General features: G+C 71.0%; 50 protein-coding genes, 1 tRNA gene and 2 riboswitches. Of the genes, 37 read left to right on the top strand and 14 right to left on the bottom strand.

Annotation, left to right across the window (positions count from 1 at the left end; translation table 11 throughout):
• Positions 1-190 precede the first annotated feature (190 nt).
• On the bottom strand, positions 191-1,054 hold the full coding sequence (locus tag JR065_RS18715) for an EamA family transporter (RefSeq protein ID WP_206235931.1): 864 nt from the start codon (positions 1,052-1,054) through the stop codon (positions 191-193).
• Positions 1,055-1,141: 87 nt separating this feature from the next.
• Between JR065_RS18715 and JR065_RS18710 the strand changes: the two genes are divergently transcribed.
• The 9 genes from JR065_RS18710 (at position 1,142) to JR065_RS18670 (ending at position 11,027) form a co-directional block, all read left to right on the top strand.
• Positions 1,142-1,807 (top strand): alpha/beta hydrolase, encoded by a 666-nt coding sequence (locus tag JR065_RS18710; RefSeq protein ID WP_206235930.1) that lies wholly within the window; start codon positions 1,142-1,144, stop codon positions 1,805-1,807.
• Between the two features lie 76 nt (positions 1,808-1,883).
• Entirely contained in the window at positions 1,884-2,981 is a 1,098-nt protein-coding gene (gene zapE, locus JR065_RS18705) for a cell division protein ZapE (RefSeq protein ID WP_206235929.1), read from the top strand.
• Positions 2,982-3,341: 360 nt separating this feature from the next.
• Positions 3,342-3,806: a MarR family winged helix-turn-helix transcriptional regulator gene (locus tag JR065_RS18700; protein WP_206235927.1), complete on the top strand. Its 465-nt coding sequence runs from the start codon at positions 3,342-3,344 to the stop codon at positions 3,804-3,806.
• 142 nt (positions 3,807-3,948) lie between these two features.
• A complete protein-coding gene (locus JR065_RS18695) occupies positions 3,949-4,377 on the top strand; it encodes an organic hydroperoxide resistance protein (protein WP_206235926.1) in 429 nt (142 codons plus the stop codon).
• A gap of 401 nt (positions 4,378-4,778) precedes the next feature.
• Positions 4,779-4,998, top strand: a riboswitch (cobalamin riboswitch).
• A 181-nt stretch (positions 4,999-5,179) separates the two neighbouring features.
• Positions 5,180-7,597 carry a ribonucleoside-diphosphate reductase subunit alpha gene (locus tag JR065_RS18690; RefSeq protein WP_206235925.1) on the top strand — a complete coding sequence of 806 codons (2,418 nt, stop codon included), beginning with the start codon at positions 5,180-5,182 and terminating at the stop codon, positions 7,595-7,597.
• 119 nt (positions 7,598-7,716) lie between these two features.
• Positions 7,717-8,757 (top strand): ribonucleotide-diphosphate reductase subunit beta, encoded by a 1,041-nt coding sequence (locus JR065_RS18685; protein ID WP_145703830.1) that lies wholly within the window; start codon positions 7,717-7,719, stop codon positions 8,755-8,757.
• A gap of 182 nt (positions 8,758-8,939) precedes the next feature.
• Positions 8,940-9,518 (top strand): flavodoxin, encoded by a 579-nt coding sequence (locus JR065_RS18680; protein ID WP_241093749.1) that lies wholly within the window; start codon positions 8,940-8,942, stop codon positions 9,516-9,518.
• A gap of 82 nt (positions 9,519-9,600) precedes the next feature.
• Entirely contained in the window at positions 9,601-9,933 is a 333-nt protein-coding gene (locus JR065_RS18675; RefSeq protein WP_429001893.1) for a thioredoxin family protein, read from the top strand.
• Between the two features lie 425 nt (positions 9,934-10,358).
• Positions 10,359-11,027, top strand: coding sequence for a VOC family protein (locus tag JR065_RS18670; RefSeq protein ID WP_206235924.1), 669 nt, complete (start codon positions 10,359-10,361; stop codon positions 11,025-11,027).
• A 223-nt stretch (positions 11,028-11,250) separates the two neighbouring features.
• On the opposite strand, the gene JR065_RS18665 is transcribed toward JR065_RS18670, so the two are convergent.
• Positions 11,251-12,156: a LysR family transcriptional regulator gene (locus JR065_RS18665; RefSeq protein ID WP_206235922.1), complete on the bottom strand. Its 906-nt coding sequence runs from the start codon at positions 12,154-12,156 to the stop codon at positions 11,251-11,253.
• Between the two features lie 97 nt (positions 12,157-12,253).
• Between JR065_RS18665 and JR065_RS18660 the strand changes: the two genes are divergently transcribed.
• The 5 genes from JR065_RS18660 (at position 12,254) to JR065_RS18640 (ending at position 17,158) form a co-directional block, all read left to right on the top strand.
• Entirely contained in the window at positions 12,254-13,507 is a 1,254-nt protein-coding gene (locus JR065_RS18660; RefSeq protein WP_343237300.1) for an MFS transporter, read from the top strand.
• Positions 13,508-13,563: 56 nt separating this feature from the next.
• Positions 13,564-13,944: a VOC family protein gene (locus JR065_RS18655; RefSeq protein ID WP_206235921.1), complete on the top strand. Its 381-nt coding sequence runs from the start codon at positions 13,564-13,566 to the stop codon at positions 13,942-13,944.
• A 123-nt stretch (positions 13,945-14,067) separates the two neighbouring features.
• Positions 14,068-14,934 (top strand): NAD-dependent protein deacetylase, encoded by an 867-nt coding sequence (locus JR065_RS18650; RefSeq protein ID WP_206235919.1) that lies wholly within the window; start codon positions 14,068-14,070, stop codon positions 14,932-14,934.
• Between the two features lie 212 nt (positions 14,935-15,146).
• Positions 15,147-16,244: an NADH:flavin oxidoreductase/NADH oxidase gene (locus JR065_RS18645; RefSeq protein WP_206235917.1), complete on the top strand. Its 1,098-nt coding sequence runs from the start codon at positions 15,147-15,149 to the stop codon at positions 16,242-16,244.
• A gap of 38 nt (positions 16,245-16,282) precedes the next feature.
• Positions 16,283-17,158, top strand: coding sequence for an NAD(P)-dependent oxidoreductase (locus JR065_RS18640; protein WP_206235915.1), 876 nt, complete (start codon positions 16,283-16,285; stop codon positions 17,156-17,158).
• A gap of 33 nt (positions 17,159-17,191) precedes the next feature.
• Here JR065_RS18640 and JR065_RS18635 read toward each other — a convergent pair whose 3' ends face one another.
• The 4 genes from JR065_RS18635 to JR065_RS18620 all read right to left on the bottom strand — a co-directional run bounded on the left by JR065_RS18635 (position 17,192) and on the right by JR065_RS18620 (position 19,880).
• Complete coding sequence (locus tag JR065_RS18635) at positions 17,192-17,659, bottom strand: DoxX family membrane protein (RefSeq protein ID WP_206235913.1); 468 nt, start codon at positions 17,657-17,659, stop codon at positions 17,192-17,194.
• Positions 17,656-18,141, bottom strand: coding sequence for a DUF1097 domain-containing protein (locus tag JR065_RS18630; protein WP_206235912.1), 486 nt, complete (start codon positions 18,139-18,141; stop codon positions 17,656-17,658). Before JR065_RS18630 ends, JR065_RS18635 begins: the two co-directional genes overlap by 4 nt.
• Complete coding sequence (locus JR065_RS18625; protein ID WP_206235910.1) at positions 18,131-19,063, bottom strand: SDR family NAD(P)-dependent oxidoreductase; 933 nt, start codon at positions 19,061-19,063, stop codon at positions 18,131-18,133. The genes JR065_RS18630 and JR065_RS18625 overlap by 11 nt, the downstream gene beginning before the upstream one ends.
• A gap of 67 nt (positions 19,064-19,130) precedes the next feature.
• The gene (locus tag JR065_RS18620; RefSeq protein WP_206235908.1) at positions 19,131-19,880 is read right to left on the bottom strand and encodes an SDR family oxidoreductase; all 750 of its coding nucleotides are present in this window, start codon (positions 19,878-19,880) and stop codon (positions 19,131-19,133) included.
• A 121-nt stretch (positions 19,881-20,001) separates the two neighbouring features.
• On the opposite strand from JR065_RS18620, the gene JR065_RS18615 reads away from it, so the two are divergent.
• Both JR065_RS18615 and purU read left to right on the top strand, forming a co-directional pair.
• Positions 20,002-20,907 carry a LysR family transcriptional regulator gene (locus JR065_RS18615; protein WP_206235906.1) on the top strand — a complete coding sequence of 302 codons (906 nt, stop codon included), beginning with the start codon at positions 20,002-20,004 and terminating at the stop codon, positions 20,905-20,907.
• A gap of 380 nt (positions 20,908-21,287) precedes the next feature.
• Positions 21,288-22,139: a formyltetrahydrofolate deformylase gene (gene purU, locus JR065_RS18610; RefSeq protein ID WP_206235905.1), complete on the top strand. Its 852-nt coding sequence runs from the start codon at positions 21,288-21,290 to the stop codon at positions 22,137-22,139.
• Between the two features lie 96 nt (positions 22,140-22,235).
• Here the strand turns inward: purU and JR065_RS18605 are convergent, their stop codons facing one another.
• Both JR065_RS18605 and baeS read right to left on the bottom strand, forming a co-directional pair.
• Positions 22,236-22,922, bottom strand: coding sequence for a response regulator (locus JR065_RS18605; protein WP_206235903.1), 687 nt, complete (start codon positions 22,920-22,922; stop codon positions 22,236-22,238).
• Complete coding sequence (gene baeS, locus JR065_RS18600) at positions 22,922-24,301, bottom strand: sensor histidine kinase efflux regulator BaeS (RefSeq protein WP_206235901.1); 1,380 nt, start codon at positions 24,299-24,301, stop codon at positions 22,922-22,924. The genes JR065_RS18605 and baeS overlap by 1 nt, the downstream gene beginning before the upstream one ends.
• A gap of 163 nt (positions 24,302-24,464) precedes the next feature.
• On the opposite strand from baeS, the gene JR065_RS18595 reads away from it, so the two are divergent.
• The 3 genes from JR065_RS18595 to JR065_RS18585 are packed head-to-tail and all read left to right on the top strand — an operon-like array spanning position 24,465 to position 30,331.
• Positions 24,465-25,715, top strand: coding sequence for an efflux RND transporter periplasmic adaptor subunit (locus JR065_RS18595; protein WP_206235900.1), 1,251 nt, complete (start codon positions 24,465-24,467; stop codon positions 25,713-25,715).
• A gap of 9 nt (positions 25,716-25,724) precedes the next feature.
• Entirely contained in the window at positions 25,725-28,877 is a 3,153-nt protein-coding gene (locus JR065_RS18590) for an efflux RND transporter permease subunit (RefSeq protein WP_206235898.1), read from the top strand.
• Entirely contained in the window at positions 28,877-30,331 is a 1,455-nt protein-coding gene (locus tag JR065_RS18585) for an efflux transporter outer membrane subunit (RefSeq protein WP_206235897.1), read from the top strand. Before JR065_RS18590 ends, JR065_RS18585 begins: the two co-directional genes overlap by 1 nt.
• Positions 30,332-30,610: 279 nt before the next feature.
• Here JR065_RS18585 and JR065_RS18580 read toward each other — a convergent pair whose 3' ends face one another.
• Together JR065_RS18580 and metE are read right to left on the bottom strand one after the other, a co-directional pair.
• Positions 30,611-32,587, bottom strand: a complete 1,977-nt coding sequence (locus JR065_RS18580; RefSeq protein ID WP_206235895.1) for a choice-of-anchor X domain-containing protein — start codon at positions 32,585-32,587, stop codon at positions 30,611-30,613.
• 227 nt (positions 32,588-32,814) lie between these two features.
• Positions 32,815-35,106 carry a 5-methyltetrahydropteroyltriglutamate--homocysteine S-methyltransferase gene (gene metE / locus JR065_RS18575; protein ID WP_206235894.1) on the bottom strand — a complete coding sequence of 764 codons (2,292 nt, stop codon included), beginning with the start codon at positions 35,104-35,106 and terminating at the stop codon, positions 32,815-32,817.
• A 209-nt stretch (positions 35,107-35,315) separates the two neighbouring features.
• A riboswitch (cobalamin riboswitch) is annotated at positions 35,316-35,569 on the bottom strand.
• A 143-nt stretch (positions 35,570-35,712) separates the two neighbouring features.
• On the opposite strand from metE, the gene dusA reads away from it, so the two are divergent.
• From dusA to JR065_RS18540, 7 genes are all read left to right on the top strand, one after another.
• Positions 35,713-36,732 carry a tRNA dihydrouridine(20/20a) synthase DusA gene (gene dusA / locus JR065_RS18570; protein ID WP_206235892.1) on the top strand — a complete coding sequence of 340 codons (1,020 nt, stop codon included), beginning with the start codon at positions 35,713-35,715 and terminating at the stop codon, positions 36,730-36,732.
• Positions 36,729-37,640 (top strand): arginine deiminase-related protein, encoded by a 912-nt coding sequence (locus JR065_RS18565; RefSeq protein WP_206235891.1) that lies wholly within the window; start codon positions 36,729-36,731, stop codon positions 37,638-37,640. Before dusA ends, JR065_RS18565 begins: the two co-directional genes overlap by 4 nt.
• A 168-nt stretch (positions 37,641-37,808) precedes the next feature.
• Positions 37,809-38,204 carry a hypothetical protein gene (locus JR065_RS21830; RefSeq protein ID WP_206235889.1) on the top strand — a complete coding sequence of 132 codons (396 nt, stop codon included), beginning with the start codon at positions 37,809-37,811 and terminating at the stop codon, positions 38,202-38,204.
• Between the two features lie 72 nt (positions 38,205-38,276).
• Complete coding sequence (locus tag JR065_RS18555) at positions 38,277-38,960, top strand: response regulator transcription factor (RefSeq protein ID WP_053520384.1); 684 nt, start codon at positions 38,277-38,279, stop codon at positions 38,958-38,960.
• Positions 38,961-38,988: 28 nt separating this feature from the next.
• Complete coding sequence (locus JR065_RS18550) at positions 38,989-40,404, top strand: ATP-binding protein (RefSeq protein WP_206235888.1); 1,416 nt, start codon at positions 38,989-38,991, stop codon at positions 40,402-40,404.
• A gap of 249 nt (positions 40,405-40,653) precedes the next feature.
• Positions 40,654-42,201 carry a DUF1800 domain-containing protein gene (locus JR065_RS18545; protein ID WP_206235886.1) on the top strand — a complete coding sequence of 516 codons (1,548 nt, stop codon included), beginning with the start codon at positions 40,654-40,656 and terminating at the stop codon, positions 42,199-42,201.
• A gap of 23 nt (positions 42,202-42,224) precedes the next feature.
• Positions 42,225-43,415 (top strand): DUF1501 domain-containing protein, encoded by a 1,191-nt coding sequence (locus JR065_RS18540; RefSeq protein WP_206235885.1) that lies wholly within the window; start codon positions 42,225-42,227, stop codon positions 43,413-43,415.
• 34 nt (positions 43,416-43,449) lie between these two features.
• On the opposite strand, the gene JR065_RS18535 is transcribed toward JR065_RS18540, so the two are convergent.
• Both JR065_RS18535 and JR065_RS18530 read right to left on the bottom strand, forming a co-directional pair.
• Positions 43,450-44,238, bottom strand: a complete 789-nt coding sequence (locus JR065_RS18535; RefSeq protein WP_206235883.1) for a zinc-dependent peptidase — start codon at positions 44,236-44,238, stop codon at positions 43,450-43,452.
• Entirely contained in the window at positions 44,205-44,474 is a 270-nt protein-coding gene (locus JR065_RS18530) for a hypothetical protein (protein WP_206235881.1), read from the bottom strand. The genes JR065_RS18535 and JR065_RS18530 overlap by 34 nt, the downstream gene beginning before the upstream one ends.
• A 126-nt stretch (positions 44,475-44,600) precedes the next feature.
• Between JR065_RS18530 and birA the strand changes: the two genes are divergently transcribed.
• The 8 genes from birA (at position 44,601) to JR065_RS18490 (ending at position 49,230) form a co-directional block, all read left to right on the top strand.
• Complete coding sequence (gene birA / locus JR065_RS18525; RefSeq protein WP_206235880.1) at positions 44,601-45,566, top strand: bifunctional biotin--[acetyl-CoA-carboxylase] ligase/biotin operon repressor BirA; 966 nt, start codon at positions 44,601-44,603, stop codon at positions 45,564-45,566.
• Positions 45,563-46,309: a type III pantothenate kinase gene (locus tag JR065_RS18520; RefSeq protein WP_206235879.1), complete on the top strand. Its 747-nt coding sequence runs from the start codon at positions 45,563-45,565 to the stop codon at positions 46,307-46,309. Before birA ends, JR065_RS18520 begins: the two co-directional genes overlap by 4 nt.
• A gap of 9 nt (positions 46,310-46,318) precedes the next feature.
• A complete protein-coding gene (locus JR065_RS18515; RefSeq protein WP_206235878.1) occupies positions 46,319-47,122 on the top strand; it encodes an SPOR domain-containing protein in 804 nt (267 codons plus the stop codon).
• A 41-nt stretch (positions 47,123-47,163) separates the two neighbouring features.
• Positions 47,164-47,239, top strand: a tRNA-Thr gene (locus JR065_RS18510).
• Between the two features lie 134 nt (positions 47,240-47,373).
• Entirely contained in the window at positions 47,374-48,297 is a 924-nt protein-coding gene (gene rocF / locus JR065_RS18505; protein ID WP_206235877.1) for an arginase, read from the top strand.
• 145 nt (positions 48,298-48,442) lie between these two features.
• The gene (locus JR065_RS18500) at positions 48,443-48,595 is read left to right on the top strand and encodes an entericidin A/B family lipoprotein (protein ID WP_206235876.1); all 153 of its coding nucleotides are present in this window, start codon (positions 48,443-48,445) and stop codon (positions 48,593-48,595) included.
• 99 nt (positions 48,596-48,694) lie between these two features.
• Positions 48,695-48,829 carry an entericidin A/B family lipoprotein gene (locus tag JR065_RS18495; protein WP_206235875.1) on the top strand — a complete coding sequence of 45 codons (135 nt, stop codon included), beginning with the start codon at positions 48,695-48,697 and terminating at the stop codon, positions 48,827-48,829.
• A gap of 185 nt (positions 48,830-49,014) precedes the next feature.
• Entirely contained in the window at positions 49,015-49,230 is a 216-nt protein-coding gene (locus JR065_RS18490; protein ID WP_206235874.1) for a CsbD family protein, read from the top strand.
• A gap of 81 nt (positions 49,231-49,311) precedes the next feature.
• Here the strand turns inward: JR065_RS18490 and JR065_RS18485 are convergent, their stop codons facing one another.
• On the bottom strand, positions 49,312-50,085 hold the full coding sequence (locus JR065_RS18485) for a hypothetical protein (protein ID WP_206235873.1): 774 nt from the start codon (positions 50,083-50,085) through the stop codon (positions 49,312-49,314).
• Between the two features lie 109 nt (positions 50,086-50,194).
• Between JR065_RS18485 and JR065_RS18480 the strand changes: the two genes are divergently transcribed.
• On the top strand, positions 50,195-51,499 hold the full coding sequence (locus JR065_RS18480; RefSeq protein ID WP_206235872.1) for a tryptophan--tRNA ligase: 1,305 nt from the start codon (positions 50,195-50,197) through the stop codon (positions 51,497-51,499).
• Between the two features lie 222 nt (positions 51,500-51,721).
• On the opposite strand, the gene JR065_RS21910 is transcribed toward JR065_RS18480, so the two are convergent.
• Complete coding sequence (locus JR065_RS21910; protein ID WP_429001891.1) at positions 51,722-51,949, bottom strand: diguanylate cyclase domain-containing protein; 228 nt, start codon at positions 51,947-51,949, stop codon at positions 51,722-51,724.
• A gap of 204 nt (positions 51,950-52,153) precedes the next feature.
• On the opposite strand from JR065_RS21910, the gene JR065_RS18470 reads away from it, so the two are divergent.
• Together JR065_RS18470 and JR065_RS18465 are read left to right on the top strand one after the other, a co-directional pair.
• Positions 52,154-53,086, top strand: coding sequence for an MBL fold metallo-hydrolase (locus JR065_RS18470; RefSeq protein WP_206235868.1), 933 nt, complete (start codon positions 52,154-52,156; stop codon positions 53,084-53,086).
• Between the two features lie 262 nt (positions 53,087-53,348).
• Positions 53,349-55,004 (top strand): M28 family metallopeptidase, encoded by a 1,656-nt coding sequence (locus tag JR065_RS18465; RefSeq protein WP_206235933.1) that lies wholly within the window; start codon positions 53,349-53,351, stop codon positions 55,002-55,004.
• Positions 55,005-55,460: the final 456 nt, after the last annotated feature.

Raw genomic sequence — 55,460 nt, 5'->3', positions numbered from 1 at the left:
CTCACCCCAACCCCTCTCCCGGGGGGAGAGGGGCTAGAGCGTGTTCCTTCTCCCCTCGGGAGAAGGTGGCCCGAAGGCCGGATGAGGGTACGGACGAAGCCTCTTGCACTGACTCGGCCAAGACGCTTGGTAACCGCACTCTCACCGAACCCCTCTCTCGGAGGGAGCGCGGCTCCGCGCTCCGCGCGTCCTAGACGTGCGTGCCGACGGCAATCAGCGCGATCGCCAGTAGCGCCAGCAGCAGCCCGGCGCGGTTCCAGGCGCTGGTCTTCTCGCCGAAGGCGAGCATGCCGACCAGCGCGCCGAGCACGATCACGCCCAGGTTCATCGCCGCGAACACCACCGCCGGGCTGTCCGGCAGCGCCTGGTGCGCGCGCACGTAGAACAGGATGTTGCCGAAATTCAGCACGCCCAGCAGCAGGCCGGCGCCGAGGTTGCGCCAGGCCAGCGGTTGCCTGCCGCGCGCATGCCGCCACAGCTGCCAGCCCAGCATCGCCACGAACGCCAGCGCGAAGGCGGCCAGCAGCGACGCGGCGAACGGGGTCCCGGACTGGGCGATGCGCTTGAGCATCACGTCGACCACGGCGAAACCCACCCACACCGTCAGCAGCCACGGCGCGCCGCGTGCCAGCGTCGGTTGCGCTTGCGCCGGGCGCCGCGCGATGCCGGCGATCGCCAGCAATCCCAGCGCCAGGCCGGCCAGCTTCCAGCCATTGGCGCGCTCGCCGAACACCAGGAACGCCGCGGCCAGCGACAGCAGCAGCGACAGCCGCTGCGCCGCATCGGTGCGGACGATGCCGGCCGTCTCCACCGCGCGTCCGAGCACCACGAACAGCGCCGGCAGCCCCAGCGCCAGGGTCAGCAGCGCCACCCATGGCGTGTCCGGCGCGCGCAGCGCGGCCAGCGGCGGTTGCAGCAGCCATGCGCACAGCGCGGCGGCGGCCAGGTAGTTCCAGGTCACCGCCTGCGCCAGATCGATGCGCCGGCGGGGCGCCAGTTTCAGCAATACCGACACCAGCACGCTGCAGGTGACGCTCAGGAGAAGGAACAGCACGCGCGCGGATCCGGCGGAAGGGCAAAAGGGACGCTGCGTGCGAACGGCCGGCATGTGGCCTGCACACGGCCCCGGTATTATGACCGCATGGACGCTCCCGTTTTTCCCCACGAATCCGCCGCGCTGACCCTGGACGGCCCCGCCGGCCCGCTCGAAGCGGCGGTCGATCTTCCCGACGCCGGCGTGCCGCGCTTGCCGGTGGTGGCGATCGTCTGCCATCCGCTGTCCACCGAGGGCGGCACCATGCACAACAAGGTGGTGACGATGGTCGCGCGCGCGCTGCGCGAGCAGGGCATCAGCGTGGTGCGATTCAATTTCCGCAGCGTCGGCGCCTCCGCCGGCAGCTTCGACCACGGCGAAGGCGAGCAGCAGGACCTGGCCGCGGTGGCGGCGTGGGTGCGCGCGCAGCGCCCGCACGACGCGCTGTGGCTGGCCGGTTTCAGCTTCGGCGCCTACGTGTCGCTGCGCGCCTGCGCCGCATTGCAGCCGCAGGCGCTGATCTCGATCGCGCCGCCGGCCGGGCGCTGGGACTTCGCCGGCGTAGAACCGCCGCAGCGCTGGCTGCTGATCCAGGGCGACGCCGACGAGATCGTCGATCCGCAAGCGGTATACGAATGGCTGGAGACGCTGGAGCGGCAGCCCGAGCTGGTGCGCATGCCCGACACCAGCCATTTCTTCCACCGCAAGCTGATCGACCTGCGCGGCGCCGTCCAGCACGGCGTCAAGGCGTGGCTGCCGGCTGCGCAGGCGTGAGGCCGGCGGTGCGGCAGGCGATGGCGCCGACGAAGCGCGGGCGGCGCCTGTACCGCCTCGGCACGGGGGCCGGACGATGAACGACGCGGTGATTCCGTCGCAGCGCTATGCGGCCGGCGTGGCGCGCGGCGACTGGCGCGACGATCCGGCGCAGCACCCGGCGCTGGCGCAGCTGGACCGGATCCACGAGGCGATCGTGGACAGCGACCAGGACGGCTGGCTGGACCGGCTGTCGGCGTTCTGGAAGAAGCCCGAGCCGGTGCGCGGCCTGTACTTCTGGGGCGGCGTGGGCCGCGGCAAGACCTTCCTGGTCGATCTGTTCTACGACGGCCTGCCGATCGAGCAGAAGTACCGCACCCACTTCCACCGCTTCATGCGCGGCGTGCACGAACGCCTGCGCGAGCATGCCGGGCAGAGCGACCCGCTGGCAAGGATCGCGCAGGAGTGGCGCAACCAGCTGCGCGTGCTGGTGCTGGACGAGTTCTTCGTCACCGACATCGGCGACGCGATGCTGCTGGCGCGGCTGCTCGAGCGCCTGTTCGCCGAGGGCGTGACCCTGGTCACCACCTCCAACACCGCGCCGCAGAACCTGTACCTCAACGGCCTGCAGCGCGAGAGCTTCCTGCCGGCGATCGCGCTGCTGCAGAAGTACTGCGTGGAGCTCTACGCCGAGGGCACCGAGGACTACCGCTTGCGCGCGCTGACCCGCTCGCCGGTGTACCGCGCGCCGCTGGACGCCGACAGCGACGCATGGCTGGCCGGGCGCTGGCGCGAGCTCAGCGGCGGCGACCAGGCGCGCCCGGGCAACATCCAGATCGAAGGCCGCAAGATTCCGGTGCGCGCGCGCGGCAAGAGCATCGCCTGGTTCGACTTCGCCGCGCTGTGCGACGGTCCGCGCGGCACCAGCGACTACATCGAGATCGCGCGCGAGTTCAACACGCTGCTGCTCGGCGGCATCCCGTGCTTCGCGCGCGACAACGAGGACGCCGCGCGGCGCTTCGTCAACCTGGTCGACGAGCTCTACGACCGCCAGGTCAACCTGGTCTGCACCGCCGCCGCGCTGCCGGTGGCGCTGTACAGCGGCGAGCGCCTGGCCGGCGCATTCGAGCGTACTGCCTCGCGCCTGATCGAGATGCAGAGCACCGAGTACCTGTCGATCGAGCACCGGGCCTAGCGTCGAGACGGACGCGCCGCGCCGCGGCCGCCGCGTTCGTTCGGCCGCGATGGCCGCAGGCATGCGTCTGGTCCACCGTGCGGCAGCGGCCCACGCGAGCCGCTCTCGTCGCTGCGAAGGCGCCGAGCAGTTGAATGTGTCGCGGAACCTGCCCGCACGCTCCAACGCTTGGCTGCGACGGTAAGCGCTAGTTGGAGTGTTTCCCTGGTCGCCATCGATCTTTTCCAGAAGAGAAGCGCACCTGCGCGCGTCCGGACGAGGCGCATCCGGGCGAGGGACACTATCGATAGGCCGCGCCTTTCCCGTCGATCGATAAATATCGTTTACAATTTGATAGTGCGCTATGTAAATTGCGACACCATGAAGCCACGTCCCTCCAGCGCCAAGTCCGCCGCCTCGCACCTGCAGCTGGACAGCCAGCTGTGCTTCGCGCTGTATTCGGCCAACCTAGCGATGCACAAGCTGTATCGCCGGCTGCTGGACGAACTGGGCCTGACCTATCCGCAGTACCTGGTGATGCTGGTGCTGTGGGAGGGCGACGGGCTCACCGTGTCGGAGATCGGCGAGCGCCTGTTCCTGGATTCGGCGACGCTGACGCCGTTGCTCAAGCGCCTGCAGGCGGCCGGACTGGTCCAGCGTGCGCGTGCGGCGCAGGACGAACGCCAGGTGATCGTCAGCCTGACCGCGCAGGGCCGCGCGTTGCGCAGCCGCGCCGAGGCGGTGCCGGCGCAGGTGTTCTGCGCCGCCGACTGCGCGCCGCAGCAGCTGCGTGCGTTGAAGGCCCAGCTGGAGGAATTGCGCGGCAAGCTGGCGGCGTGCGGATGAGCCGCGCGGCATCCGCGCTCGCTACGCGTTGGAAGTAGCGCGCGAGTCGATAGCAAACATACAGCCGGCGTGGCGTCCGGCGCAGCATCCGCGCCACATGTGTTTCCCGATCTCTTATCGCTCACCCTAAGGAACCCCTGCCATGTCGATCGAAAAAGCCCTGTACACCGCCACTGCAACCGCCACCGGCGGCCGCGACGGCCGCGCCGTCTCCTCGGACAAGGCGCTGGACGTGAAGCTGTCCACCCCGCGCGAACTCGGCGGCGCCGGCGGCGACGGCAGCAACCCCGAGCAGCTGTTCGCCGCCGGCTATTCGGCCTGCTTCATCGGCGCGATGAAGTTCGTCGCCGGGCAGCAGAAGCTGGCGCTGCCGGCCGACACCTCGATCGAAGGCCACGTCGGCATCGGCACCCTGCCGGTCGGCTTCGGCATCGAAGTGGAACTGCGCATCCGCGTGCCGGGCCTGCCGCGCGAGCAGGTGCAGGCGCTGGTCGAGCAGGCGCACCAGGTGTGCCCGTATTCCAACGCCACCCGCGGCAACATCGACGTGACCCTGACCGTGCTCGACTGAGCGTTCGGCAGTCCGCTGCCGAAACCTTGGGCGCCCGGCCACCAGCGCCGGGCGCGTGTCCGTGTAAGGCTGGTTGCCGGCCACAGCCAAGATCACCCGCGTGGCGAGCGGCCCCCTGCGCTGCCAGCGCGCCGCGCGAGCTCGCGTCTCGCACAGCAGCCACGCCGCCATTGGCAGCCGCCCGCGCTGTCCGCGGACCGCCCGACAGCATGCGCGACGACCCAACCTCCCTGCGCCGCCGCCACTGGCGCAACGGCCTGCGCGACGCACGGTCTTGCCGCTCCAGGCGGCTGCCCGGACGCCCGCCATCGCCGCCGATCCGTGCCCGCTCACGCAAACCCTTGTGTCGCTTGGGATTGCAAAGAAAACCTACATTTAGCGTTGACGACATCCATACACCACACTATCTTGTGGTGGTCGGTTCCAGCGGCCCCAAGCCGCAGGATCAAAAGGGAAGCCGGTGCGGCGCGCGAGCGCCAAATCCGGCGCTGCCCCGCAGCGGTAATTGGGAACGAACCCGTCACATGCACTGAGGCTTCGCCTTGGGAAGCGACGGGCTAGGAACCGGCCTTTCGGCCGCCGCCCATCAGCCCGAAGACCTGCCGACAGCCGCGCGAAGCACACAGCGCGGTGCCGGCCGTTGAATCTCCGGGGGGAGAGGGTCGGTGAAGCGGTGACCGCCCGCAGGCTCGCGCCTGCGCCGTCGCGGCCGCTGCGACACCACATCCCCACGCTGCTGATCCGGTCGGACTCGCTGCCTGCGAGGGACGGGCCGCCGCGTGCACCACGCTTGGAGACACCCATGAACCAGACCCACAGCCTGCCGGCCGCTTCCTCCCTCGACGACAGCGCCGCCACGGCGACCGCCGCCGCCACTGCGCAGCCCGACGCGGCCGCGACCCCGTCCGAGCCGAGCAACGACCAGCGCGCCGTGACCTGGATCGTCAAGGACGGCGGCAACCGCCGCATGGCCTTCGACCGCTCGCGCCTGCAGCGCACCCTGGATCGCATCCACGCCGAGTTCCCGCAGCTGGACGTGGCCGACTACGAGCGCAAGGCGTTCGCGTTCGTGGAGAAGAAGGAAAGCCTGTCGGCCGACGAGATGGTCGACTACCTGATCCGCGAGGCCGAATCGCGCGTGGACATCGCCACGCCGGAGTGGGAATACTTCGCCGCGCGCCTGTACCTGCACCGCCTGTACAAGCGCGCCAGCAAGAACCGCTTCTACGATGCCGGCGAGAAGTACGGCTCCTATGTCGGCCTGCAGGAAAGCCTGGCCGACCGCGGCGTGTACTCGATCGACATCCTCAAGAACTATTCCAAGGACGAGCTGGCCGAAGCCGGCAGGATGATCGACCCGGAGCGCGACAAGCTGTTCGCCTACAACGGCCTGTACCTGCTGGCCACGCGCTACCTGGCCACCGACAACTCGCGCAAGGTCTACGAACTGCCGCAGGAGCGCTGGCTGACCATCGCGCTGTACCTGATGCAGGACGAGAAGCCGCGCGAACGCCGCATGCAGCTGGTCGGCGAGGCCTACTGGGCGCTGTCCAACCTGTACATGACCGTGGCCACGCCGACGCTGGCCAACGCCGGCAAGATCGGCGGGCAGCTGTCGAGCTGCTTCATCGACACCGTCGACGACAGCCTGCAGGGCATCTACGACTCCAACACCGACGTGGCGCGCGTGTCCAAGCACGGCGGCGGCGTCGGCGCCTACCTGGGCTATGTGCGTTCCTCCGGCTCGGCGATCCGCGGGGTCAAGAACTCCAGCGGCGGCGTGGTGCCGTGGATCAAGCAGCTCAACAACACCGCCGTGTCGGTGGACCAGCTCGGCCAGCGCAAGGGCGCCATCGCCGTGTACCTGGACATCTGGCACCGCGACATCGAGGCGTTCCTGGACCTGCGCCTGAACAACGGCGACCAGCGCCTGCGCGCGCACGACGTGTTCACCGCGGTGTGCGTGCCGGACATCTTCATGGAAGCGGTGGAGCGCCGCGGCGAGTGGTACCTGTTCGACCCGCACGAGGTGAAGGAGGTCAAGGGCTGGTACCTGCAGGACTTCTTCGACGAAAAGCGCGGCGAAGGCAGCTTCCGCGCCAGGTACGAGGAAGTGGTGGCCGACGAGCGCATCGGCCGCAAGGTGGTCAAGGCCATCGACATGTTCAAGCGGATCATGGTCAGCCAGCTGGAGACCGGCAACCCGTTCATGTTCTATCGCGACGAAGTCAATCGCATGAACCCGAACAAGCACCAGGGCATGGTCTATTCCAGCAACCTGTGCACGGAGATCCTGCAGAACATGAGCCCGACGCGGGTCATCCAGGAGATGATCAGCGGCGACCAGATCGTGACCACCAAGCAGGCCGGCGACTTCGTCGTATGCAACCTGTCGTCGGTGAACCTGGGCCGCGCGGTCACCGCGCAGCCGGACCTGCTGTCGCCGGACGTGCTGGAGCGGCTGATCCGGGTACAGGTGCGCATGCTCGACAACGTGATCGACCTCAACGACCTGCCGGTACCGCAGGCCACGATCACCAACCAGAAGTACCGCGCGATCGGCCTGGGCACCTTCGGCTGGCACCACCTGCTGGCGCAGAAGGGCATCGAGTGGAATTCCAAGCAGGCCGAGGACTACTGCGACGAGCTGTACGAGCGCATCAACTACCTGACCATCCAGGCGAGCCTGGCGCTGGCCAAGGAAAAGGGCGCCTACAAGGTGTTCAAGGGCAGCGACTGGCAGAACGGCGAGTACTTCAGCAAGCGCGGCTACGACAGCGCGCAGTGGCAGGAACTGGCCGCGCAGGTCAGCGTCAACGGCGTGCGCAACGCGTGGATGATCGCGGTGGCGCCGAACATGAGCACCGCGCAGATCGCCGGCTCCACCGCGTCGATCGACCCGATCTACAGCGCGTTCTACTACGAAGAGAAGAAGGACTTCCGCCGCCCGGTGGTGGCGCCGGGCCTGACCGTGGACACCTATCCGTACTACGAGAAGGGTGCCTACCGGGTCGACCAGTTCGCCAGCGTGCGCCAGAACGCGCGCCGCCAGCGCCACGTCGACCAGTCGATCAGCTTCAACTTCTACGTGCCCAGCGGCATCCGCGCCAGCACCCTGCTCGACCTGCACATGACCGCATGGAAGGAAGGCCTGAAGACCACCTACTACGTGCGCTCCAACGACATCGACATCAGCGAGTGCGAGTGGTGCTCGAGCTGATCGCCGCCGCGTAGCGGTACCCGACGCGTGCGGCGTTCCCGGGAACGCCGCACGCTGCCGCATCGCCCTGTCGCCGCGCCGCTGGCCGGCGCTCTCCATCCGACTACCGAATCCGACCCATGGCCATCGCGCTCGACCGCATCAAGATCCTCGAACCGATGCATCCCAACCGCTCCACCGGGATCATCAACGGCACCACCAGTGGCATCCTCAACTGGAACGACATCCCGTACCCGTCGTTCTATCGCGCGTACAAGGAGCTGTCGACCAACTTCTGGATCCCCGACGAGGTGGACATGAAGGGCGACGCCAAGCAGTACGGCGAACTGTCGGCGCGCGAGAAGAACGCCTACGACTCGATCATCGGCCTGCTGGCCACGCTGGATTCGCCGCAGACGCGCTTCATCTACAACGTCGCCGAGTACATCACCGATCCGGCCGCGCACGCCAACGCGGCGATCATCGGCCAGCAGGAAGTGATCCACAACGAGAGCTATTCCTACGTGCTGGCCTCGATCGCCGGGCTGGCCGACCAGAACCGCGTGTTCGAGATCGCGCGCACGCACCCGACCATCATCGCGCGCAACCAGCCGATCATGCAGGCCTACGACGACTTCATGCGCGAGAAGACCGCCGAGACGTTGCTGCGCTCGCTGATCCAGTCCTCGATCCTGGAGGGCATCAACTTCTATTCCGGCTTCGCGTACTTCTACAACCTGGTGCGGCAGAACCGCATGACCGGCACCGGCAAGATCATCAGCTTCATCAACCGCGACGAACTGGCCCACACCAAGTTCATCAGCGAGCTGATCCGCGCCATCATCGGCGAGAACGCCGAGCTGCAGACCAACGAGCTCACCGACTACGTGCACCAGGCGTTCGAGCACGCGATCCGGCTGGAGACCGAATGGTCCTCGGAAGTGCTCGACGGCATCGAGGGCATCGACGTGGACGAGATGATCCAGTACGTGAAGTACCGCGCCAACAAGATGTCCGGCATGCTCGGCATCGAGAAGCTGTACACCGACGCCAGCGACAACGTGATGCCGTGGATCAAGGCCTACGCGGACAACTTCACCGAGACCAAGACCGACTTCTTCGAGATGCGCAACGCCAGCTACAAGAAGACCAACTCGGACAACGGCTTCGATGATCTGTGAGGGGCCGGGATCGGGGATTGGGGATTGGCAACAGCGATGCCGAATCCGCTTTTCCGGATATCTGATCGCCCCTCCCGATCCGTGGACTCTTCGGAGCAGGATTCGGATTTGTGATTCGTGATTGATGGCCGTCACGTTGCCCGCTTCTACGAATCCCCCAAACCCCAACCCAATCCCCGCCTATGGACCTCCTGCTCGCCTACGCCTCGCTCAGCGGCAACACCCGCGATGTCGCGCGCCGGGTGCAGGCGCAGTGCGAGGCGGCCGGGCACCGGGTGACCTGCATCCATACCGACATGCAGACCCTGCACGGCGCGCTCGGCGATGCCGCGCGTGCGGCCCGCTTCGACCTGCACCTGCTCGGCAGCTGGAGCGACAACGCCGGACGCACCCCGGCGGAAATGAAGCGCTACATCGCCGAGCTGGTCGACGCGGCCGGCAAGGCGATCGAGGTCGCCGCGTTCGGCACCGGCGAGACGCAGTGGGGCATGGAGTACTACTGCGGCGCGGTCAAGCGCATCGCGCGCTTCTTCGACAGCCGCTATCCGTTGCTGGAGATCGAGCAGATGCCGCACGGCGAGCGCGACAACGCCGCGATCGGCGCATGGTGCGCGCAGGTGCTGGCGCTGCGCGCGGCCTCGCTGCCGGGCGCCGCTGCCGCCACGGCGCCGCGGGCGGCCACGCCCGACCCATGCCTGGCGGCGCGGGCAGGCGGCGCAGCCACCCCGGTCCAGGACCCGATGCCGCCGGATCCACGCTGATGCCGCCGTTTTCAATCACCCGGTGCCGTGGCCGATGCGTTCGGCGGCGGTGCTCTCCGAATTTTTTGATAGGCTTTCGCCCATGCTGACCACCATCACCGTTTCCACCGCCGAGCAGTTCGCCGACGCCGTCGCCGCGCATCCGCGCGTGCTGGCCGACTTCAACAAGGACAACTGCCCCGGCTGCCGCATGCTCGACAAGTCGCTGGAACGCTTCGCCGAGACCGACAGCGCGCAGGGCGTGACCTTGCTGAAGGTGAAGATGGAGGACGTGGGCGAGGAATTCTTCCGTGCCCAGGGCCTGCGCCAGACGCCGACGCTGATGCTGTTCCGCCAGGGCGAGGAAGTGGCGCGCGTGCCCGGCTTCGTGCCGCCGGCCAAGATCGACGAAGCGGTGCGTACGCACCTGGGTTGAGCGCGGTCGCTGCGGCCGATGCTGTGCGTCGATTAGCCGGTACCCGTTCACCCAGGTTCCTGCACCGACGATCATGCATGAACAACTGCCTGGGCGACGAGCCATCGATCAATGGAAGAAGCGGCGGGCTTGCCGCTCATGCCGCTGTCTCGCCGAATTCCTAGGCAACTGCCAGCCGCTCGTTGCGCCGCGCAGCATCCTTGTGGGAGCGACTTCAGTCGCGACGGGCGTTACCGATAAGGCCCGTCGCGACTGAAGTCGCTCCCACAGGTGACATTGCCGGCAGAGCGCGACAGCGCATGCCGAACAATGGTCGGACTTCCGTGCCTGACGACCTCCGCGGTACGCGGTACACCCTCGTCAACGCGCTTGACCTCAACTACGCTTGAGGTCGTCCAATAGCGGCTCCAGCACAAGGAGCCGCCATGCGCATCACCCAACTAGGCCTGCCCGCCAGCGATCCCGCGGCCGGCGCCGCCTTCTATCGCGATGTCCTGCAACTCCCGGTCGCGGCCACGCAGGTGCGCATCGGCTGGAGCCTGCTCGATCTGCTGCCCGCCGACGCCGAGGTCGGCAGCGTGCATCTGGCCTTCAACATCCCGTCTGCGCGCTTCGACGCCGCCTGCGACTGGCTGTCGCGGCGCGTGCCGTTGCTGCGCGACCCGCTGGGCGAGGTGCGGTTCGCGCTCGATGCAGCGTGGCAATCGCAATCGATGTATTTCGCCGGGCCCGACGGCGCGGTGCTCGAACTGATCGCGCGCAGGCCGTTGCCGACGCACGCTAGCGCCAACGGCGCGTTCTGCGCGGCCGAGTTGCTGTGCATCAGCGAGGTCGGATTGCCCAGCGCGCAGGTGCCGGCGGTCGCCACCGCGGCGCGGGACCGGATGGAGGTGCCTGCGTTCATGCCGCTGTCCGACGCGTTCGCGCCGCTCGGCGATCATGAGGGCCTGCTGATCGTGGTCGATGCGCAGCGGCGCTGGTTTCCCGAGCAGCGGCAGCTGCCGTACGCGCAGGGCGTACGCGTGGTCGTGGAAGGCGTGCGCGGCGGGCAGGTGTTGCGCGATGCGGCGGGATGGGAAGTGGTGTCGCGCTGAGGCTGTGGACGGGAGCGCTTGCCTGTGGGAGCGACTTCAGTCGCGACGGGCGTTACCGGTAAGGCGTCGTCGCGACTGAAGTCGCTCCCACAACAGGCAGGCTGTCTCCAGCATCGGCGATGGTCCGCTGGCTGATGGTCCGCTGGCTGGTCGCGGCTGAAGCCGCTCATGCAGTGGGGGCATGCGATCGTGTGCGTAGCGGTGAGGGTGCGCCAGGGGATGACTAGCCGCGCTTGCCCGCCGCGTGCGCCTGCGCCAGCTGCCACAGGTGCCGCACCACCGGCGCGGCCTGCGCGGTGGCCGGCAGCGCCGCCAGCGCCAGCCGCGCCATCGGCACGCGGCCTTCGATGTCCAGGTAGCGCACGCCGGGCAGCTGCACCTGGGTGGTGGAGGCCGGCACCACCGACACGCCGAGCTCGGCGGCGACCAGGTTGACGATCGAGGACATCTGCGGCGCCTCCTGGTCGATCTTCAGGTCGAAGCCGGACTGGCGGCAGGCGTCGAGGATCTCGTCGTACAGGCTGGTGCCGAAGCTGCGCGGGAACAGGATGAAGGGTTCGCCGGCCAGCGCCGACAGCGGCGCGCGGCGGCGTTTGCCCAGCGGATGCGCCGCCGGCACCGCGATCTTCATCGGTTCGTCGGGAAACTTCAGCAACTGCAGTTCCGGCGGCGTGGCCACGCTGTAGCGGACGAACGCGGCATCCAGGCGGCCGTGGACCAGCGCGGCGAGCAGCCCGGCGGTGTTGGTTTCCTCCAGCGCCAGTTCCACCGCCGGCCAGGCGCGGCGGAAGTTGCGCACCAGCGTCGGCACGACCGGATTGAACGCGGCCGAGGCGGTGAAGCCGAGCCGCAGCACCCCGGTTTCGCCGCGCGCCGCGCGCCGCGCCGCGTCGCCGGCGCGTTCCAGGTCGGCCAGCACGCGCCGCGCCTCGCGCTGGAACGCGCGCCCGGCCTCGGTCAGTTCGGCGCCGCGCGGCGTGCGCCGGAACAGCGGCGTGCCCAACTCGCGCTCCAGCGCATGGATCTGCTGGCTCAGCGGCGGTTGCTGGATGCCCAGCCGCGCCGCGGCGCGGGTGAAGTGGCCTTCCTCGGCCACCGCCAGGAAATAGCGCAGATGGCGCAGTTCCATGTCATATCCAGACGATATGGGGAGTGCTTGCATCATATATTGGACACTGGGTAGGCGCAGGCAAATACTGGCCGCCCATGTCCGTACCTGCGCTGCCGTGAATACCTCCAGTCGTTGCGATCCGGTGCGTGCGCTCGACGATGCGCCGCTGTTGCGCATCCGCCTGGCGCTGTTCCTGGCCGGCTTCGCCACCTTCTCGCTGCTGTACAGCGTGCAGCCGTTGCTGCCGGCGTTCGCGCGCGAGTTCGGGGTCAGTGCGGCGGCCAGTTCGCTGCCGCTGTCGCTGGCCACCGGCGGCCTGGCGGTGGCGATCTTCTGCGCCGGCGCGGTGTCGGAGAACCTCGGCCGGCGCGGGCTGATGTTCGCGTCGATCGCGTTGGCCGCCGTGCTCAACCTGGTCGCCGCGTGCCTGCCGCACTGGGACGCGCTGGTGCTGGTGCGCGCGCTGTCCGGCGTCGCATTGGGCGGGGTGCCGGCGGTGGCGATGGTGTACCTGGCCGAAGAGCTGCCGGCCAACAGGCTGGGCGCGGCCACCGGCCTGTACGTGGCCGGCAACGCCTTCGGCGGCATGGTCGGGCGCATCGGCATGAGCGTGCTCACCGACCATTTCGACTGGCGCGTGGCGCTGGCGGTGCTCAGCCTGGTCGACCTGCTGGCCGCGATCGGCTTCGTGTGGCTGTTGCCGCCGTCGCGGCACTTCGTGCGCCGCACCGGGATCAACCTGCGCTTCCACCTGCAGGCCTGGGGCGGGCACCTGCGCGACCGCCATCTGCCGTGGCTGTTCGCGATTCCGTTCCTGCTGATGGGCGTGTTCGTCAGCGTCTACAACTACGCCGGCTTCCGCCTGGGCGGGCCGGAATTTCGGCTCAGCCAGAGCCAGCTCGGGCTGATCTTCAGCGCCTACGTGTTCGGCATCGTGTCCTCGTCGGTGGCCGGCGCGGCGTCGGACCGCTTCGGCCGCGGGCCGGTGGTGCTGGCCGGCACGGCGCTGGCGGCGCTCGGCGTGGCGCTGACACTGGCCCATGCGCTGGCGGTGGTCATCGTCGGCATCGTGTTGCTGACCATCGGCTTCTTCGTCGCGCACTCGGCGGCCAGCGCCTGGGTCGGGCGTCTCGGCGGGCGCGCCAAGAGCCACGCCGCCTCGCTGTACCTGTTGGCGTACTACGGCGGCGCCAGCCTGGTCGGCTCGCTCAGCGGCGTGGCCTGGCAGCACGGCGGCTGGGTCGCGCTGGCCGGGTTGTGCCTGCTGCTGCTGGCGATCGCGCTGCTCGCCGCGCAGGTGCTGCGGCGCGGTGTCGACGACAGCCGCCCGTACGGCCGCTTCGGCCCGCATCCGCCGCGCGGCGAATAGCGGCCGGCTTTTTCCGCGCGGCGTCGGCCGCGCGCTTTCCGCTGCCCGGAGGCACCATGCAGATCGATCGGCTCGACCACCTCGTCCTCACCGTTGCCGACATCGGCGTCAGCTGCGCGTTCTACACCCGCGTGCTCGGCATGCGCGAGGTCCGCTTCGGCGAAGGCCGCACCGCGCTGGCGTTCGGCGCGCAGAAGATCAACCTGCATGCCGCCGGGCGCGAGTTCGAGCCGAAGGCGCGCAGGCCCACGCCCGGTTCCGGCGACCTGTGCTTCATCACCGCCACGCCGCTGGCGCAGGTGCGCGGCGAACTGGAGGCGGCGGCGGTCGCCATCGAGGACGGCCCGGTGCAGCGCACCGGCGCCACCGGGCCGATCCTGTCGCTGTACTTCCGCGACCCCGACGGCAACCTGATCGAGGTCAGCAACCCGCTGTAGGCGTGCGATCGGCCGCATGCATGCGGCCGTGCGCCACGAAACGCAGGCGCGTTCACGCGGCGACCTTGTGTTGACGCCACGGACGCTCAAGATAGGAAGACCCGCCGTCCCGGAATTTTCGCGATGTATCAGCTGCTGCAGCCACCGGATCCCGCCGACGCCGCGCCGCTGCCGTCGCTGGCGGAATTCATCGCCCGTCACCGGCGCCTGTTCGTGCTGACCGGCGCCGGCTGCAGCACCGATTCGGGCATCCCCGACTACCGCGACGCCGCCGGCGACTGGAAGCGCGCGCAGCCGGTCACCTACCAAGCGTTCATGGGCGAGGCGGCGACGCGGCAGCGCTACTGGGCGCGCAGCCTGGTCGGCTGGCCGCGCTTCGGCCGCGCGCGGCCCAACGCCACCCACGCCGCGCTGGCGGCGCTGGAAGCGCGCAGCCAGGTCGAGGTGCTGCTGACCCAGAACGTGGACCGGCTGCACCAGGCTGCCGGCAGCCTGGCGGTGATCGACCTGCACGGGCGCCTGGACGTGGTGCGCTGCATGGGCTGCGAACGGCGCCTGCCGCGCGAGGACGTCCAGCACGACCTGCTGCGGCTCAATCCCGGCTGGGCGACGCTGCAGGCCGGCCAGGCGCCGGACGGCGATGCGGACATGGAGGACGTGGACTTCGCCGCCTTCGCGGTGCCGGCGTGCAGCGCCTGCGGCGGCGTGTTGAAGCCGGACGTGGTGTTCTTCGGCGAGAACGTGCCGCGCGAGCGCGTCGCCGGCGCCTTCGCGCATCTGCAGCGCGCCGACGCGATGCTGGTGGTGGGCTCGTCGCTGATGGTCTATTCCGGCTACCGCTTCGTGCAGGCCGCGGCCAAGGCCGGGCTGCCGATCGCGGCGATCAATCTGGGCCGTACCCGCGGCGACGACCTGCTGACGCTGAAGGTCGCGCGGTCCTGCGCGCAGGCGCTGGACTTCCTGCTGCCGGCCGCCTCCGCCGCGCCGTGACGCGGCGATCGCCGCCGGGGCGGACGCCGCAAAAAGGGCGTTACCCGCGTGCGCTGCCCGACAGGCGGATGCGCGAAGTGCGTGCGTTGCGCCACGCGTTTTCGGTGCGCGCACAAACGCACTGATCCACTGGCGGTGGTTGATCGGCGCGCGCGCCCGCAGTGCAATGGCGCATTGCCCGCACGCGCGGGCGCCCCCCGCGGAACGCCACCTTGAGCCACCTGTTCTCGCCCCTCGCCCTGGGGCCGCTGTCGTTGTCCAACCGCATCGTGATCGCGCCGATGTGCCAGTACTCCGCCGAAGACGGCAAGGCCAGCGACTGGCACACCATCCACCTCGGCCAGCTGGCGCAGTCCGGCGCCGGGCTGATGATCCTGGAAGCCACCGCGGTGGAGCCGCGCGGGCGCATCAGCTACGCCGACCTGGGCCTGTGGGACGACGCCACCGAGGCGGCGCTGCGCGCGGTGCTGGGGTCGGTGCGGCGCTGGTCGCCGATGCCGTTGGGCATCCAGCTGGCGCATGCCGGGCGCAAGGCGTCCACGCACCGGCCGTGGGACGGCGGCGGCGCGATCGCGCCCGACCAGCCCAACGGCTGGCAGACCGTGGCGCCGTCGGCGCAGGCCTTTGCCGAAGACGGCCCGCCGCCGCAGGCGCTGGACCTGGCCGGCATCGAGGCGATCGTCCAGGCCTTCGTCGCGTCGGCGCGCCGCGCCGAGCGGCTGGGTTTCGAGCTGATCGAACTGCACGCCGCGCATGGTTACCTGCTGCACCAGTTCCTGTCGCCGCTGAGCAACCGGCGCGACGACGACTACGGCGGCAGCCTGGACAACCGCATGCGCCTGCTGCTGCGCGTGCACGCGGCGGTGCGCGCGGCGGTGTCGCCGCGGATCGCGGTGGGCGTGCGCATCTCCACCACCGACTGGGTCGACGGCGGCTGGGACGTGGCGCAGAGCATCGCGCTGGCGCAGGCGCTGCAGGCGCAGGGCTGCGACTACCTGCATGCGTCCAGCGGCGGGCTGGACCGCCACCAGCAGATCGCGCTGGCGCCCGGCTACCAGGTGCCGCAGGCCGAGGCGATCCGCCGCCAGACGTCGATGCCGGTGATCGCGGTAGGGCTGATCACCGAGCCGCAGCAGGCCGAGGCGATCCTCGCCGAAGGCCGCGCCGACGCCGTCGCGCTGGCCCGCGGCATCCTCTACGATCCACGCTGGCCGTGGCACGCCGCCGCCGCGCTGGGCGCCAGGCTGCGCCCGGCGCCGCAATACCTGCGCTGCGAGCCGCGCTCGGCGCGCGGCCTGTTCGACGCCTGACGTTCGCCCTTGCCGCACCCGTACAAGGAGTTTCGCGCATGACCATCGGATTTCTGGGCCTGGGCACGATGGGCCGGCCGATCGCCTACAACCTGCTTCGCGCCGGCCACGCCGTGTGCGTATGGAACCGCAGCGCCGCGCCGGCGCAGGCGCTGGCCGAGGCCGGCGCGCAGCGGGCCGATAGCCCGGCCGCGGCGGTGCGCGGCCCGATCCTGTTCTCGATGCTGGCCGACGACGCGGCGGTGCGCGAGACCCTGCTCGACCGCGGCGCCCTGGACGCGCTGGCCGCCGGCAGCGTGCACGTCAACCTGGCGACGATCTCGGTGGCGCTGGCGCGCGAACTGAGCGCGCTGCACGCCGAGCGCGGCGTGGCCTATGTGGCCGCGCCGGTGCTGGGACGCAGCGACGTGGCCGAAGCCGGGCAGCTGAACATCCTGGCCGCCGGCCACGCCGCCGCGCTGGCGCAGGTGCAGCCGCTGCTGGACGTGATCGGGCGCAAGACGTGGTATTTCGGCGCGGCGCCGGAGCAGGCCAATGCGGTCAAGCTGGCCGCCAACCTGTGCCTGGCCAGCGCGATCGGCACGATGGCCGAGGCCTCGGCGCTGGTGCGCGGCCATGGCGTGGACGCGGCCGAGTTCCTGGGCATGCTGGGCAGCACCTTGTTCGCCGCGCCGGCCTACCAGAACTACGGCGGCATGATCGCGCAGCAGCGCTACAGCCCGGCCGGCTTCAAGACCACGCTGGGGCTGAAGGACGTGCGCCTGGCGCTGAACGCCGGCGAGACCCGGCACGTGCCGATGCCGCTGGCCGCGGTGCTGCGCGACCAGTTCCTCGACGCGATCGCGCACGGCGACGGCGAACTGGACTGGTCGGCGCTGGCCAAGGTCGCCGCGCGCCGCGCCGGGCAGGGCTGAGCGCCCGGCACGCACGCGGCGCGCGTGGCCGGATCAGCTGGCGCGCGCGTGGCCGTCGCCGCGCCGGCGCCATGCCGCCGCCAGCGACCATGCACCGCCGCCGCGCACCGCCAGGTACAGCGCCAGCAGCGCCATCAGCGCCGGGAATTCGATGCCGCGGTCGATCCAGACCCAGGTCGGACCCAGCGCGACGCAGATCGCGATCATCTGCACCGTCACCAGCGCGGCGAGTGGGCGGGTGGCCACGCCCAGCGCCAGCAGCAGCCCGCCGCCGGCTTCCAGCAGCGCCACCAGCCCGGCCAGCAGCGGCGCGGCGGGCAGGTGCAGCGTGTGCTCGATCAGGCGGATCGAACTGCCCATCGGATCGGCCATCGAACCGTGCGCGGTGCCGAGCAGCTTGGGCAGGCCATGGGTCATCAGCAGCACGCCGAAGCCGCCGCGCAGCAGCGCATAGGCCGCAGGCTCGCGCCATGCGCGCGCTGCGCCCGGCGCGCGGTTCATGCCGCGCCCCGCGCGGCGCGCCGGTGCAGGCCGGCGGCGATCCAGCCGGCAGTCGAGCCGAGCAGCGCCGCCAGCGCCAGTTCGGCGAACAGCGCCACCGACGGCGGCTGGTGCGCGGCGAACCAGCTGACCAGCCCGAGGAAGAAGCCGAGCAGGTTGTTGAACACCGGCACGCGCGCCATCGACAGCACCAGCAACGACACCACGAACACCACCAGCGGCAGCGTCGCGGCGCCGAGCAGCGGCGCCAGCGCGGCGATCGCCAGCGAGGCGGCGATGCCGAGCAGCAGGCCGCCGAGCACGCAGGCGAAGTTGACCGCGCCCTGGCGCAGGCTCGGGGCGCGGGTGAAGTAGGCGATCCAGCCGATGAACATCGCCCACACCGGGACCTCCAGCACCAGCGCCGCCAGCGCCGCGGCGGTGGCGGCCACCGCCGACTCGGCGGCGTTCAGGCCCAGACCGGGCTTGCCGTCAGCGGCCATGGGACACCTCCTCGGCGGCCATGCGCGGCGCGAGCAGGTCGCCCAGGCCGATGCGGCGCAGGAATTCGCTGCGCACCCGGTCGGCGACCGCGTTGACCACCGCCGCGCCGTCGTCGGCCGGGTCCACGTGCACGCGGAACGGGCGCTTGCCGTGCGGCGCGTCCACGATCGCGACCATCGCCCGCGCCACCTCGGCCACGTCGGCGTCGTCCGGGACGCAGGCCGCCAGCCCGGACTGCGCCTGTTCGGCCAGCCCGGCGCTGGCGCCGTGCGCATAGGCGTGCGCGCGTTCGGCGTCGTCCGGGGTGCCGGCATGGGCGAAGTGGCGGGTGCCGTGGGTGAACGCGCCCGGGACCAGGATGCTGCTCTCGATGCCCCAGCGCGCCAGCTCGGCGGCATAGCTCACCGCCAGCGCGTCCATCGCCGCCTTGGCTGCGAAGTAGGGCGCGAGCAACGGCGGGGTGCCGCCGCGCGTGCTGCTGCTGCCGACCCACAGCAGCAGGCCGCGGCCCTGCCGGCGCAACGCCGGCAGCGCGGCGCGGTTGACCCGCTGCGTGCCGAGCACGTTGACGTCGTACTGCTGCGCGTACTGCTCGGGCAGGAATGCCTCGGCCGGGCCGAACACCATGTGCCCGGCGTTGTGCACGAGCACGTCCAGGCGCCCGGCCTCGGCGAGCACCTTGGCGACCGCCGCGTCGGCCGAGGCCTGCGACAGCACGTCCAGTTCCAGCGTGCGCAGGTCCACGCCGTGGCTGCGCGCATAGTCGGCGGCCGCGGCGACCTGCGCCGCGTTGCGGCCGGCGGTGTCGCGCATGCTGGCGTAGACGATGTGCCCGGCCTGGGCCAGCGCGCGTGCGCCCAGCGCGCCGAAGCCGCTGGACGCGCCGGTGATGAGGATGATCTTCGGGGTATCGCGGTTCATGGCTGTTCTCCGGTAGGGCCAGGCGGCGCGGGCGCCGCCCTGCGATGGCGCGGGACGGCGCGGGATCTCAAGCGAAGCCGCCGTTGGCGCGCAGCACCTGCGCGTTGACCCAGCCGCCGTCGGCGCCGGCGAGGAAGGCGACCACCGCGGCGATGTCCTCGGGCGTGCCCAGCCGCTCCAGCGGCGCCAGCCTAGCGCTCTGCTCGATCTGCTCCTGGCTCTTGCCCTTGAGGAACAGCTCGGTGCCGACCGGACCGGGGGCGACCGCGTTGACGGTGATGCCGCGTCCGCGCAGTTCGTTGGCGAGCACCCGCACCAGCCCTTCGACGCCGGCCTTGGAGGCGATGTACGGGCCGTAGCCGGGGAAGGACTTGGCGATGACGCTGGTCGACAGCGCGACGATGCGGCCGCCTTCGCCCAGGCGCTTGGCGGCCTGGGCGAGCACCAGGAAGGTGCCGCGCAGGTTGGTGGCGATGACCTTGTCGAAGTCGTCCAGGCTGCTCTCGGCGACCGGCGCGAGCGGCATCACGCCGGCGCTGTTGACCACCACGTCGATGCGGCCGAACGCCTGCGCGGCGCCGTCGAACAGCCTGGCCACGGCCTGCGCGTCGGCCACGTCGGCCTGAATCGCGACGGCGCGCCCGCCGGCCTCGGCGATCGCCTGCACCGTGGCCTCGGCGCTGGCGGCGTTGCCGGCGTAGTTGACCACCACGTCGAATCCGTCGCCTGCCAGCCGCAGGGCGATGGCGCGGCCGATGCCGCGGGAAGCGCCGGTGACCAGCGCGGTCTTGCGTGGGGAGGAAGCGGTGTCGTTCATCGGAAGGCTCCTGTGAGGCCGTCGCGGGGCGATGGCGTGAGGAGCATTCTTGGTGTTGGCCGCTTGTGGATAAATGCATCGGAACTGGCAAAACAATCCAATATCGGCCAACAATGCCGGCATGGACCGCTTCGATTCCCTGCGCCTGTTCACCCGGATCGTCGAGCTCGGCAGCTTCACCCGCGCCGCCGCCGAACTGGAACTGCCGCGCGCCACCGCCACCCACGCGATCAAGCAGCTGGAAGCGCGGCTGCAGGCGCGGCTGCTGGAGCGCACCACGCGGCAGGTCCGCACCACCGTGGACGGGCAGGCGTTCTACGAGCGCTGCCTGCACATCCTGGCCGAGGTGGACGACGCCGAAGGCACGCTGCGCCAGGCCGCGGCCAGCCCGCGCGGCCTGCTGCGGGTGGACATGCACGGCAGCCACGCGGTGCGCGTGGTGCTGCCGCGCCTCGGCGAGTTCCACGCGCGCTACCCGCACATCCGGCTGGCGATCGGCAGCGGCGACCGGCTGGTGGACCTGGTGCGCGAAGGCGTGGACTGCGCGATCCGCTCCGGCCGGCCGCGCGATTCGTCGCTGGTGGCGCGGCGGCTGGCCACGCTGCACGAAGTGGTCTGCGCCAGCCCGGCCTATCTCGCCGCGCACGGCGTGCCGCTGCATCCGGACCATCTGGCGCGGCACCGCGCGGTGCGCTTCTTCGCCAGCAGCCACGACATCGACTACCCGTTCGAGTTCATGGTCGACGGCCAGGTGTACGAGGTGGAACCGGAAGGATGGATATCGGTCAACGACGCCCAGTCCTACATCACCTGCGCGCTGCACGGATACGGCGTGATCCAGATCCCGCGCATGGGGGTGGAGGACTACCTGCGCGACGGAAGCCTGGTGCAGCTGCTGCCGGAATGGACTTCGCCGCCGATGCCGGTGTCGGTGCTGTATCCGCAGCACCGCCAGTCCTCGCCGCGACTGCGGGTGTTCATCGACTGGCTGGTGACGGTGTACCGCGAGCACTTCGGCGAAGAGTGAGCGCGGCGTCGCCGCTGCGGTCGCGGAGCGGTGTGCGCGCTGCAAGCGCGCGCATCGTGCATCGCGCAGGGCGCTGCGCCGTTGGACATGCCGCAGCCGCTGCGCGCACGGCGTGGCTCTCGCGCCGGCCGAAGTGCCGAGCCGGCCGGAAGGGGGGGGCGGAGTCGACGAAGCGCGCCCCGGCACGACGGCAGTCCACGCGTTCAGCAGGCGCGCCCAGCCCATTGCGATCGCGGAGCAGGGGACCTAAGCCGCCGTCGATGCCGCCATGCCTCGACGCCACGTCCCGCGTTCCGCACCCTGCATCGAGTCCCGGGTCCCGGGTCCCCAATCCCCAATCCCCAGTCCCCAGTCCCGCCGCTTCCCCTATCATTGCCCCGATGCGCCCCGACCACATCCTGACCCTGTCCTGCCCGGACCGTACCGGCATCGTCTACCGCGTCAGCGGCCTGCTGTTCGAGCACGGCTGCAACATCCTCGACGCGCAGCAGTTCGGCGACGAGGAGAGCGGGCGCTTCTTCCTGCGCGTGCACTTCGACGCGCCGGCGGCCGGCACCGTCGATGCGCTGCAGGCGCAACTGGCGCCGCTGGCCGCCGACTACGCGATGGACTGGCAGCTGCACGATGCGCGGCGCCGCGCGCGGCTGCTGGTGCTGGTCAGCAAGCAGGGCCATTGCCTCAACGACCTGCTGTTCCGCGCGCACAGCCGGCAACTGCGCGTGGACATCGCCGCGGTCGCCTCCAACCACGCCGATTTCGCGCCGCTGGCCGCGTCCTACGGCGTGCCGTTCCACCACCTGCCGGTGCATGCCGGCAACCGCGACGCGCAGGAAGCGCAGCTGCTGGCGCTGGTCGAGCGCGAGCGCATCGACCTGGTGGTGCTGGCGCGCTACATGCAGATCCTGTCGCCCACGCTGTGCCAGGCGCTGGCGGGGCGCGCGATCAACATCCACCACAGCTTCCTGCCCAGCTTCAAGGGCTCGCAGCCGTACCACCAGGCGCACGCGCGCGGGGTCAAGATCATCGGCGCCACCGCGCACTACGTCACCGGCGATCTGGACGAAGGCCCGATCATCGAGCAGGACGTGGCCCGCGTGGACCACGCCATGACCCCGCGCGAACTGGTGCGGCTGGGCAGCGACATCGAATCGCAGGTGCTGGCGCGCGCGGTGCGCCGCCACGTGGAGCACCGCATCCTGCTCAACGGGCATCGCACGGTGGTGTTTCGCTGATCCTGGGGACTCGGGACTCGGGACTCGGGACTCGGGACTCGCGAGCGCTGCGCTCGGTGCAGCGACGGGGCGCCTGCGCCCATCGGCGAGCTCAGGTCACAGCTCGAACCGATACCCCACGCCGTACACAGAGCGCACCCAGTCCTCGCCGCCGACGTCGGCGAGCTTGCGGCGCAGGTTCTTGACATGGCTGTCGACGGTGCGGTCGGTGACGATGCGGTGGTCGGCGTACAGGCGGTCCATCAGCTGTTCGCGCGAGTACACGCGGCCGGGCGCGGCGGCGAGCGTGCGCAGCAGGCGGAACTCGACCTGGGTCAGGTCCAGGTCGCGGCCGTGCACGCTGGCGCGGCACGCGGTCTCGTCGATCGCCAGGCCCGAGGCCGGTGCGGCGAACGGATCGTGGCGATGGCGGCGCAGCACCGCCTGCACCCGCGCCACCACCTCGCGCGGGCTGAACGGCTTGCAGATGTAGTCGTCGGCGCCGATCTCCAGGCCCAGCAGGCGGTCGATCTCCTCGGCGCGCGCGGTGACCATGATCACCGGCACGGCGCTGATGCCGCGCAACTCGCGGCAGATCTCCAGGCCGTCGCGGTTGGGCAGCATCAGGTCCAGCAGCACCAGGTCCGGCGTCTGCGCCCGGAACGCGCCCAGCGCCTGCGCGCCGTCGGCGATCCAGTCGTGGGAGTAGCCGGCCGCGCGCAGGTACTCGCCCAGCACCGCGGCCAGGCGCGGCTCGTCCTCGACGATCAGGACGTGTCCGAGCGGCTCGGCGTCCGCGTCCATCAGTCCTCCAGCGCCGGCAGCCGCAGCACGATGCGCAGGCCGCCCAGCGGCGAGGGTCCGGCGACGATGTCGCCGTCGTGGGCCTCGACGATGTTGCGGCTGATCGACAGGCCCAGCCCGCTGCCGCCGCTGGCGCGGTTGCGCGAGGCCTCGGCGCGGTAGAAGCGCTCGAACAGGCGCCCGAGCTTGTCCGCGTCCACGCCCGGCGCGCTGTCCTCGACGCTGATCCGCAGCTGCAGTCCGTCGCGCTCGCAACGCACCTGCACCTGGCCGCCGGCGTCGGTGTAGCGCAGCGAATTCTCCAGCAGGTTGGCCAGCAGCTGCTGCATCCGGCGTTCGTCCGCGTGCACGGGCAACGGGCCTGCGGCGATCTGCGCGCGCAGCGCCAGTCCCGCCGCGGCGAAGCGCGCCTGCATGCCGGCCAGCGTGGTCTCCAGCACCACCGCCAGGTCGATCCGCGCGCGCCGGTAGGCCAGCGCGCCGACGTCGGTCAGCGACAGTTCGTACAGGTCCTCGATCAGCTTGCCGAGCTGGCCGACCTGCTGGTGCAGCGATGCCATCGAGCCGGCCGTCAACGGGCGGATGCCGTCCTGCAGCGCCTCCAGCTCGGCGCGCAGCACCGCCAGCGGCGTGCGCAGTTCGTGCGAGATGTCGGCCATGAAGTCGCGCCGCGCGCGCTCGTTGTGCTCCAGCGCCTGCGCCAGCTGGTTGAAGTCGCGCGCCAGCTGGCCGAGTTCGTCGCGCGCGCGGGCGTCGATGCGCGTGGCGTAGTCGCCGGCGGCCAGGCGGTGGGTGGCGCCGGTGAGCCCGCGCAGGCGCCGCAGCAGCGTGCGCGACAGCAGCCAGCCGAGCAACGCGGCGACCAGCACCGAGGCGGTGCCGATCATCCACCATGCGCGCAGCTGCGCCTGGTAGAAGCGCGCGTCGGCCACGGCCAGGACCTTCTCGAACGAGCGCATCGCCATCCAGCCCACGGTCCGCCCGTCCACCACCACCGGGCGCATCACGTCGCTGCGATCCACGTCGGGATTGCCGATCAGGACCTTGTAGCGGCTGTCCAGCAGCGCGAAGCGCAATACCGCGCCGGTCTGGTCGGACACCGGCGGCGCGCGCGGCGCCAGCGTGGCGCTTCGCTCCGGCCGCATCAGCAGGAACCAGGCATCCGGGTTGTCGCGGATGAAGTCCCAGTTGCCATGGTGGGCGTAGCCGGCGCGCACCCGCGGCATCACTTCCATCATCCGCTCGATGCCCTGCTCGTTGAGGTAGTCCAGGAACGCCCGTTTCAGGAACAGCTGCATGGCCACGCCGTTGACCAGCAGCACCGCCGCGCACGCGGCCAGGATGGCGAGGAACAGCTTGGCGGTGATGCCCGGTTTCATCGTGGAGGAAGCAAGCGGTGGCGCGGCGACGGCGGATGCCGTGTATTAGCCGCGCCGCCGTGGGCGAAATCAAGCGAAACCTGAGCGCCCCGCGCATTCTCCAAATTTGCTGCACATTCGCGCCGTAGCGTGGCCAGCTTCCGCTAGACCGTGAGTTCGTCGCATGCCGTCGCCCGCTACCCGTCGCCGTTTCCCGCTGCCCTCGCGCTGGCTGCTCGCGGCCACGATCGCCGCTGCGCTGATTGCCTGCTCGCCCGAGCAGGCGCCGCCGCCACGCGAGACCGAGGTCGGCGTGCAGACCGTACGCGCGCAGCGCCTGGCGATGGACCAGACCCTGCCCGGACGCACCGTGGCCTACATGAGCTCGCAGGTGCGCCCGCAGGTCGGCGGCATCCTGCGCAAGCGGCTGTTCACCGAAGGCGACGAGGTCGTCGCCGGGCAGGTGCTGTACCAGATTGATCCGGCCACCTACCAGGCCGCCTACGACGCCGCGCGCGGCGACCTGGCCCAGGCCGAGGCCGCCGTGCTGTCGGCGCGGCCCAAGGCCAAGCGCTACGAAACGCTGGTGCAGCTGGACGCGATCAGCAAGCAGGACGGCGACGACGCGCTGGCCACGCTGCGCTCCAACGAGGCGGCGGTGCTGGCGGCCAAGGCGTCGCTGCAGAGCGCGCGCATCAACCTGGACTACACCCGCATCACCGCGCCGATCGGCGGCCGCATCGGCACCTCCAGCTACACCCCCGGCGCGCTGGTCACCGCCGACCAGGCCGACGTGCTGGCCACCATCAACCAGCTCGACCCGATCTACGTCGACGTCACCCAGTCCAGCGCGCAGCTGCTGCAGTTGCGGCGCCAGCTCGATGCCGGCCGGCTCAAGGCGATCGACGGCAAGGCCGAGGTCAAGGTGGTGCTGGAGGACGGCAGCACCTATGCGCGCAGCGGCACGCTGGAAGTGGTGGATGCGGCGGTGGACACCGCCACCGGCACGATCAAGCTGCGCGCGGTGGTGCCCAATCCCGAACACCTGCTGCTGCCCGGCATGTACGTCAAGGCGGTGCTGTCGATGGCGGTGGACGAGCAGGCCATCCTGGTGCCGCAACAGGCCGTCACCCGCAACAGCAAGGGCGAAGCGGTGGCGATGGTGGTGGGCGCGGGCAACAAGGTCGAGCAGCGCGTGCTCAGGACCGGCGAGGCCATCGGCGACCGCTGGGTGGTCAGCGACGGCCTGAAGATCGGCGACCGGCTGATCGTGCAGGGCCTGCAGAAGGTGGCCGCCGGCGCGCAGGTGAAGCCGGTCGAGGTCGCCGCGGGCCAGGCCGCCGCTGCGGCGGCGGGCGGCGCGCCTGCGGGCACCGCTGCGGCGCCGGCCAAGGCCGTGCCCACCGCCGCCGGCAGCGCCGGCAAGGCCGACTGAGGACTTCCCATGGCGCGTTTCTTCATCGACCGTCCCATCTTCGCGTGGGTGATCGCGATCGTGATCACCCTGGCCGGCGCGATCTCGATCTTCTCGCTGCCGCTGGAGCAGTACCCGGACATCGCCCCGCCGTCGGTCAGCGTCAGCGCCACCTATACCGGCGCCTCGGCCGAGACCGTGCAGAACTCGGTGACCCAGATCCTCGAGCAGCAGATGACCGGCCTGGACAACCTGCTGTACATGTCCTCCAGCAGCTCCTCGGCCGGCACCGCATCGATCACCCTGACCTTCGACTCCGGCACCGATCCGGACACCGCGCAGGTGCAGGTGCAGAACAAGGTCTCGCAGGGCGAGGCGATGCTGCCCGATGCGGTCAAGAGCAACGGCGTGACCGTCACCAAGTCGGCCAGCGGCAGCATGTTCATGGTGCTGGCCTTCACCTCCGAAGACGGCAGCATGGACAGCACCGACATCGGCGACTACATGGTGTCCACGCTGCAGGACCCGATCAGCCGGCTCAACGGCATCGGCGGGGTCAACGTGTTCGGCTCGGAATATTCGATGCGGGTGTGGCTGGACCCGGAGAAGCTGCGCACCTATGCGCTGATGCCCTCGGACGTGAGCGGCGCGATCTCGGCGCAGAACGCCGACGTCTCCTCCGGCGCGCTGGGCGCGCTGCCGTCGGTGCAGGGTCAGCAGCTCAACGCCACGGTCACCTCGCGCAGCAAGCTCAGGACCCCGGCGCAGTTCGAGGCCATCGTGCTGAAGTCGCAGGCCAGCGGCGCCACCGTGCACCTGCGCGACGTGGCGCGGGTGGAACTGGGCGCGGAGTCGTATGCGTCCAGCTCCAGGTACAACGGCAAGTCCGCCTCCGGCATGGGCCTGCAGCTGGCCACCGGCGCCAACGCGCTGGACGCGGCCAAGGCGGTGGAAGCCAAGCTCGAGCAGCTCAAGCCGTATTTCCCGGCCGGGCTGAAGTACGAGGTCGCCTACGACACCACGCCGTTCGTGCGCATCTCCATCGAGGAGGTGGTCAAGACCCTGCTCGAGGCGATCGTGCTGGTGGTGCTGGTGATGTACCTGTTCCTGCAGAACTGGCGCGCCACGCTGGTGCCGGTGATCGCGGTGCCGGTGGTGCTGCTGGGCACCTTCGGCGTGCTGTCGCTGCTCGGCTACTCGATCAACACCCTGACCATGTTCGCGATGGTGCTGGCGATCGGCCTGCTGGTGGACGACGCGATCGTGGTGGTGGAGAACGTCGAGCGGCTGATGAGCGAGCAGGGCATGTCGCCCAAGCAGGCGACCCATACCTCGATGGGGCAGATCACCGGCGCGCTGGTCGGCATCGCCCTGGTGCTCACCGCGGTGTTCCTGCCGATGGCGTTCTTCGGCGGCGCCACCGGCGAGATCTACCGCCAGTTCTCGGTGACCATCGCCGCGGCGATGATGCTGTCGCTGCTGGTGGCGCTGACCCTGAGCCCGGCGCTGTGCGCCACGCTGCTGCAGCCCATCGAGAAGGGCGGGCACGTCTCGCGCCAGGGCGTGCTGGGGCGCTTCTTCGGCTGGTTCAACGCGCGCTTCGAGCGCGGCGCCGACGGCTACGGCCGCGGCGTGGGCACGCTCATCGGCCGGCGCAAGCTCGGCTCGCTGGTCTACCTGGCGCTGCTGGCGGTGATGGCGCTGCTGTTCTGGCGCCTGCCCAGTTCGTTCCTGCCCGAGGAGGACCAGGGCATGCTGATGGTGATGTTCAGCACGCCGGCCGGCGCCACCCAGCAACGCACCCAGCAGTCGATCGACCAGGCCACGCAGTTCATCCTCAAGCAGCCGGAAGTGCAGGGGGTGATGACCATCTCCGGCTTCAGCCTGGCCGGCAGCAGCCAGAACTCGGGCATGGGCTTCATCCGGCTGAAGGACTGGGCCGAGCGCGACGCGACCGCGCAGGACGTGGCCAACCGCATCACCGGCACGATGATGGCCACGCTGAAGGACGCGCAGGTGTTCGCGCTGTCGCCGCCGGCGATCAACGGCCTGGGCTCCAGTTCCGGCTTCACCCTGCAACTGCAGGACGTGGCCGGCAACGGCCACGATGCGCTGGTGGCCGCGCGGCAGAAGCTGCTGCAGCTGGCCGCGGCCGACCAGGGCCTGAGCGCGGTGCGCTTCAATGGCCTGGACGATGCGCCCACCTACCGCGTGCAGATCGACGATGCCAAGGCCGGCGCGCTCGGCGTGGCGGCGTCGGACATCAATGCCACGCTGGCCACGGTGATGGGCGGCAGCTACGTCAACGACTTCCTCAACAACAACCGGGTCAAGCGCGTGTACGTGCAGGGCGAGGCCAGCGCGCGCATGCTGCCCGGCGACATCGGCCGCTGGTACGTGCGCAACGACAGCGAGGCGATGGTGCCGTTCTCGGCGTTCTCCAGCAGCCAGTGGGCCTACGCGCCGCAGGTGCTGACCCGCTTCAACGGCACCGAGTCGATGGAGATCACCGGCAGCGCCGCCAGCGGCATCAGCTCCGGCGACGCGATGGACGATGTCGCCGCGCTGGTCGGCCAGGCCGGCGAGAACATGGGCTACGCCTGGTCGGGCATGTCCTACCAGGAGCAGGCCGCCGGCTCGCAGACCTGGATGCTGTACGCGGTGTCGCTGGTGTTCGTGTTCCTGTGCCTGGCCGCGCTGTACGAGAGCTGGTCGATCCCGATCTCGGTGATGCTGGCGGTGCCGGTCGGCATCGTCGGCGCGTTGCTGGCCACATGGATGCGCGGGCTGTCCAACGACATCTACTTCCAGGTGGGTCTGCTGGCGACGATGGGCCTGGCGGCCAAGAATGGCATCCTGATCGTGGAGTTCGCCAAGGAACTGGAAGACAAGGGCCAGCCGCTGATCGAGGCCACGCTGCAGGCCGCGCGGCTGCGCCTGCGCCCGATCCTGATGACCTCGCTGGCGTTCATGCTCGGGGTGCTGCCGATGGTGGTCAGCAGTGGCGCCGGGTCCGGCGGGCGCCATTCGCTGGGCACCGGCGTGCTTGGCGGTACCCTGGTCTCCACCCTGCTCGGCATCTTCTTCGTGCCGCTGTTCTACGTGATGGTGCGCAGCGCGTTTCCCGGCAACAAGGCCGAGGCCGCACCGCTGCGCCGCGACGATGGCGAGGTGACCCCGTGATGCGCCTGCCGCTTTCCCGCCTGGCGCTGGCACTGGCCTGCGCCACCGCGCTGGCCGGATGCGCCAGCATGGCGCCGGGCTACGCGCGGCCGGATGCGCCGGTGCCAGAGACCTTCGTCGACAGCGGCAGCGGCACGGACGGCGACGCCGTGCCGGTGGCCGAACTGGACTGGCGCGAGGTGTTCCTCGACCGCCGCCTGCAGCAGACGATCGCGCTGGCGCTGGACCACAACCGCGACCTGCGCGTGGCGGTGCTCAACATCGACAAGGCGCGCGCGCAGTACCGCATCCAGCGCGCGGACCTGTTCCCGTCGCTGAACGCGACCGGCAGCCAGAGCGCGGCGCGCAGCAGCGCGGCGACCAGCGCCAGCGGGCGTTCGGAAGTGGGCCGCAGCTATGCCGCCGAGGTCGGCGTGAGCAGCTGGGAGCTGGACCTGTTCGGCCGCATCCGCAGCCTCAAGAACGAGGCGCTGGAAACCTTCCTGGCCACCGCGCAGACCCAGCGCAGCACGCGCATGAGCCTGGTGGCCGAGGTCGCCGCGGACTGGCTGACCGTGGCCGCCGACCAGCAGCGCCTGGCGCTGGCGCAGCAGACCCTGGACAGCCAGCGGCAGACGCTGAAGCTGACCGAATACCGGCATACGCAGGGCATCGTCTCCGGGCTGGACCTGGCGCAGGTGCAGACCAGCGTGGAAAGCGCGCGCGCCGACGTGGCCGCCTACACCACGCAGCTGGCGCAGTCGCGCAACGCGCTGGAGCTGGTGGTCGGCGCGCCGCTGTCCGCCGCGCTGTTGCCGGAACCTGCCGCCGCCGCCGAGACCGGGGTGGCGCTGGCGCCATTGTCGGCCACGCTGGCGTCGCGGGTGCTGCTGCAGCGCCCGGACGTGCTGTCGGCCGAGCACACGCTCAAGGCGGCCAACGCCGACATCGGCGCGGCGCGCGCGGCGTTCTTCCCGACCCTCTCGCTGACCGCCTCGACCGGGCGCAGCAGCGACGCGCTGTCCAGCCTGTTCGACGGCGGCAACCGCACCTGGTCGTTCGTGCCGACCATCAGCGTGCCGGTCTTCCGCGCCGGTGCGCTGAAGGCCGAACTGGACGCGAGCAAGATCCAGAAGGACATCACCATCGCCGAATACGAGCAGGCGATCCAGACCGCCTTCCGCGAGGTGGCCGACGCGCTGGCCGAACGCGCGCAACTGGACCAGCGCCTGGACGCGCAACGCGCGCTGGTCGCGGCCACGCAGCGCAGCTACACGCTGGCCGACGCACGCTACCGCAACGGCGTGGACAGCTACCTGGACGCACTGGATGCGCAGCGCACGCTGTACACCGCGCAGCAGAACCTGATCACCTTGCGCCTGACCGAAGCCAGCAACCGCGTCACCCTGTACAGGGTGCTGGGCGGCGGCGCCGACGCGCAGAGCGGCACGCCGGTGGCCGAGGCCGGCCCTTAGCGCAATCGATCGGTCACCCCCAGTTCGCGCGATCGTGTAGGAGCGGCTTCAGCCGCGACGGGCCAGGCCTGTCGCGGCTGAAGCCGCTCCTACAACAGTCTCCGGGCCTAGACCGCGCCAATGGAAGTCAGGCCATCCTTGCCGCCCTGTCACAGGTGCGCATGTTCAATTGAGTGTGCCCAACGATGGCGGCGGCCGTTGCCGCTTTAGTACATCGGCGCGTGCCAGGCCTCCATGCCCGGACACCGCCATTGCCAATCCCCAATCCCGGCCCTCACTTCACCTCGCCGCATTGGCATTCATCACCGCGTTGCGGCTGGCGTCCAGGTACTGCGCCGGATCGCGCATGCCGCCGGTGTGGCACTGGCCGGTGGTGTGGCCGCGGTTGATGGCGCCGGGCAACTGCGCGTAGACCTGCTCGGTGGTGCCGTCCTCCGGATCGTCCAGCACCAGGTCCGAGGCCGCGTTGCAGTAGTCGTTGGTGTACCAGTTGGTCTTGGCGAACGAGGTGCTGTAGTAGTTCACCTTGGCCCGCGACGCGGCCGGAATGCCGGCCAGCCACGCCGAGGCGCCGCTGTAGGTCAGGTCGCTGTTGGAGCCGCAGGCCACGCCGAACCACGAACCCACCGTCGCCAGGATGCCGGCCAGGTTGGTGCCCTGGTACGGCGTGCCCACCGACTGCATCAGCCGGTTGCCGGTGGCGTTGTCCAGGCCGCTCCAGTAGTAGGCGTGCAGGTGCAGCGCGGCCGCGCCGCCCTGGCTGTGCGCCACGGTGCCGAACGAGTTCCACTGGCTGCCGAACTGCGCGATCAGCTGCGCGAACTGGTCGTGGCTGCGGTTCTGGTTGGCATCGACGAAGGCCGAGGCACTGCTGAACTGCGCCACCGGCCACACGCCGCCGGAGCAGTAACCGTGCAGCAACAGCAGCCGCGCGCCGGTGGCCTGCGGCTGCGCGTCGCTGCCGGCGCGCGACAGCGACGCCGGACGCGGTCCCATGCGCATCGCCTCGTCGATGCCGCCGCCGCGCGCCACGCTGCTGCGGCGCAGTGCCGGCAAGGTCAGCGGCAGCGTGGCGCGGGTGGCCAGCGGCACGAAATGGTCCGGGTCCTCGATGCGCAGGTTGCGCAGCACGAACGGCGCGCGGGCGCCGGCGCGGACGATCCAGCGTTCGTCCACGCTCAGCGGCAGGCGCCCGTCCTGCGGCGCCAGCATGCCGCCCAGCCACGCCACCGGCACCGCGGCGCCGCCGCGGCCGGTACCCCACAGTTCGCCGAGCACCCGGTAATGCGACGGCGCCTTGCCGCTGGCGCTCACCGCGATCGGCAACGACAGCCGCGTGCCGTCCTGCGCGCTGGCGCTCACCGAATCGGCGACCACGCGCAGCGCAGTATCCAGCACCGGCAGCACGTGCTCGGCGGTACGCACGAACGGCTGGCCGCCGGCGTCGCGGCCATGTACCACCACTTGCGCGATGTACGCGCCGTGCGCCTGCGCCGGGAAATCGCCGGCGAACACGCCGTCGCCGGCGGCGCCGTCGCCATGGCGGCCGTCGTCGGCCATCGGCCATTGGGTGACCGTGCCGTCGGGCGCGACCACCCGCAGCTGCGCATCGTCGATGCGCCCGGCGCCGGCGCCCAGGGCGATGGCGCCCTTGTCGTCGGTGCCGCCGAGCAGCGCGGTCACGCCGATGCGCTGGCCGCTGCGCAGTTGCGCGCGGTCGCTGGGATAGGAGGCCAGCTGCGTGCGCGCATCGCCCTGCATCAGCACGTAGCCGCGCTGCGGCGCGGTGCCGTCGGCGCGCAGGGTTAGCGTCCAGGCGCCGTTGGTGGCGCCGTCGATGCGGTACTCGCGCGCGGGCAGCGCCGCTGCGCCTTCGCCCAGGCGCGTGGCCCTGGCGCTGGGCACGGTCGCGGCGGCGGCCGCGGCCGCTGCGCTGCCGCCGCGCGCGCCGGGCGCGAGCAGCTGCGGCTGCCAATCGCGCTCGCCGGACAACAGCACGAAGCGCAACTGGCCGTTCTCCACCGGCAGCGTGCCCTGCCACTGCGCCTGGCCGCTGCGGTCGCTGGCGAACTCCACCGGCAACAGCGCGCTTTTGGACAGGACCGCGCTGTCCGCCGCTGCCGGTGCGCGCATCTGCGCGAACTCCTCCGGCGGGCCGGCCAATTGTTTCGGCACCGGTTCGGCGGCCTGCACCGATCCGGCCGGGACGGCGAAGCACAGGACATAGACGGCGGACAATCTCGACAGCTTCGGCATGACGCACTCCCTGGCGTTGCAAACAGGCGAAGGACGCTGCCGGAAATGCCGTGCGACACGGCGGCGCGCCCTGGCGGGCACGGCGCCCCCTCGCCGCGAGATTCGTCACGGTTATACCGGCGGCGGTGTTACGCGACAAAGACGCAACGCAACAACCGCGCATATCTGGGATGGGCTAGGCGGTGCGGCGTGTGATGCCCGGCGTGAAGCGCGCCGGGCATCGCCGCTCACGCGGCCTGCGCCGGTTGCGCACGCAGCTGCCGTGCCGCCGCCACCATCGCTTCCAGCGCCGCGCGCGTCTCCGGCCAGCCGCGGGTCTTCAACCCGCAATCCGGATTGACCCACAGCTGCTGCGGATCCAGCACCGCGCGCGCCTTGTCCAGCAAGGCCACCATCTCCTGCGTGCCGGGCACGCGCGGCGAGTGGATGTCGTACACGCCCGGGCCGATCGCGTTCGGATAGCGCAAGCGCACGAACGCATCGAGCAGTTCCATCCGCGAGCGCGAGGTCTCGATCGAGATCACGTCCGCATCCATCGCCGCCACCGCCTCGATGATGTCGTTGAACTCCGAGTAGCACATGTGGGTATGGACCTGGGTGGCGTCGCGCACCCCGGCCGCGGCGATGCGGAAGCACTGCACCGCCCACTCCAGGTACGCCTGCCACTCGGCGCGGCGCAGCGGCAGGCCCTCGCGGATCGCCGGCTCGTCGATCTGGATCACGCCGATGCCGGCCGCCTCCAGGTCGCGCACCTCGTCGCGCAGCGCCAGCGCGATCTGCCGGCAGGTCTGCGCGCGTTCCTGGTCGTCGCGCACGAACGACCATTGCAGCACCGTCACCGGCCCGGTCAGCATGCCCTTCATCGGCTTGTCGGTCAGCGACTGCGCATACTGCGTCCAGCGCAGCGTCATCGGCGTCGGGCGCTGCACGTCGCCGAAGATGATCGGCGGCTTCACGCAGCGCGAGCCGTAGCTCTGCACCCAGCCGTGCTTGGTGAAGGCGAAACCGTCGAGCTGCTCGCCGAAGTATTCGACCATGTCGTTGCGCTCGAACTCGCCATGCACCAGCACGTCCAGCCCGATCTGCTCCTGCGCGCGCACGCAGCGCTCGGTCTCCGCCGCCAGGAACGCGTCGTACTCGGCATCGCCGAGTTTGCCGGCCTTGTGTTGCGCACGCGCCTGCCGCACCTGCGCGGTCTGCGGGAACGAGCCGATCGTGGTGGTCGGGTAGGCCGGCAGCCGCAACGCCGCCTGTTGCGCCTCGCGCCGCTGCGGATACGGCGACTGGCGGCGCCCGGCGTCCTCGCTCAGCGCCGCCACCCGTCGTGCCACGTCGGGGCGATGCACGCGCGCGGAAGCGCGTCGCGCTTCCAGCGCCGCGCGCGCCGCGGCCAGCTCGACCTGCGCGTGCGGCAGCTCCTGCAACGCGTCGGCCAGCGTGCGCAGTTCCTGCAGCTTCTGCCTGCCGAAGGCCAGCCAGGCGTACAAGTCGCGGTCCAGCGCCTTTTCCTGTTCCAGGTCCACCGGCACGTGCAGCAGCGAGCACGACGGCGCCAACCACAGGCGCTCGCGGCCGATATGCCCGGCCGCGTAGCGTGCCAGGGTCAGCGCATTGTCCAGCGGCGTGCGCCACACGTTGCGGCCGTTGACCAGTCCGGCCGACAGCACGCGCCCGGCCGGCAACGCCTGCAGCACCGCGTCCAGCTGCGCCACGCCGCGCACCAGGTCCACGTGCAGGCCGTCCACCGGCAGCGACGCGGCCAGCTCCAGGTTGTCGCCCAGTTCGCCGAAATACGTGGTCAGCAGCAGCTTCGGCCGCGGCGCCGGGGCCAGGAACGCATAGGCGCGGCCATAGGCCTCGCGCGCGGCGACGTCCAGGTCCAACGCCAGCGCCGGCTCGTCGATCTGCACCCAGTTGGCACCGGCCGCGTCGAGTTGCTGCAGCAGTTCGGCGTAGACCGGCAACAGGCTGTCCAGCAGCGCCCAGCGATCGCTGCCGTCCACCGTCTTGGACAGCAGCAGGAAGGTCACCGGCCCGATCAGCACCGGCCGCGTGGTGATGCCCAACGCCTTGGCTTCCAGGAACTCGGCCAGCGGCTTGTCGCCGCGCAGGCGGAAATGCTGGCGCCGCGCCAGTTCCGGCACCAGGTAGTGGTAGTTGGTGTCGAACCACTTGGTCATTTCCAGCGCGTGCAGGTCCAGGCCGTCCTCCTGTGTGCCGCGCGCCATCGCGAAGTAGCCGGCCAGCGGATCGGCATCGGCCAGCGCGCGGTAGCGTTGCGGGATCGCGTCGAACAGGAACGCGGTGTCGAGCATCGCGTCGTACAGGCTGAAGTCGTTGCTGGGCGGCAGGTCCACCCCGGCTTCGACCTGCAGCCGCCAGTGCCGCTGGCGCAGTTGCCGCGCCGTGTCTTGCAGGCTTGCGCCATCGGTGTCGCGGCGCCAGTAGCTTTCCAGCGCACGCTTGAGCTCGCGCCGCGCGCCGATGCGCGGGAAGCCCAGGTTGGTCACGATCGTCATGTGCGTTTCCTCATTGCGTTCATGGGCATTGAGGAACGAAGGAACCGCGCGCCGTCCGCCCGTTCGCACGGGACGCCCGCCACGCCAGCGACCTTCGCCCCCGCGGGCGAACCGGCGCCACGCGGGCAGGCGGAAGAGCGCAGCGCGGCGCAGGGCCACGGCACGGCTTCCGGCCGCCTCCCCGCGGAGACGCCAGGTCGAATCGGAGGACACGTCCTCCGGCCGGGGCCGGTATTCGGGCTGATGGACGAGCGCACCGTGTCGGCTGCGCGCCTACTGTCCGCCGCTTCCCAGGCCGGCATGCGCCGGCCCAGTGCCATTGACGGAGGTCGTTTCCATTCACCGCTGCGGGGCAGCTCCGGAATGGGCGGGCGCTTGCGGCGCCGGCCTTCACCGGATTCCCGTTTAAATCCATCCCTTCATCCGAATGAAGCGATGAATACCTTCGGCGAGCGCACGATAGGCCGGATGCGGCGGCGGGTCAAGCGCAAGTCAATGCGCGGGCAGGCATCGGCAGCGTTCATGGCGAACGTGTAAGCTATTGATCCCAAAGCCAATGATCTGACGCTTTCGCCAGCAGGCCGACAGCGCAGCACCGCGCGCCCGATGACGCTTCCGCTCCCGACCTCCGACCTGTCCGCGCGCTATGCCGCCTCGCTGCGCCTGTCCGTCGCCCCGATGATGGACTGGACCGACCGCCACTGCCGCGTGTTCCATCGCGTGCTGGCGCCGTCGGCGCGGCTGTATACCGAGATGGTGCACGCCAACGCGGTGATCCATGGCGACCGCGAGCGGTTGCTGGGGTTCGATGCGGCCGAGCATCCGCTGGCGCTGCAGCTCGGCGGCAGCGACCCGGCGCTGCTGGCGCAGGCCGCGCGCATCGGCCAGGACTCGGGCTACGACGAGGTCAACCTCAACTGCGGCTGCCCGTCCGACCGGGTCCAGGCCGGGCGCTTCGGCGCCTGCCTGATGCGCGAGCCGGCGCTGGTGGCCGATTGCGTGGCGGCGATGGTGCAGGCGGTGGACATCCCGGTCACGGTGAAGTGCCGGCTGGGCGTGGACCAGGACGACGACTACGCGGTCTTCCTCGCCTTCGTCGACCAGGTCGCCGCCGCCGGCTGCGGGCTGTTCGTGGTGCATGCGCGCAACGCCTGGCTGCAGGGGCTGTCGCCGAAGGAGAATCGCGAGGTGCCGCCGCTGCGCTACGACTGGGCGCACCGGCTCAAGCGGCAGCGCCCGCAGCTGCAGATCGTGCTCAACGGCGGCCTGGCCAGCGTGGAGGCGGCGCAGGCGCAGCTGGACGCGGTGGACGGGGTGATGCTGGGCCGCGCGGCGTACCACGATCCCTACGTGCTGCACCGCCTGGACGCGGCGCTGAGCGGCGCCGCGCCGCGGCCGCGCGCCGAGCTGCTGCGCGCGCTGCGTCCCTACGTCGAGGCGCGACTGGGCGAAGGCGTCGCGCTCAAGCACATCGCCCGCCACCTGCTCGGGCTGTTCCACGGGCAGCCGGGCGGGCGCGCGTTCCGCCAGGTGCTCAGCGAAGGCGCGCATCGTCCCGGCGCCGATTGGGCACTGGTCGAGCAGGCGCTGCAGGCTACCGCCGGCGAGCCGCGCGCGGCGGCATGATCACCCGCGATCGGCAGGCGTTCTTCGCCTACGCCCGCGGCTGCGCCGCCGACGCCGGCCCGGCGACCGCGCGCTCGGCGTTCCTGGTGATGCCGGACGGCTTCGCCCGCGCCGAGCAGTCGGCGCAGGACAACCGCTACATGGCCGCCGCGGCGGATTTCCACCCGGACCTGGCGCTGGCCCAGCACCGTGCGTTGCAGCGCGCGCTGTCGGCGGATCTGCCGGTGCTGGCCTTTCCCGGCGATCCGGCGGCGCCGGACGCGGTGTTCCCCAACAACGTCTTCGCCACCGCGCCCGGGCGGCTGATCGTCGGCCGCATGCGCCATCCGGTGCGCCAGCGCGAGGCGCAGCGCGCCGATATCCGCGGCTTCTTCGCCGTCACCCTGGGTTACGCCGAAGTCGACCTGTCGCAGCAGCCGCATCCGTGCGAGCTGACCGGCGCGCTGGTGATCGACCGCGCGCGCGGGCTGGGCTTCTGCGGCCTGTCCGAGCGCTGCGACGAGGCCGGCGCGGCGCTGATGCACCAGGCCTTCGGGCTGCGCGCCACGCTGCTGTTCGACCTGGCGCCGGGCGAGTACCACGCCAACGTGGTGCTGGCGGTGCTGGCCTCGCGCGCCGCGCTGGTGGCGCCGGCCGGATTCGCCGACCCGGCGCTGGCGCTGGCCATCGCCGCCTTCTATGGGCAGGGCGGGCTGCTGCTGGAGCCCGCAGCGCAGCGCGCGTTCTGCGCCAACGCCATCGCCGTGCATCCGCGGCGGGTGTGGATGAGCGAACGGGCCGCCGCCGCGCTACCGTTCAGCGTTCGCGTTCAGCTTGGCGAGGTGGGCCTGGAGGTCGCCAGCGTGCCGCTGGAGGCCCTGGAGGCAGGGGGCGGATCGCTGCGCTGCTGCGTCGCCGAGGTGTTCTAGCGCATTCATTTGACTGAACGGCAGCGGCCGCGGACGGAAAAGTTCAGACCGGATTCACCCCGAAAAATCAAGAATTTGCCTCGATTTTCAAGAATCGCGACCCAGGCCGGCACGGGTCCGCTTCACAACTTTTGAACGTTTCGGACCAGTCCGTTAGGATGCCAAGTCGTGATACCCGCCACCCTCCGCCGCTGCAGTACCGCCGCCGTGATCGCGCTCGCGATCGCCGTGGTCGGTGACGGCTGGGCGCAGGTGCCGCCGGGGCCTGGTCCGGGACCAGGGCCGGGTCCGGGGGCCATCGCCCAGGCGCGCGACCCGGCACGCGCCCGTGGCGACGGCAGCTCGCTGTCCGACGCGGTGCGCCGGGTGCAGCGTTCCACCGGTGGCCAGATCCTTGGCGCCGAGCGGGTGCCGTTCGACGGGCGCGACATCAACCGCGTCAAGTACATGGATGGGCGCGGACGGGTCCGCTACATGGACGACGACCCCAATCCGCAGCGGCCGATGCCGCGCGCGCCGCGTCCGGTGCCGACCGATGAACCACCACGCAACGATAACCCCTGAGCCCGGATAGTCCGGTTCATTCTGTAACAAAGTCCTGGCCGTCGGCCATCTGCAAGTCACTAGGGAGAGTTCATGCGTATCCTTCTGGTCGAAGACGAAGCTCCGCTGCGAGAGACCCTGGCTGCTCGCCTGAAGCGCGAAGGCTTCGCGGTGGATGCCGCGCAGGACGGCGAGGAAGGGCTGTACATGGGCCGCGAGGTGCCGTTCGACGTGGGCATCATCGACCTGGGCCTGCCGAAGATGTCGGGCATGGAGCTGATCAAGGCGCTGCGCGACGAAGGCAAGAAGTTCCCGGTGCTGATCCTCACCGCGCGTTCCAGCTGGCAGGACAAGGTCGAGGGCCTGAAGCAGGGCGCCGACGACTACCTGGTCAAGCCGTTCCATGTCGAGGAGCTGCTGGCGCGGGTCAACGCGCTGCTGCGCCGCGCCGCCGGCTGGAGCAAGCCGACCCTGGAATGCGGGCCGGTCGCGTTGGACCTGGCGGCGCAGACGGTCAGCGTCAGCGGCAGCAACGTGGATCTGACCAGCTACGAATACAAGGTGCTCGAGTACCTGATGATGCACGCCGGCGAACTGGTGTCCAAGGCCGACCTGACCGAGCACATCTACCAGCAGGACTTCGACCGCGACTCCAACGTGCTGGAGGTCTTCATCGGCCGCCTGCGCAAGAAGCTGGACCCGGACGGCGAGCTGAAGCCGATCGAGACCGTGCGCGGCCGCGGCTACCGTTTCGCGATCCCGCGCAACGAAGGCTGAGCCGCACCGCGCAGGCAGCGAGCGTAACGTGCGCGGCCGTTCCCGGTTCGTCAGGCGCTGGCTGCCGCGCTCGCTGCAGGCGCGGCAGCTGCTCGCCGCCAGCCTCAGCCTGGTGGCGTTCCTGGCCCTGGCCGGCTACGCGCTGGACCAGGCCTTCGCCGACACCGCGCTCAACAACCTGCGCGAACGGCTGAAGAGCTACGCCACCGCCTACGCCAACAACATCGACGTGGCGCGCGACGGCTCGCTGTACATCAACAACGACAAGCCGCCGCCGGACACGCATTTCGACCGTCCGGGCAGCGGCCTGTACGCGCAGATCGTGATGCCCAACGAACGCTGGATCTCGATGTCCAGCGAAGGGCCGCTGCCGCCGACCGGGCAGATGCTGGAGCCGCGGCAGGAGACCTTCGACGGGCCGCTGCCGATGACCCAGATCGACGGCAGCGAGGGCGAGGTCTACCGCTACGGCATCGGCCTGGCCTACGTGCGCCGGGACAAGGAAACGCCGGTGACCATCTACGTGATGGAGGACACCCGCGCGCTCGGCGCGCAGCTGCGCGTGTTCCGCGGACGGGTCTGGTTCTATCTGGGCGGCGCCGGCCTGATCCTGCTGCTGCTGCAGACCGTGATCCTGCAGTGGAGCCTGCGCCCGCTGCGGCGGGTGATCAACGAGCTGACCAAGGTGCAGCGCGGCGAAGCGATCCGCATGGGCGACCGCCATCCGCGCGAGCTGGAGCCGCTGACCGACAGCATCAACGCCTTCATCGAAAGCGAACGCGAGAACCTGGACCGCCAGCGCAACACGCTGGCCGACCTGGCGCACAGCCTGAAGACGCCGCTGGCGGTGCTGCGCACCCAGCTCGACAGCGGCGCGCGCGAGGTGGACCTGCGCGAGGAACTGGACATCCAGCTGCGGCGCATGAACAACCTGGTGTCCTACCAGCTGGCGCGCGCGGCTTCCAGCGGCCACAAGCTGTTCTCCGCGCCGCTGCCGATCGAGCCCAACGCCGAGGAAATCGTCCGCGGCCTGGAGAAGGTCTACGCGGCCAAGGGCGTGCTGTGCGAGTTCGACATCGATCCGGCCGCGCGCTTCCACGGCGAGCCGGGCGATCTGCAGGAACTGCTCGGCAACCTGCTCGAGAACGCGTTCAAGTGGGCGCGGCGGCGCGTGCTGTTGACCGCGCGCCCGACCCAGGCCGCCGGCAGCCGCCGCGCCGGCATGGTGCTGTCGGTGGACGACGACGGTCCCGGCATCGCGCCGGAGGACGTGGTCCACATCCTGCAGCGCGGCGTGCGCGGCGATGAGCGCGTGCACGGCCACGGCATCGGCCTGGCGATCGTGCAGGATCTGATCAAGGGCTATCGCGGCGAACTGCAGGTGACGCGCTCGGAGGAGCTGGGCGGGGCACGCTTCCTGGTCACATTGCCGCCGGGCCTGTAGCGGTTCCCGCACTCGCGCGTCCGCCTGCGCGTTGCGGCGTGGCGCACCTGTCGACCTCGGCGTATCGGCATCGACATCCAGGCGCGCGCATCGCGCTGCGGCTGAATTCCACGCAAATGCGCGCTCGTCCGGCTACGGAAGCTTAACGCGTCCGCTGCCCAGGCGCGGATACTGCGCGTTTCCTGCCGCCGCATCCGCGCGAGGAGCCGCATGCCCCCAGTCCGGCGCCGTTCCGCGTCCCGCACGCCGATGCGCCTGCGTGGCCGCCGCCTGCTGCGCCATGCGCAGCGGCTGCTGCTGTCGGCGCTGCTGGTGCTGTTCACCGTGGCGGCCATCGCCGGCAGCGGCAAGCTGATCGAGCACGACGACGCACGCTGGCTGCAGTCGATGACCACCGGCCTGGACAGCGCCAGCGTCGCCCGGCTGCAGCAGGACGGGCGCAAGCGCTTCCTGCGCGACCAGCTGCGTCCCGCCGCCGGCGACGACCAGCTGCCGGCGCAGGTGCGCGCGCAGCTGGACGGCTACGATGCGTTGCGCACGCCGGTGCAGGACCTGCTCGCGGAGCTCGCGGCGCGCCAGCAGGCGATCAAGGCGCTGCCCGACGGCGAGGCCAAGGTCGCGGCGAAGAAGGCGCTGCAGCAGCGCGCCGACGCGCTGCTGGCGCAGGCAAGGCAGGCGCAGCTGTTGCGCGCGGTGTATTCGCGCGACCAGCTGCGCGAACAGATGGCGTGGTTCTGGCTCAACCATTTCAGCGTGTTCGCCGACAAGGGCCGGGTGCGCTGGGCCGTGGCCGACTACAGCGAGAACGCGATCCGCCCGCACGCGCTGGGCAAGTTCTCCGACCTGGTGATGGCGACGCTGCAGAGCCCGGCGATGCTCGAGTACCTGGACAACGCGCAGAACGCCAAGGGCAAGGTCAACGAGAACTATGCGCGCGAACTGATGGAACTGCATACGCTCGGCGTGGACGGCGGCTACGACCAGCGCGACGTGCAGCAGCTGGCGCTGATCCTCACCGGCGTGGGCATCGTGCCGCCCAACCGCGACGCGCCACCGCGCCTGCCGCCGGCGCAGCAGGCGCAGTACCTGCGCCGCGGCGCGTTCGAGTTCAATCCGGCGCGGCACCAGCCGGGCGACAAGACCCTGCTCGGCCAGCGCATCGCCGGCGGCGGTTTCGACGAGGTGCAGCGCGCGGTGCAACTGATCGTGCGCCAGCCGGCCTGCGCGCGCTTCGTCTCCCGGCGCCTGGCCGAGTACTTCGTCGCCGACGATCCGCCCCCGGCGCTGGTGGCGAGGATGGCGCGCAGCTTCGAACGCAGCGACGGAGACATCGCCGAGGTGCTGCGCACCCTGTTCACCTCGCCGGAGATGGCCGCTGGCGCGCAGCGCAAGTTCAAGGATCCGTACCGATTCCTGGTGTCGTCGCTGCGCCTGGCCTACGACGGCCAGGTCATCGTCAATCCGCGGCCGCTGCTCGGCTGGCTGAGCCAGATGGGCGAACCGCTGTACGGGCGCATCACCCCCGACGGCTGGCCGCTGCAGTCCAGCGCATGGAACAGCTCCGGACAGATGGCGCAGCGCTTCGAGATCGCGCGCGCGATCGGCGGCGGCAACACCCAGCTGTTCACCCTCGACGGCCAGCAGCGCGCCGGGTTCCCGCAGCTGGCCACGCCGCTGTACTACCAGGCGGTCGAGCCGCAGCTCGGCCCGGCCACGCGCCAGGCGCTGGCGCAGGCGCGTTCGCAGCAGGAATGGAACGCGTTCCTGCTGGCCTCGCCGGACTTCAACTACCGCTGAGCGCAGCGACCGCGGAGACCGCCATGCACCGTCGCCAGTTCCTGCTCGCATCCGCCGCCGCCGCGGCCAGCCTGCCGTTCGCCGGACGCCTGTTCGCGGCGCCCGCGCCGTCGCCGCGCCTGCTGCTGGTGTTCCTGCGCGGCGGCTACGACAGCAACAACCTGCTGGTGCCGTACGCGAGCGACTTCTACCACGAGGCGCGGCCGAGCCTGGCGATCGCGCGTCCCGATCCGGGCGAGGCGGACAGCGCGATCGCGCTGGATGCGCAGTGGGGGCTGAATCCGGCGCTGCGCGAGAGCCTGCTGCCGCTGTGGCAGCGCAAGCAGCTGGCGTTCGTGCCGTTCGCCGGCACCGACGACCTGTCGCGCAGCCACTTCCAGACCCAGGACGACATCGAGGCCGGCGCGGCGGCGGGCCAGCGCGGCGACTACCGCTCCGGCTTCCTGGCGCGCCTGTCGCAGGTGGCCACCGGCACGCCGTCGATCGCCTTCACCGATTCGCTGCCGCTGAGCTTCCAGGGCGGCGGCGACGTCCCGAACCTGTCGCTCAAGCGCGCCGCCACGCCAGCGTTCGATACGCGGCAGGCGGCGATCCTGGCGCAGATGTACCAGGACACGCCGCTGGCGTCGGCCGCGCACGAGGGCCTGGCGCTGCGCCAGCAGGTATCGCAGGCGCTGCGCGAGGAAATGGCGCAGGCCAACCGCGGCGCCGCCAGCGCGCGCACCTTCGCCGAGGAAACGCGGCGCATCGCCACGCTGATGCGCGACCGCTACCGGCTCGGCTTCGTCGACGTCGGCGGCTGGGACACCCACGTCAACCAGGGCAGTACCGCCGGCGCGCTCGCCAACAATCTCAGGAACCTGTCCGAGGGCCTGGCGGCCTACGCCGACGCGCTCGGCCCGCACTGGCGCGACACCGTGGTGGTGGTGCTGTCCGAGTTCGGCCGCACCTTCCGCGAGAACGGCGACAAGGGCACCGACCATGGCCACGGCACCGCCTACTGGGTCCTGGGCGGCGGCATCGCCGGCGGGCGCATCGCCGGCGAGCAGGTGGCGGTGACCCGCGCGGCGCTGTTCCAGGACCGCGACTACCCGGTGCTGACCAACTACCGCGACCTGCTCGGCGGCCTGCTCGGGCGCATGTGGGGCCTGTCGCCGGCGCAGCTGCAGCGGGTGTTCCCGCAGGCGCAGGCCAGGGACCTGCGCCTGGTGTGACGCGGCCGCGCGCCGGCGCGGCGCGCCGGGCCGCTCACCGCGCGGCGAACGGCGGCGGCCCGTAGAACCGCGCCAGGTGCGCGGCCACCTCCGGCATCTCGCGTTGCAACCGCTGCGGCGCGGAGAAATGGTATTCGCTGACCACGGCGAAGAATTCCTCGGGCGCCTCGGCCGCGTACGGATCCAGATCGGTCGCGCGGCCGTCGGCGACGCGCGCGCAGAACGCGTCGTAGCTGCGCTGGAAGTCGGCGGCCCATTGCCGCTGCCAGTCGCGCGGCAGCGGCGGGGTGCCGTCGAGCGCGCCGTCCAGCACGTCGAGCTTGTGCGCCATCTCGTGCACCGCCACGCAGTAGCCGGCGCGCGGTTCGTCCAGGTCGGCCTGCACGTCGGCCCACGACAGGATCAACGGGCCGCTGTCCCAGGATTCGCCGATCAGTTCGTCGTCCCACTCGTGCAGCACGCCGGCCGCATCGACATGGCTGCGGCGCACCCGGAATGCGTCCGGGTACACGATCAGCTGCGACCAGCCGCGCATGCCCTGTTCGCCGAAGCGCAGCAGCGGCAGGCAGCACAGCGCCGCCAGCAGCGCGCGCTGCGCCGCATCCAGCACCAGCCCGTCCACCGGCGATATGGTCTTGTGCTGCAGGAACAACGCGGCCAGCGCGCGCAACCGCTGTTCCTGCGGCGCGTCCAGCGCGGCGACCCAGGCGCAGCGCTGGCGGACGGGCCGCCAGTGCGCGTCGTCGATCGCCGGCGGCGCCGGGCGCAGCCAGCGCCACCAGCGTGAAATCAGCGGAACATCCCCGGCAGGAAGCTGTGCCACTTGGGCATGCGCAGGCGCGGCATCAGGTCGCTGTCGCCGCCGCCACCGCCGCTGGGCGCGGGCGCCGGCTTGGACGCCGGTGCGCGCGGCGCGGCCGGGCGCGGCGCGCTGCCGTCGGGTTCGGCGCTGTCGGCGTACACGCAGGCGCCGCGCTCCTTGGCCACCAGCGCGTCGGACGCGTGGGCGGCTGCCAGCGGAAGCAGCAGCAGGGTCAGGCACAGCACGAATCGGCGCATCGTCGGCATCCGGGGCGAGCGGCGGTGGTCGCCGATTCTAGCGCGGCTTTGTTGCCGGTGCAGGCCGGCCAGGCGCCGGCGCGGCGCTTCCCGCATAATTTTCCCCTTCGAGGCGTTGGAACCGGCGTGGACGATCGCGAACTATTGGCCCGGCTCAGCCAGGGCCGCCTTTCCGGCGACGCGCTGGCGCGTTCGTTCGGGCTCACCCGCGCCGCGGTGTGGAAGCGCATCGAAGGCCTGCGCGCGGCCGGCGTCGAGATCGACGGCCGCGCCGGCCAAGGCTACGGGCTGGCGCGGCCGCTGGAACTGCTCGACGCCGAGGTCCTGCGCGCGGCGCTGGCGCCGGCGGCGCGGGCCGAGCTGGGCGCGCTGGAGATCGCCTGGAGCCTGGCCTCGAGCAACAGCGCCCTGCTGGCGCGTCCGGTGCCGGCGCAGGGCTGCGCGGTGCTGCTGGCCGAGCGCCAGACCGGCGGGCGCGGACGCCGCGGCCGGGTCTGGGCTTCGCCGTTGGCGGCGCACCTGTACCTGTCGGTGGCGCGCGGCTTCGCCGGCGGCCTCGGCCGCCTCGGCGGCCTCAGCCTGGCGGCGGGCGTGGCGGTGGCCGAAGCGCTGCGCGAGCGCGGCTTCGCCACGGTCGGGCTGAAATGGCCCAACGACCTGCTCGCCGACGGGCGCAAGCTGGGCGGGCTGCTGGTCGAGGGCGGCGGCGAGTTCGCCGGCCCGGCGCATGCGGTGATCGGGCTGGGACTCAACGTGCGCATGCCGGCCGCCAGCGCCGCCGGCATCGGGCAGCCGTGGACCGACCTGGCCAGCCTGGCCGGCGCCGAGGTCTCGCGCAACGCCATCGCCGCGGCGGTGCTGTCGCACCTGCTGCCGGCGCTGGCGCTGTTCGACGCGCAGGGCCTGGCGCCGTTCCTGCCGCGCTACGCGGCGCTGGACCTGCTGGCCGGGCGCACGGTGCGCATCGACGAGGCCGGCGTGGTCAGCGAGGGCCGCGCGCTCGGCCTGGCCGACGACGGCGCGCTGCGGGTCGCCTGCGACGGCGGCGAACGCCGGATCCATGCCGGCGAAGTCAGCGTGAGGCCGGCATGAGCGACTGGCTGTTCGACCTGGGCAACTCGCGCTTCAAGTTCGCCGCGCGGCACGCGCGCGGCGCCGGCGCGGTGCAGGCGTGGGCGCACGGCGCCGAGGCGATGGACGCGGCGGCGGTCGCGGCGCTGCCGCGCGGCGACACCGCCTACGTGGCCAGCGTCGCCGCGCCGGCGCTGACCGCCGCGGTGCTGGACGCGCTGCGCGCGCGCTTCGGTCAGGTGCGCGTGGCGCGCAGCGCGGCCGCCTGCGCCGGCGTGCGCATCGCCTACGCGCAGCCGCACAGGTTCGGCGTGGACCGCTTCCTGGCGCTGCTCGCCGCGCACGGCGCCGGCGACGTGCTGGTGGTGGGCATCGGCACCGCATTGACCGTCGACCTGCTCGATCGCCACGGCCAGCACCACGGCGGGCGCATCGCGCCATCGCCGACCACGATGCGCCAGGCGCTGCAGCAGCGCGCCGCGCAGCTGCCGGCCGAAGGCGGCGCCTATCGCGAGTTCGCCGACGACACCGCCGATGCGCTGGCCTCCGGCTGCGACGGCGCCGCGCTGGCGCTGATCGAACGCAGCCTGCAGCAGGGCCAGGCATTGCTGTCGCGGCCGCCGCGGCTGTTGCTCCACGGCGGCGGCGCGCCGGCGTTGCTGCCGTGGCTGGACGCCGCCGAGCACCGGCCCTCGCTGGTGCTGGACGGACTGGCGCTGTGGGCGGCGCAACCGGGCCACGACGCCGCGCAGGGCGCCGGGTAGAATCGGCGCATGCTCGTCCGCGCCCTGCTCGTCGTCCTGATCATCCTCAACCTCGGCGTGGCGCTGTGGTGGGCGACGCAGCCGCAGGCCGCGCCGGTTCCTGCGCCGCCTTCGCCGCCGCCGGGCGTGGCGACGCTGCAACTGCTCGATGCCGGCCCCGCTCCCGCTGCCTCGGCGCCGGCCAAACCCGCATTGCCGGCGGTGCCGCTTTCGCCATCGGTGCCTGCGTCCGACACCCCGGCTTCTGCCGCCGTGGCGTCGGTGCCGGCGGCGTCCGTCGCCGCCGCTACGCCGCCGCCCGCGCCCGCGCCTGCGCCGACGCCGACGCAGCCCGATGCGGCCGCCGCGCCGCCGGTGTGCCTGAGCGTGGGACCGTATCCCGATCGCGCCGCCGCCGATGCGGCCGCCGCGACGCTGGCCGCGGACCTGCCGCGTGCGCGCGTGCGCGAGGTCGGCGACAGCGACGCCACCAGCTTCCGCGTGCTGCTGCCGACCATCGGCGGCGAGGACGGGGTCAAGGCCGCGGTCGAGCGCATCGTCGCCGCCGGCATCCGCGACTACTATCCGATCCGCCAGGGCGAGGAAGCCGGCGCGATCGCGCTCGGCCAGTACCGCAGCCGCGAAGGCGCCGAACGCCGCCGTGCCGAACTGGCCAAGGCCGGCTTCAACGTCGAACTGATTCCCAGCGGCGGCAGCGGCCAGCCGCGCTGGTGGCTGGACCTGCGCGTGGCGTCCGCGGCGCAGGCCGGCGCGCTGCGCCGCCAGCTCGGCGCGGCGCGGCAGCGCTCACTGGACTGCGCCGCGCTGCGCTAGAATGGCGCGCCGCCACGCGGCACGCGCGTCGCGCAGCCTTTGCCGGCATAGCTCAGTTGGTAGAGCAACCGCCTTGTAAGCGGTAGGTCCCCAGTTCGAATCCGGGTGTCGGCACCATCCCGTCTGTCTCCGCTGCACTGCGTCGCAGCTTGGTTGCGCGCGCGGCATCCATGCGCCGCCTGCTGCGCCGCGGCGGGTCGCCTCGCGACCGTCTCGCTAGACTGGCGAACATTTTTCGCTGGAGCGTGTCGATGAATTCTCACTATCTGCCGGTGTCGCTGATCGGCGTGCCGACCGACATCGGCGCCGGCCATCGCGGCGCGCGCATGGGGCCGGAGGCGCTGCGCATCGCCGGATTGCACGAGGCGCTGGCCAATCATGGCGTGGAGGTGCGCGACCTGGGCAACCTGGATGGGCCGCGCAATCCGTGGCAGGCGCCGGTCGGCGGCTATCGCCATCTGGACGAGGTGGTGGCATGGAATCGCGCGCTGATGGAGGTCAGCTACGCCGAACTGCGCGCCGGGCGCATGCCGATCATGCTCGGCGGCGACCACTGTCTGGGCATCGGCTCGATCACCGCGGTCGCGCGCTATTGCCGCGAGCAGGGCCGCCAGCTGCGCGTGCTGTGGCTGGATGCGCATTCGGACTTCAACACCAGCGACGTGACCCCGTCGGGCAACGTGCACGGCATGCCGGTGGCGTGCCTGTGCGGCCTGGGGCCGGAGGCCTTGACCCACCTGGGCGGCGATGCGCCGGCGATCGGGCCCGAGCAGGTGCGGCAGATCGGCATCCGTTCGGTGGATCCGGACGAGAAGCGGCTGATCAAGCAGCACCGCATCGACGTCTACGACATGCGCTACATCGACGAGATGGGCATGAAGCGGACCATGGAGGCGGCGCTGGAGGGCATCGACGACAACACCCACCTGCACGTCAGCTTCGACGTGGATTTCCTCGATCCCAGCATCGCGCCGGGCGTCGGCACCACCGTGCCCGGCGGTCCCAACTACCGCGAGGCGCAGCTGGTGATGGAGATGATCGCCGACAGCGGGCGCATGCGTTCGCTGGACATCGTCGAGCTGAACCCGGTGCTGGACACCCGCAACCTGACCGCGGAACTGGCGGTGGACCTGGTCGAAAGCCTGTTCGGCAAGTCCACGCTGATGCGCGATTAGGCGCAGTGGCCCACGCGACGCTGAACGCACAATGGGTTCATTCACGTGAAATCCACAGTGGGGAAGTCAGATTCACCGCCAGACGGTAGGTCGTGCGTCGGATGTCGCCGATGCTGCCGATCCGTCCTATTGCGAGGAATTGACGATGAAGCGATTGCTGACCTTGATGGTACTGACCCTGTTTTCCGCAGGCATGTTGACCGGCTGCAACACCATGGCGGGCGCCGGCAAAGACATGCAGAAGGCAGGCGAGAAGGTGGAAGACAAGGCGGGTGATTGCCACGACGGCAAGTGCTGATCGATTGTTCCGCAGCGCAGCGGTTTGACGGTAGGCGTTGAAGATTGATTCCAAGCGCGGCGCTCGTGCCGCGTTCCATGACCCAAGAAGGAGTGACTTATGAAGCGTACTTTCGCGTGGATGCTGCTGGCGATGTTCTCGGTGGGCCTGCTGTCGGGCTGCAACACCGTGGCTGGCGCCGGCAAAGATGTACAGGGTGCGGGCGAGAAGGTCGAAGACGCCGCCAAGAACTGATCGGCGGATCGTTCGCAACGAGAGACGGGTCGGCCCAGCCGGCCCGTTTTTTTTTGCCATGCGCCCGTCCGCAACGGTTCATGCGACGACGTGCCGTTGACGCAGGATTGACCTGGGCGCAACGCGGCATTGGCGATGCTGGGCGTGCGGTCGAATCGCCGCGCAAGCCAGACGAGAACGACGCTATGAACAAGGACATCATTTCCGGCAAGTGGACCCAGCTCAAGGGCTCGATGAAGGCCAAGTGGGGCGACCTCACCGACGATGATTTCGACGTGGCCGAAGGCAACGCGCAGTACCTGTCGGGCAAGCTGCAGGAGCGCTACGGCTGGGATCGCGATCGCGCCGAACGCGAGGTGCGCACGTTCCAGGACGGCCTGGGCAAGGAATACCGCGACTGAGCGCGGCATTCCCCTTCTAACATCGTTCCAGGATCACCAGCACGGGCCGCGTCGCGGCCCGTGCTGCGTTGCGCGTCGCGCTCAGCGCGGCGGCGGGTCGGCGACGAAGCCGCCCGGGAACGCCTGCGGCGCGCGCGCGAAACGCGGCTGCCGCTTCGGCGCCGGAATCACCCCGCGCGCCACCAGCCGCGCATGGCTGTCGTAGCGCAGCTGGGTCAGCTGCCGCGGCGTGGCGCTGGCGCGGACGAACACCGTGGTGGTGGCCGGCGACCACTCGCGCTCGCCGTGGCCGGTGCCCAGGCGTTGCGCGCTGGCCATGTCGCCGGTCGCCGATTCGGCCCGCTGCACTGGCGCCGGCGCCGGCCGCGCCGACCCCGCCACCGCGACCGCCGATTCCTCCATCGCCGGCTGCGCCTCGTCGAACACCGCGATGCCGATCACCCCGACGTTGTCCGGGCGCCCGGTGCGCGCCGCATAGCTGTCGTCCAGGCCAGTGAACACGAACTGCGCCACCTCGCGTTGCGACTTGCGCCAGCCGGCGACCTCGATGCTCTGCCCGGGCGCGAGCACGTAGCCGCGCTGGTCGGCGGCCGCGGTCTGGCCGCTGACCGCATTGACCCCGTCCACCGACAGCACCGCCAGCACGCGCTGGCCGCCGCGGTTGTGCAGGCGCACCGCGTAGCGGTGCCCGGGCGTGCCGGCGATCCACGCCTCGCCGCGATGCGCCCGCTGCGGCAGCCAGGCATCGGCATCGCGGTCGAGCACTTCCAGTTCCACCGGCCCGTCGGCGGCGGGCGCAAACGGGCGGAAACCGCATAACGAGACGATCAACAGCAGGCAGGCAAGCAGGCGCATGGCGGCGATTCCGGAAGGAGGGACATGCAGTTGAACGCGCGACGATCGCCAACGGGGTTGCCGCGCAGCGGTTAAACTCGCCGGGTTTTCGTCCTAAGCCTCCTGCGCAATGACCACCCGCGTCCTCACCGGCATCACCACCTCCGGCACCCCGCACCTGGGCAACTACGTCGGCGCCATCCGCCCGGCGCTGGCGGCCAGCCTGCGTCCGGAGATCGAGAGCTTCTATTTCCTGGCCGACCTGCATAGCCTGATCAAGGCGCAGGACCCGGCGCGGACCCAGCGCTCCACGCTGGAGATCGCCGCCTCGTGGCTGGCCGCCGGGCTGGACCCGTCGAAGGTGTGGTTCTACCGCCAGTCCGACGTGCCGGAGACCACCGAGCTGACCTGGTTCCTGACCTGCGTGGCTGGCAAGGGCATCCTCAACCGCGCGCACGCCTACAAGGCCGCGGTGGACAAGAACCGCGCCGACGGCGAGGACGACGATGCCGGGGTCAGCGCCGGGCTGTTCATGTATCCGGTGCTGATGGCGGCGGACATCCTGCTGTTCAACGCGCAGCGGGTGCCGGTGGGGCGCGACCAGATCCAGCACATCGAGATGGCGCGCGACTTCGCCCAGCGCTTCAACCACGTCTACGGCCGCGACTACTTCACCCTGCCCGAGGCGCTGATCGACGAGCAGGTGGCCACGCTGCCGGGCCTGGACGGGCGCAAGATGAGCAAGAGCTACGACAACACGATCCCGCTGTTCGCGCCGCGCGAGGAGCTGAAGAAGCGCGTGTTCTCGATCGTCACCGACTCGCGCGCGCCGGGTGAAGCCAAGGCCACCGACGGCTCGGCGCTGTTCCAGCTGTACCAGGCCTTCGCCGGCGCGGAGGAGACCGCGGCGTTCGCGCAGGCCTTCGCCGACGGCATCGGCTGGGGCGAGGCGAAGCAGCAGCTGTTCGAGCGGCTGGATCGAGAGATCGCGCCGATGCGCGAGCGCTACGAGGCGCTGATGGCGCGCCCGGCGGAGATCGAGGCGATCCTGCGCGACAACGCGCAGCGGCTGCGCGCGCGCTACGCCACGCCTTTCCTGCGCGAACTGCGCGACGCGGTCGGCCTGCGCGACCTGTCCGCAGGCGCCGGCCGGCCTGCCGATGCCGATGCCGATGCCGGATTGGGCAAGCCGGCGCCGCCGCTGTTCAAGCAGTACCGCGACAACGACGGCCGGTTCTACTTCAAGCTGCTCGACGGCGCCGGCGAACTGCTGGTGCAGAGCGCAGGCTTCGACTCGCCGCGCGATGCCGGCCGGCTGATCGGTGTGCTCAAGCAGGTCGAGCAGGCCGACGCGCTGGAGACGCCGGAGATCAAGCTGGTCGCGCCGGCGGACACGGTGCTGGCGGCGCTGCGGCAGCTGCGCGAGGCGGCGTAGCCGCGCCGTCCGCGCGGCGGCTCGCGAAGACTGGCGATGGCCGGTCGGCGCTGCACGCCTCCCGCAGTACTCCCAGCAAACTCAGCGCACGACTTCCTGTAGGAGCGGCTTCAGCCGCGACCGAAGGCATCGGCAACCCATCGGCTTCGGCAGCAACCAGCGCTGAAGCCGCCTGCAGGGCACTTAGCCAACCAGCGCGAAGCTCCACCTGTGGGAGCGACTTCAGTCGCGACGCGCGGCGCCGGCAGCTCCATCGGCTCCGGCAGCAGCCGGGCCGAAGCCCTCCCCGCCCATGCGCGCCGGCACGTCCGCCGCGCGGCGCGCCTCGGCCAGCAGGCGCCCGACCTCGCTCAGCACCGCATCGCCGAGCACGTGCGAACGGCCGACGTGGATCTGCTTGAATCGATCGCAACGCCTTGCGTAAGCGCCTGGGCCGCGATACGTCGGCACTGCAGGGCCGATAGAAGAGCGTGCGGCGCCTGCTTGCAGCGGCGCTGTCGCCAGTGCTCCTGTCGGCGCGCAAGGGCAGAGATTGGGAGCGCCTCCCGCGTGCCGGCGTCATGCCTGTGCAGGGCCGTATCGTGATCGCCGCGTCGTCGACCGCTGCCGACGGCGTGCCTAGAATGAGGGCTCGCCAGCCCGAGCCCTTGCACGATGCCACGCGATCCCAGCATCCACGCGATCGATACCGGTTTCCAGCGCGCGCAGTTCGACGCGGCGTACCTGATCGTCGAGGACGGACGCGGCGCGTTCGTCGATTGCGGCACCAGCCATTCGCTGCCGGCGATGCTGGCCGCGCTCGATGACGCCGGCCTGGCGCCGGCCGATGTCGACTGGCTGATCCTGACCCACGTGCACCTGGACCATGCCGGCGGCGCCGGCACCTTGCTGGCGCAGTTGCCGAACGCGCGCCTGCTGGTGCATCCGCGCGGCGCTCCGCACATGATCGATCCGACCCGGCTGATCGCCGGCGCCACCGCGGTCTACGGCGAGGAGGAAATCGCGCGCAGCTATGGCCAGATCCGCGCCGTGCCCGAGGCGCGCGTGGTGGCGGCCGAGGACGGGCACCGGCTGTGGCTGGGCGGGCGCGAACTGCTGTGCATCGATACGCCCGGGCACGCGCGCCACCATCTGTGCGTGTGGGATGCGCGCAGCCGCGGCTGGTTCAGCGGCGACACCTTCGGGCTGTCGTACCGCGAGCTGGACAGCGCGCAGGGCGCGTTCGTGATTCCCACGTCCTCGCCGGTGCAGTTCGACCCGCAGGCCATGCGCGCATCGATCGAGCGGATGCTGGCCTACGCGCCGCAGACGATGTACCTGACCCACTACGGCGCGGTGCGGATGCCGGAAAAGCTCGGCGCGGACCTGGCCGAACAGATCGACGCGATGGTGGCGATCGCGCACAGCTGCGACGGCCGCCCCGACCGCCACCGCGGCCTGGTCGCGGCCTTGACCGCGCTGTACCTGGAGCGTGCGCGCGCGCACGGCTGCCCGCTCGACGACGCCGGCGTGGAGCGGGTGCTGCGCATGGACATCGAACTCAATGCGCAGGGGCTGGCATGCTGGCTGGACGGCGCGCGGCGTTGATGCGTGGTGCGCCGGCCGTGCCGATGCGCACGCGAATGCGCTTGAAGCGACCGGGTTCGCCGGCAACCAGGCCTTGCAAGGCCATCCGGGTGCGGGATCTGCGCTGCGCGTGCGCCTGCGCCTGCACCGGCGCCGCCGGCGCGGTGCGACGCCGCCCGCCGGCCATCGCGCCGACGCTTCGGCCGCGCGCGCTGTCTCCTGGCGCCGCCGCGTTCTACACTGTGCGGCCACACCGTTTTTCCAGGTCGTTGCCGTGAATCCGATGCGCATGTTGCTGCTGTCCGCCTGCCTGTTCATGGGAGGCGCCGCGCAGGCGGCCAACGAGGCGCTGCCCGGCGGCGGCATCGATGCCGAAGCGCTCGAACGGCATGTGCGCACCCTGGCCTCCGATGCGTTCGAAGGCCGCGCGCCGGCCACGCCGGGCGAGGACAAGACCATCGCCTACCTGAGCGAGCAGTTCCGCAAGGCCGGCGTGCAGCCGGGCGGCGACGCCGGCGGCTGGACCCAGGCGGTGCCGCTGGTGCGCGCGCAGGTGGACGGGCCGGTCGCGGCCACGCTGACGGTGGCCGGCGCCTCGCAGCCGCTGGTCAACGGCGAGGACGTGGTGCTGCAGAGCCTGCGCCCCGGCGCGCGCGTGGCGCTGAAGGATGCGCCGCTGGTGTTCGTCGGCTACGGCATCCACGCGCCCGAGCGCGGCTGGGACGACTACAAGGGCGTGGACCTGAAAGGCAAGGTCGCGGTGATGCTGATCAACGACGCCGATTTCGACGCGCCGCAGCCGGGCGCCTTCGACGGCCGCGCGGTCACCTACTACGGCCGCTGGACCTACAAGTACGAGGAAGCCGCCCGGCAGGGCGCGGCCGGCGTGCTGATCGTGCACGAGACCGCGCCGGCCGCGTACGGCTGGGCGACGGTGAAGAGTTCCGGGCTCTCGCCGCTGTTCGACATCGAGCGCAGCGACGCGCAGGCGCGCGCGCAGCACGTGCCGGTACGCGGCTGGATGCAGCGCGCGCTGGCGGTGTCGCTGTTCCAGCGCGCCGGCCTGGATTTCGACGCCGAGAAGCGCCGCGCGCAGCGCGCCGACTTCACGCCGCGCGCGCTGGGCGATGCCGCGCTGTCGGTGGCATTCGCGCTCAAGCGCGAGCGCGTGGTCACCCACAACGTGGTCGCCAAGCTGGAGGGCGGCGCGCACCCGGACGAGACGGTGATCTATTCGGCGCACTGGGACGCGTTCGGGCTGGGTGCGGCCGACGCCGGCGGCGACCGCATCCGCCGCGGCGCGGTCGACAACGCCACCGGCGTGGCCAGCGTGCTGGAACTGGCGCGGGTGTTCGCGGCCGGGCCGCGGCCGCAGCGCACGCTGTACTTCATCGCGCTGAGCGCCGAAGAGAAGGGCCTGCTCGGCGCCACCTACTATGCCGCGCATCCGCTGGCGCCGCTGGAGACCACGGTGGCGGTGATCAACAGCGAGATGTTCAGTCCCGACGGCGCCACCCGCGACATCGCCTCGTGGGGCCGCGGGCGGGTGTCGCTGGAGCGCGACCTGGCCGCGGCGGCGCAGGCGCGTGGCCGCGCGTATTCGCCCGATCCCAATCTGGAGGCCGGATTCTTCTACCGCGCCGACCACTTCGCGTTCGCGCGCGCCGGCGTGCCGGCGATCACCGTGGGCCCGGGCCTGGACAAGCTCGACGGCGGCGTCGCCGCGGGCAAGGCCGCACGCGACCGCTATTTCGCCGAGTGCTACCACCAGCCCTGCGATCGCTGGAGCGACGCCTGGGATCCGGCCGGGCACGCCGCCGACACGCTGCTGCTCTACGACCTGGGCCAGCGCCTGGCCGACAGCCGCGAGTGGCCGACGTGGGACGAAGGCTCGGAGTTCAAGCCGGCGCGCGACGCCAGCGAGGCGGCACGGCGCTGAGGTGATGCGGCTGCGGGTGTAGGTGTCATGCGTCGCGGCTGAAGTCGCGCCCACCGGCGGCGCTTCGCGCTGGATTGGCTAAATGCGCGGCTGGCGGCTTCAGCCCTGGCTGCTGCCGGAGCCGATGGAGCTGCAGGCTCCGCGCGTCGCGACTGAAGTCGCTCCCACAGGTTGGGGCTTCGCGCTGGTTTGATAGGTGCGCTGCAGGGGGCTTCAGTCCTGACTGCTGCCGAAGCCGATGGATTGCCGATGCCTTCGGTCGCGGCTGAAGCCGCTCCTACAGGAAGCCTTGCGCTGAGTTTGCTGGGTGCACTGTAGGAGGGGCTTCAGCCCCGACTGCTGCCGGAGCCGATGGAGCTGCCGGCTCCGCGCGTCGCGACTGAAGTCGCTCCCACAGGTGGAGCTTCGCGCTGGTTGGCTAAGTGCGCGGCAGGCGGCTTCGGCCCTGCTGCTGCC

Origin of the sequence: Xanthomonas sp. (assembly GCF_017163755.1) — a bacterium.
GTDB lineage: Bacteria > Pseudomonadota > Gammaproteobacteria > Xanthomonadales > Xanthomonadaceae > Xanthomonas_A.
This window is presented reverse-complemented; position numbering and strand designations above follow the sequence as displayed.

Bases quoted from the DNA above. Each gene is read 5' to 3' on its own strand.
- JR065_RS18710 (WP_206235930.1), top strand. From the start codon at position 1,142: ATGGACGCTCCCGTTTTTCCCCACGAATCCGCCGCGCTGACCCTGGAC.
- zapE (WP_206235929.1), top strand. From the start codon at position 1,884: ATGAACGACGCGGTGATTCCGTCGCAGCGCTATGCGGCCGGCGTGGCG.
- JR065_RS18700 (WP_206235927.1), top strand. From the start codon at position 3,342: ATGAAGCCACGTCCCTCCAGCGCCAAGTCCGCCGCCTCGCACCTGCAG.
- JR065_RS18695 (WP_206235926.1), top strand. From the start codon at position 3,949: ATGTCGATCGAAAAAGCCCTGTACACCGCCACTGCAACCGCCACCGGC.
- JR065_RS18690 (WP_206235925.1), top strand. From the start codon at position 5,180: ATGAACCAGACCCACAGCCTGCCGGCCGCTTCCTCCCTCGACGACAGC.
- JR065_RS18685 (WP_145703830.1), top strand. From the start codon at position 7,717: ATGGCCATCGCGCTCGACCGCATCAAGATCCTCGAACCGATGCATCCC.
- JR065_RS18680 (WP_241093749.1), top strand. From the start codon at position 8,940: ATGGACCTCCTGCTCGCCTACGCCTCGCTCAGCGGCAACACCCGCGAT.
- JR065_RS18675 (WP_429001893.1), top strand. From the start codon at position 9,601: ATGCTGACCACCATCACCGTTTCCACCGCCGAGCAGTTCGCCGACGCC.
- JR065_RS18670 (WP_206235924.1), top strand. From the start codon at position 10,359: ATGCGCATCACCCAACTAGGCCTGCCCGCCAGCGATCCCGCGGCCGGC.
- JR065_RS18665 (WP_206235922.1), bottom strand. From the start codon at position 12,156: ATGGAACTGCGCCATCTGCGCTATTTCCTGGCGGTGGCCGAGGAAGGC.
- JR065_RS18655 (WP_206235921.1), top strand. From the start codon at position 13,564: ATGCAGATCGATCGGCTCGACCACCTCGTCCTCACCGTTGCCGACATC.
- JR065_RS18650 (WP_206235919.1), top strand. From the start codon at position 14,068: ATGTATCAGCTGCTGCAGCCACCGGATCCCGCCGACGCCGCGCCGCTG.
- JR065_RS18640 (WP_206235915.1), top strand. From the start codon at position 16,283: ATGACCATCGGATTTCTGGGCCTGGGCACGATGGGCCGGCCGATCGCC.
- JR065_RS18635 (WP_206235913.1), bottom strand. From the start codon at position 17,659: ATGAACCGCGCGCCGGGCGCAGCGCGCGCATGGCGCGAGCCTGCGGCC.
- JR065_RS18630 (WP_206235912.1), bottom strand. From the start codon at position 18,141: ATGGCCGCTGACGGCAAGCCCGGTCTGGGCCTGAACGCCGCCGAGTCG.
- JR065_RS18625 (WP_206235910.1), bottom strand. From the start codon at position 19,063: ATGAACCGCGATACCCCGAAGATCATCCTCATCACCGGCGCGTCCAGC.
- JR065_RS18620 (WP_206235908.1), bottom strand. From the start codon at position 19,880: ATGAACGACACCGCTTCCTCCCCACGCAAGACCGCGCTGGTCACCGGC.
- JR065_RS18615 (WP_206235906.1), top strand. From the start codon at position 20,002: ATGGACCGCTTCGATTCCCTGCGCCTGTTCACCCGGATCGTCGAGCTC.
- purU (WP_206235905.1), top strand. From the start codon at position 21,288: ATGCGCCCCGACCACATCCTGACCCTGTCCTGCCCGGACCGTACCGGC.
- JR065_RS18605 (WP_206235903.1), bottom strand. From the start codon at position 22,922: ATGGACGCGGACGCCGAGCCGCTCGGACACGTCCTGATCGTCGAGGAC.
- baeS (WP_206235901.1), bottom strand. From the start codon at position 24,301: ATGAAACCGGGCATCACCGCCAAGCTGTTCCTCGCCATCCTGGCCGCG.
- JR065_RS18595 (WP_206235900.1), top strand. From the start codon at position 24,465: ATGCCGTCGCCCGCTACCCGTCGCCGTTTCCCGCTGCCCTCGCGCTGG.
- JR065_RS18590 (WP_206235898.1), top strand. From the start codon at position 25,725: ATGGCGCGTTTCTTCATCGACCGTCCCATCTTCGCGTGGGTGATCGCG.
- JR065_RS18585 (WP_206235897.1), top strand. From the start codon at position 28,877: ATGCGCCTGCCGCTTTCCCGCCTGGCGCTGGCACTGGCCTGCGCCACC.
- JR065_RS18580 (WP_206235895.1), bottom strand. From the start codon at position 32,587: ATGCCGAAGCTGTCGAGATTGTCCGCCGTCTATGTCCTGTGCTTCGCC.
- metE (WP_206235894.1), bottom strand. From the start codon at position 35,106: ATGACGATCGTGACCAACCTGGGCTTCCCGCGCATCGGCGCGCGGCGC.
- dusA (WP_206235892.1), top strand. From the start codon at position 35,713: ATGACGCTTCCGCTCCCGACCTCCGACCTGTCCGCGCGCTATGCCGCC.
- JR065_RS18565 (WP_206235891.1), top strand. From the start codon at position 36,729: ATGATCACCCGCGATCGGCAGGCGTTCTTCGCCTACGCCCGCGGCTGC.
- JR065_RS18555 (WP_053520384.1), top strand. From the start codon at position 38,277: ATGCGTATCCTTCTGGTCGAAGACGAAGCTCCGCTGCGAGAGACCCTG.
- JR065_RS18545 (WP_206235886.1), top strand. From the start codon at position 40,654: ATGCGCCTGCGTGGCCGCCGCCTGCTGCGCCATGCGCAGCGGCTGCTG.
- JR065_RS18540 (WP_206235885.1), top strand. From the start codon at position 42,225: ATGCACCGTCGCCAGTTCCTGCTCGCATCCGCCGCCGCCGCGGCCAGC.
- JR065_RS18530 (WP_206235881.1), bottom strand. From the start codon at position 44,474: ATGCGCCGATTCGTGCTGTGCCTGACCCTGCTGCTGCTTCCGCTGGCA.
- JR065_RS18520 (WP_206235879.1), top strand. From the start codon at position 45,563: ATGAGCGACTGGCTGTTCGACCTGGGCAACTCGCGCTTCAAGTTCGCC.
- JR065_RS18515 (WP_206235878.1), top strand. From the start codon at position 46,319: ATGCTCGTCCGCGCCCTGCTCGTCGTCCTGATCATCCTCAACCTCGGC.
- rocF (WP_206235877.1), top strand. From the start codon at position 47,374: ATGAATTCTCACTATCTGCCGGTGTCGCTGATCGGCGTGCCGACCGAC.
- JR065_RS18500 (WP_206235876.1), top strand. From the start codon at position 48,443: ATGAAGCGATTGCTGACCTTGATGGTACTGACCCTGTTTTCCGCAGGC.
- JR065_RS18495 (WP_206235875.1), top strand. From the start codon at position 48,695: ATGAAGCGTACTTTCGCGTGGATGCTGCTGGCGATGTTCTCGGTGGGC.
- JR065_RS18490 (WP_206235874.1), top strand. From the start codon at position 49,015: ATGAACAAGGACATCATTTCCGGCAAGTGGACCCAGCTCAAGGGCTCG.
- JR065_RS18485 (WP_206235873.1), bottom strand. From the start codon at position 50,085: ATGCGCCTGCTTGCCTGCCTGCTGTTGATCGTCTCGTTATGCGGTTTC.
- JR065_RS18480 (WP_206235872.1), top strand. From the start codon at position 50,195: ATGACCACCCGCGTCCTCACCGGCATCACCACCTCCGGCACCCCGCAC.
- JR065_RS18470 (WP_206235868.1), top strand. From the start codon at position 52,154: ATGCCACGCGATCCCAGCATCCACGCGATCGATACCGGTTTCCAGCGC.
- JR065_RS18465 (WP_206235933.1), top strand. From the start codon at position 53,349: ATGCGCATGTTGCTGCTGTCCGCCTGCCTGTTCATGGGAGGCGCCGCG.